The sequence below is a fragment of the Bacillus sp. 7_6_55CFAA_CT2 genome (assembly GCF_000238655.1).
Taxonomy (GTDB): Bacteria; Bacillota; Bacilli; order Bacillales; family Bacillaceae_G; genus Bacillus_A; species Bacillus_A cereus.
This window is the reverse complement of record NZ_JH414709.1, coordinates 1,150,431-1,208,101: the sequence shown is the minus strand read 5'-3', so window position 1 is coordinate 1,208,101 and position 57,671 is coordinate 1,150,431. Positions and strand designations below refer to the sequence as shown.

Below are 57,671 nucleotides of genomic sequence, written 5' to 3'. Positions count from 1 at the left end.
TAGTCGAAATGAATTTCCGTAAAAAATTTCATCTAAAAAAGAGGGATCTATATGAAATTTGAAAGAGATAGATATTTTTTACAGATGGCATTGGAAGAAGCTGAAATGGCATTAAAAGAAAATACATATCCAGTAGGAGCAGTTATTGTTGATGGAAATAATAATGTCATTGCAAGAGGAAGAAATAGAGTGCATCCACAAAAAGACATAACAGCTCACGCAGAGATAGACGCTATTCGCAATGCAGGGGAAGCAATGTTTGATGCAAAAATAAAAAATGAGAAGTTTACTATTTATAGCACGTTGGAACCGTGTCCAATGTGTACAGGGGGTATTTTATTCGCAAAAATACAGAGAGTAGTCTGGTTACTAAATGATGACTTAGGTTTTGGTGGATATAAAAAGATAAAAAATGCTTTAGTTTTCGAAGGGAAATTTAATAAAATCGACATAGTGGAAGAACCATTTGAAGACTTAAAAACAAGACAAAAAGAACTTATGAGACAATGGGAGCTAAATCCCAATAATATTATTAATTTGCGTAGGGCTATAAAAAAATAGTTGTTTCTTTCAATTAAATCGGGATACTGCCACATTACCATCAATTTAAAAAATATAGTGAAATTATATCGATTTAACAATAGAATATGGAAGAATCTATTACGAATAGAAAGCCGTCCTAAAAGTATTCTAGGATGGTTCTTTTTGTTGTGAGGAGATAAAGAGTATGGAGAATAAACAGAGTAGAAATGAGTATGTAAGACGCATACATAAGGTTCAAGATTATATAGAATCAAACATAGACAGTTCATTATCCATTGAAGAGCTAGCTGATATAGCAGGATTTTCGAAGTATCATTTTCATCGGATTTTTAAAGGAATAGTTGATGAGCCATTATCTCGGTATGTGAATCGCTTGAAACTAGAAAGGGCAACACATCTACTTACATATCGCGCAGACATGACGATTACAGATATTGCGTATCACTTCGGATTCACAGATTCAGCAGTTTTTTCCCGAACATTTAAAAGTCATTACGGTGTAAGTCCGTCTCAATATCGAAACGATAATAGCAAGAATTGCAAAGACGTAAGGGGAATTCCTCAATACAATGAATGTAAGAAGGTTCGAGGAAATGTTGAAATTGTAACAGCGGACGATATAAACGTCGCATACATAAGACATACAGGTACATATGAAGAGTTAGCTATAGCTTTTCCAAAAATGATAGAAAAATTATTTCGTTACGCGGCGAAGAAAAACTATCATGTATTTGAGGATACGAAAGTATTAACCATTTACCACGATCATCATGAATTTACTGAGGACTATCATTTAAGAACAAGTCTATGTGTAACAATTTCAGATGAATCCACAGTAGAAACGAACGACGTTGGAATAATGGTAATACCTTCTGGAAAATATGCAGTAGGACATTTTGAAATATTCCAAGATGAATATAAAGGAGCATGGGATTTCTTATACGGTGAATGGCTGCCAAATAGCGGATATAAACCGAGAGACTCGTATCCTTTTGAAGTATATAGAAATAATCCAAAGCAGCATCCAAAGCATAAACATATAGTTGATATATATGTACCTATCGAACCTTTTTAATCATAGGTTAAAGGGGAAAGAATAATGAAAACTGCTAAAAAGTTAGATCAGATTATAAAAGAAGAATATGAAAATATGAATGGTATGTTAGTAGTGCGGAAAGGTAATGTTATTTTTGAAAAATATTATAACGATTACGGACAAAATGATACATTTCATGTAGCGTCAGTTACAAAAACGATAATCTCTGCGCTAATTGGAATATGTATAGATAAGGGCTATATAAAAAGTGTTGATCAAAAAGTAATAGAGTTTTTCCCTGAATATAAAGTAAAGTCATCTGAAGTAACAGTGCGACACCTACTTACAATGACAGCTCCATACCCTTTTGTAGACTGGCAGGAACCGTTAGAAGAATTATGTACACAACCAGACTGGGTACAGTATACACTTCATAGAATGGGGAACGGTGGAGAGATTGGAGGTTTTAAATATTCATCTGCAGGAGCGCATGTACTATCAGCAATGATTACGAATGCAACAGGGAAAAGTGCACGTGAATTTGCGAATGAGTACTTATTTCAACCACTCGGTATGAGCGAAATTCCAAACTACAATATGAAAGCATTTGGATTCGATGACTTATTCGGAAAAGATGTGAAAGGATGGGTTCACGATCCAAACGGTATTTCGACGGGCGGCTGGGGACTAACGTTAACTGTTAGGGATATGGCTAAGTTTGGACAGATGTATTTGAATGAAGGTATTCATAATGGAAAACAAATACTATCAAAATCATGGATAAAAGAATCAACAGAAATGAACCAAAATCAATATGGTTACTTATGGTGGTTTCGAGAAGAAGATGGAATCTTTTCATACTGTGCTATGGGTGATGGTGGGAATATGATTTGTTGTATTCCAGAGAAGGAATTGGTAGTGGTGATTGCGTCTGAAATTATACCGAATGCAGGGGATAGATGGGAATTGATTGTGAAATATATTCTTCCTGGCATACAGTCAAATCAATAATGGTAGTAAAAAGATGGGGGGAATTTTGGTTTTATACCATCTTTTTGTTTTGTGACGTAAAGTTCATGGGAATGTAAGGGTTTTGTTAAAAGTGTAAATATTAGGGTTTTTTAATATAAAAAGTCTTTCTTTATGTATAATGGGGACAAGGCCTAAAAATACTTAAATATTTAAGTGAATATTTTAAAAAGGGAGATTAAGGATATATGAAAAGCTTACTTCCAAAAACTTTAGCTGTTACAGGATTAACTGCTTCTTTATTAGGTATGGTTTCTTCCGTTTCATTTGCTTCGATTAGTTGGGATAATAATGCAACGTGGACAGGAAGCGGAGCAAAAGCTAAGGCAACTGCCTATACTGCAAAAAAGGACGAACCTCATTTTTACAAGATGACTGTAAGAGCTAGCTTTGATGATGGGACTTCTAAAGAGTTAGCATTGTATGATGCTAAAATTTCAGATCGTATAAACGTTAGCGTTGCATCCAAAGGACCGGTGATCAGAGGTTATTCGGGTCATGAATGGATAATGGTAGGGGATAGTGCGTACACTTCTAAGGAAATGGTAATTAAATAAAAATCAACAAAAACCGTGAAAAAGGATACATACCTTTTTCACGGTTTTTAAAATGAGGAGGATATATGAATCTAGTATTAAAAGAAATAGTGGTGAACAAAACAATATTCATTATGCTATTTATTGGATTTGTATTGACAATATGGCCAATCCTGATCGCAATGTCGACGCGAGATTATTATGATGAGAAATTTTATGATAGTAAAAATGGTTATTTTAATTATTACTATTTAGTTCAACTTACTAATATGGGGGAAATCAATTTCGAACAATTTCAGACGTTAATAGAATCTGATTTTAAAAACGCTAGTGTTATTACAAATGATATTCGTATTACTATTCCGGATATCGGCCACGTAATAATGAATGGTCTCCTTAATAAAAATTGGTCTCCACCTTTGCTAAAAGGTTCTCAGATGGGACAAGATGAAAAAAATAGTGTAATAGTGGGGAAGAAAATTTATAAGGATATGGCAACAATAAAATTATTTAATAAGGAATATACAGTTAAAGGCGTAGCTGGAGAAAATACTGGATATGAGTATAATATTAAAATTTTCGTCTCTCTAAATGACATGCCAGATGAGGTGAAACAGATGATACAAAAAGATAATACATTCCAAATGATTGTTCGTTCTAATGAAAACCCTATCAAGGAAATAGAAACTTTCATACAGCATATGAAACAGAACAATAAAGATATAAATGCCAAAGTGATTAGTGAAAAAGAGAACTATGAAAAGGAAAAAAACTCAAGTGAAGCCGTAGAAGAGTTACTCAGTTTTCCATATAGGCTTTTATGTATAGCTTTCATTACCAATATAATAGTAAGTTATTATTGGATTTATACGAAGAAAAAAAGTTTGTCGTTAAGGAAAGCTTTGGGAGCAAGTAATATAAATCTTTTTATTTTTATATTTAGTCAATTATTTTTATGTGCAATCACTGCATCAGCCTGTGCAATATGCATACAATGGATTTTTAGCATTTTGAGTGAAAATATTATAGAGTTTACAAGTTATAGTATTAGTTTACAGTCTACTCATATTGTAATGTGTGTATTTCTTTCACTTACTATAGCTTTCATCCTCTCTGTAATACCATTTGTATATGTGCTTAAAAGTGAACCTGCTAAAGCATTAAAGGAGTAAAAATGATGAGAATAAAAAGTGCGTTCATAGCATTAAAAAAGAGATTTCTATTTTCCGTACTTCTTCTAATACAGATTACATTTGGATTAGCAACTCTAACGAGTTCAATTAATGTATTTTATAATTTACACCATCTAAACGATAAATCCAGCTCGGTATTAAATGTGGATAAAACATATTTAGTTACTTTTGAAATGACGACAGATAGATTACAAAGCAATCAATTTAATAAAGAGAAAATTCAAGCGGTTTATAATACAATTCATCAAAATAAAGATGTGATTTCGTATGGTACATACGAGGAGCGAGTTATTGAAATAGAGTCAAGTAATAGACCATTTCAAAACAGTATGATTACTGATTTGAAACATAAAACGTTTCACGATGAAAGACCTACTATTAAAACAATTTTTGTAGATGAAAATTACTATAAAATGTTACGTTTACCTTTAAAACCTGAAGAAGGTTTCTCGCATGATGACTTTCAAAAAAATAGTGAAGAAAAAACAAAAGTTTTAATGGGTTCTTACTTTAAGAAATATTTTCAAGTTGGAGATACAATTAATGATCGATATACAATTATAGGGTTTTTGCCAGAAAATAAATTTATCGTAAATAATAATACGACGAACACATATTTGAAGTTGGATTACGCAATGATAATGCCTATGTCATTTGATAGATTTGAAAAATATGAAGCAATGTTTTTAAGACTACATCAAAGTACAGTTTTATATTTACAAAAAGGTGCAGATGTAAAGAAACTAGAAGAATCAATTCAACTTAAAGGAAACGGCGGTACGTTTCATTTAAAAAGTTTAGGTGATGAAATAAATGAAGATGTTACTCTTAACGGCTATTCGGAAATACCTCAACTTATAGTAGGAATCTTATTCGTTGTATTCTCGATCGTCGGAATTGTAGTAACGACCATTGTTTCTATCTTGATGAGAAAGCGGGAATTTGGTATAAAAATAGCTTTTGGCGAAAGTAAATTTGGTATGTTTATTCAAATTGTTTTAGAGAACATTATTGTAGCAATAACTGGCTTAGGAATGTCGATAACTTACTTTTCATGGAGGTATGGGGTTCTATTACAAATGTCGAAGGATTTAAAGGAAGCAACGGTATTAGACTTTAAATTGGATATGCCTATATTGTTTTTAGTATTTCTATTCTTATTATTAATCATCGTTGTCTCGAATGTAATTGTCTTCTTATTTATTAGAAAGCTTGAACCGAAAACATTAATAGGTGGGATGGAATAATGGGGTTAATTGAACTAAAAGATATTAAGAAGGTGTATAGTAATAAGAATCATAATACGTTCGCGTTAAACGGTATAAATTTAACGATAAATAAGGGCGAAATTATAGCGGTAATGGGGCGATCAGGCTCAGGGAAGAGTACATTACTAAATGTTATAGGGTTAATTGATATGCCAAATGAGGGTGAATATATGTTAAATGGAAAATCATTAACTGAAATTAGAGCAAATAAAGTTCATAAAACAAGAAATGAAATGATTGGATTTATATTTCAATATTTTGCATTGTTAAAAGAACATACTGTACTAGATAATGTAGTGCTACCACTCACATATAGAAAGCTAAAGCAACGAGAAAGAGAAAATAAGGCGAAGTTCTATTTAGAAAAAGTAGGTTTAAAAGAACATATGCATAAAACACCGGACGAGCTATCAGGTGGACAACAGCAGCGCGTCGCAATTGCAAGAGCGTTAGTAGGCGAACCAGAATTAATATTGGCTGACGAACCGACAGGGAATTTAGATAGAAAAACAGGAGAAGAAATTATGAATTTGCTATTACAACTGAATGAAGAAGGACGAACGATTATTATTGTAACCCATGATATAGAAGTAGCGAATAAGTGTAATAGAATTATTGAGTTAGTTGATGGAGAAGTTGTGCGGAGTTAGTAATTCAACAATTATATCTAATTTAAGAATCCGTATTGATTAATTTTTTCAAGATGGATTCTTTTTATTTGTAGGATTAAAGTAAAACAACAAATCCCCCGTAACTTTTTATGATAGAAATTCGTTTAACAAAAGAAACGATTTTTAATGAGGAATGGGGGAGAACAATGAAAATTTTAATACTAGGTGGTACACGATTTTTGGGAAGAGCTGTTGTAGAAGAGGCTTTGAACAGAGGGCATGAAGTTACATTATTTAACCGCGGAACAAACAAAGAAGTTTTTCCTGAAGTGGAGCAGCTGATCGGTGACAGAAATGGTGATGTATCAAGTTTAGAAAATCGAAAATGGGATGTTGTTGTGGATACATGTGGGTTTTCTCCGCATCACATTAGAAATGTTGGAGAAGTACTTAAAGATAATATTGAACACTATATATTCATCTCAAGCCTTTCCGTATATAAAGATTGGATTCCGCATGACATAAAAGAAGACTATATATTACAACCTGAACCGACGGAAGAGCAAATAAAGGCTGTAGAGAATGGTGAAATATCTCCTTATGAGCATTATGGTGCGCTGAAAGTATTATGCGAAAAAGAAGCAGAGAAGTATTGGCCGGGGCGTGTTTTACACGTAAGAGCAGGACTTCTTTCAGGAATGTTCGATTATACAGATCGACTTCCATACTGGATCGGGCGTGTAGCAAAAGGAGGTAACGTGTTAGTTCCAGGAAGAAAAAATCGTCCAGTGCAGATAGTTGATATAAAAGATGTCGCGAGATTTGGACTCAACATGGCAGAAAATAATAAAGCAGGTACATTCAATATAACAGGTCCGAATGATGAATTGACGATGGAAGAGCTATTAAATACGTGTAAAAAAGTTACGAATAGCGATGCTGAATTTGTTTGGGTAGACGAATCGTTTATGAGTGAACACAATGTGCAGCCTTGGACAGAAATGCCTTTGTGGATTCCAGAAACTTTCCCGTTAGATGGTGAGACGAAGCCGTGGAGAGGCGGGTTTTCTATTTGTATCGAAAGTGCGGTTAATGAAGGGCTTACTTTTAGAAGAATAGACGAGACAGTTACAGATGTGTATGAGTGGATGGAGAGTACGGAAGAATGGGAATTAAAAGCAGGTATTTCAGGCGAGAGGGAGAAGGAATTGTTAGAAAGATGGTATCAATAAATTTAGCGGAGTTCTTTGAATATGCTTGATTGCACATAAGGAGGAAAAGGTGATGTGGAAAGACACCATTCACAGTATCTCATCAAATTTAAGCTTGAAAAACCCAGCTGCGAAGGATGAACTTACTGATATACAAAAATGTTTACATGTGGAGTTACCGAATGATTTATATCAATTATTACAGGAAACAAACGGTATAGAAGGTGAATACGGTGACTTTATATGGTCTGCTTCAAAAATTAAAACTGAAAATATGAGTATGAGAAATATAGTTGATTTTAAAGATTTATACATGCCTTTTGACTGTTTATTATTTTTTGCTGATGGGGGAAATGGTGATTTGTTTGGCTATTCCATTTTGAATGGAAAAGTACAAAGAGATGATATATATGTATGGAACCATGAAAATGATAGTAGAACGTGGGTTGCTCCTTCTTTAAAGACTTTTATGGAGTGGTGGGAGAGTGGAAAGATGATAATTTAAATATAGTATCAAAAAAAGTGCCTTGTTACTAAAGAAACAAGGCACTTTTTCACGAATAATTAATCTACCACTCAATCGGTTCTTCTCCGTACATCTCCCATAGCTTAGGAAACATCTTTTTTAAACCTTCTTCATCGTCTTCATTCCAGTCAAATTCAAAATCTACATCGTCGAATTCTTCATTAGATAAGACATGGTAAAGTGTAAAGTAAGTATCATCTTCGTCACCAGTTTTTTCTGCATATACAGTGAAACCGAAATATAAAGAAAGTTCTTCTATTTCTGGGACGTCATACTCACTCAAATTTTCTAATACAGGAATTAATCGTTCTGGATCTTCAATACAAGCTTCGTATGTCTCTTTTCCTTGATATAATAACCATCCGCGGAAGTAATCGAAAGTATCATCTGAACAACCACCCATAATAATATAGGCTGCTGCCCATAAACGGGAGGTATAGGAATCTTTCAAAAGACGATGCATATGCGTATCAAAAGCTACAATTTCATGTACTGTACGTTTAGCAAGGTGGGAAGTAAGCCATTCTATTTGTTCTTCTTGGTCTTCACCTTTCGTTTTTGCACGATTAAGTAGTTCCCAAAATTCTTCTTCTGTTATCGTTTTTTCTTTTATGTAATCTTCCCCAGGCAACGGGTCTGTATATCCCTTTTTACGTTTGGAAGCAATTAGTTTGTTAGCTTCTTTCATACATTCTTCTTCTGTTTCAAACTCTTTCGCTTTCACACTGCCAGCTGTGCCAATTTTTCCGTAAAACACAACATAGTCTTTTTCTTTCACAACGATTTTCCAAAACTTATTTGATTTCTCAGTTTGCTGGGTTAATAACGTTTCCATCCGTACCCCCATAATGTTTTCTAGTGTGCAATATGATTGTAACATATGTATATACACTTGTAATGATGAAAAATAATAGTTTAGAAAATTCGAAAACCATTGAATGGAGTGGATAAATTTAGTAACCTTATTTGTAAAGTAATTACATAATTGTTTTGTAATAATTCAATATTTGTATAAGGGGGCGTTATGGATGGATCTTACGTTTAAAGTTGAGGAAACATGTTTTAATTACCGCGTTGGAGCAATTTGTAAACATGATAATAAAATACTTATTCTGCAAGGTGACGGTGAAGATTTTTGGTATGTACCCGGCGGTAGAGTAAAAATGCTAGAGAATAGTGAAGATGCATTAAAACGAGAACTTGCGGAAGAGATAGGTGTTCCTATTAAAAGGAAAAGGTTAATATGGTCAGTAGAAAATTTCTTTACACTTTCTGAGCGAAAGTTTCATGAAATTAGTTTTTATTATGAAGTAGAGCTACATGAGTTACCTGCGAGTGGAACGGATCAATATATTTTGGAAGAAGAGGGTAGAACGTATTTGTTTAGATGGGTGCCAGTAGAAGAACTGCATACATATAACTTACAGCCTGCATTTATAAAAGAGAAAGTAAAGGATGTATCAGTTCACACAGAACATATCGTATTACAAAAGTAAATGTATTCGGAGGGGAAAATGGTGAAGGGAACTAAAAAAGAGGTACATATAAATGACAAAGTAATTCGTTACACACATATCAAAAAAGGCTCTAGTACCGTTTGCTTTATGTTTTCAGGTTCAGGATACAATTATGATAAGCCGTTATTTTATTACGCAACGATGTTAATGCTTGAACATAAAATAGATGTTGTACATATTCATTATTCTTATGATGGACAATTAATGAATAAACCAATAGGAAGAAGTAACGAAAGTAATGATGGATGATATTAATCCTGTAATAAATGAAGTATTAAAAGATGAGCAATACAACGAGACTATGTTTTTAGGGAAGTCACTCGGAACAATTCCGATTGCAAATGATTTAATGAAGAGAGAAGAATTCGCGCAGTCAAAAATGATACTACTTACACCTTTACTGACGTTTGATACAATTTTTGATTCTATCTTACATAGTCGACACGAAGGGTTTTTAGTTATTGGGGATAAAGATCACCAATACAATGCAGATCAAATTGATCAGTTATATAAAACGAATTTACAGATTGAAGTTGTCAAAAATGCAAATCATTCTGTAAATGTTGGGGGATATGAAACGGAAAATTCAATTGAGGCTATAGCGAAAATAATAGGAAAACTTAAAGAAGTTGTTAGGACAAACTAACCTATTAATACATGCAAAAGAGGTGCGAATTGCACCTCTTTTACTTTAATAAGCCTTCAAAACATGAAGTAAATAATCCTTACGATTCAGCGGATTATAATCAACACGTTTTCGAGTAGGGAAGGGAGCCATAAGTTTTGTGAAACCAGCTGGCTTCGTTGTAAATATGCCTTCTCCTTCTGTAAATGAATGTAGTATTCGTTTGAAACTCTCTGTTTTCGCAACAGGTAATGATCCTGTTAACTGATAAGAATTGTTATTGAATATAGGCTCTGCAAAAGTTGCTGGAACGGCAGCGAGCTTATACATTGCGGTACTAATTGCTTGCTCCGGTACAGTTAATTCAAACGCATTAACTGGTTCATATACATATGTTGCAGCTTGTTTTAAAGCATCCATTAAAACGAGCGGTGTTAAGTTTCTAAAGTCACTCGCTGTTGTAACAGGACTAGCATAACCAGTATGTGTTAACGTGACGATAATATCTGTAACTTCCCACCCATATAATCCTTGTTTTAACGTTTGAAATACCGTATCTTCAATCGCTTTATGAAATGCTAAAGGTAGTGAGCCGAGCTCAACACCTAATTTATATGTTATACCGCAATTAAGTTCACCACGTTCAACTTTGAATCCGATTGTTGCGTAAAATGGATTCTCTTTTTCACCCATTACTTCAACAGAATTGCCTACGCCAATTGGTTTCTCGATACATACAACTCGCGTATTTGAAAAATTAACCTGCAAATTATATTTCTCATAAAGTGTTGTTTCAATTACTTCTTTTTGTACCTCACCGAAAAGGCGAATATATAGTTCATTATGAACATCGTCTTTCCAAACTTTAATGAGCGGATCTTCTTCACAGAGTTCCATAAGAACAGCGTATAAATTATGAATTAGCTCTTTAGGTACCGCATCAATGGCAGCTTCCATTTGTGGTTCGGCAAAGTGAATATCTTTTATATAATCCGTACGTTCACCGATAATATCACCAATTTTAATATCATTCAGCCCCCACACTTTACAAAACTCACCGCTAGGAACGGTAGAAGTTTGAACGGTATCTCCATTATGAAATAGGCACTATTTTTTTTATCTTTTCTTTATGGAATAGAGACTTACTGCGCTGTATATTAACATATTTTCTAACATGTAAGCTACCTGAAAAAACTCTTATATAAGCAACCTTTTCTCCAGAAGGTTCACGTTCAATTTTAAAAACAACACCGGATAATGGTTCCTCTTGTGCCGATGTAAGAGCTGGAATGAGAGCCGGAAGTTTTTCAAGAAGTTCTGTTACGCCCATACCAGTCATTGCTGAACCGAAAAAGATTGGATACACATTCGCTTGCTGTATTTGCTGTTCTAGTTTTTCTCTTAATAGTGCGTCCGGTATTATTTCGTTATTTACATATGATTCAAGTAATGATTCATTAAATGGTGCTAACAGTTCCATACAATCGTCATATGATTTGTATTCAATGATCCGGGCTTCTTTCATTCCTTCGTTTAGAACAGAGTAGAAGGGGAATGCTTCATTTGAAAGAACCTCTTTTATTTGTTTCATAACTTTTTCACTGTTTGCGCCACTACGATCAATTTTATTAACGAATAAAATAGTCGGTATGTTTAGTTTCTGTAATGTGCGCATTAAAATTTTTGTTTGTGCTTGCACACCTTCAACGGCAGAGATAACTAAAATCGCACCGTCTAGAACGCGGAATGATCGCTCCACTTCAGCGATAAAATCAGCGTGTCCAGGTGTATCAATGACATTTACTTTTACAGCATCAATAAAGAAAGAAACGACAGATGCTTTAATCGTAATTCCGCGTTGTCTTTCTAATTCCATTGAGTCAGTTTGTGTATTACCACTATCTACTCGGCCAATTTCTTTAATCACATTCGTTTCATAAAGAATACGCTCAGTCAAACTCGTCTTGCCAGCGTCTACGTGCGCGACAATCCCTATATTTATTGTTGTCATTTGTGAATATCCTCATTTCATTTTCCATTTTCAATTCCTCATTTCTATTTGTATATTGCCGCATTATCAATCACTCTCCAGTTCTTTAAATTAGTATTATTATAGTGCAATTAACATTATTTGTAACGCTACAAAGCGCCTTAATTTGGAAAAAATAAAATGAAAACAAAATGCTTGCATTCTAAATCGATATAGATTATATTAATTGACATATCAACTATTGATACATCAAATGTTTTTATTTTGATTGTAAAGGAGGGTTAATTTGACAAGTTCATGCTCAAAAGAAGCGATTATTTTATATAAATTACACTTTCTAAATAAAGAAGTAAGTTCGAAATTTGAAGGGTGTACGGGTATGAGCCAGTCTCGATTAGAGCTTATACTTCAGTTATATGAAGTAGGTGAAATTAGTCAAAAAGCACTTCAACAAGAAGTGAATATTGATAATGCTGCGATAACAAGGCATTTAAAGCAGCTTGAGGCCAATGAAATGATTGTAAGACGTAAAAATCCAGATGATAACAGAATTACGTTAGTTTCTCTTACTGAAGAGGGACGAAATAAAATTCAAGCATTTCAAGAGGAAAAAGAACGTTTTGCAGCATCTGCATTTAAAGGATTAAGTGAGGAAGAACGCGATAATCTTTTAAATATGTTAAATCACATTCAAGAAAATATAAAAGAATTATAAAAAAGGGAGAATACAACTATGACTAACTCAGTAAAAACAAATGATTTTAACGAAATTTTAACAGGACGTCGTTCAATTCGTAAGTACGACCCTTCAGTGAAAATTAGCAAAGAAGAAATGACAGAAATTCTTACAGAAGCAACACTTGCACCATCTTCAGTAAACATGCAACCATGGAGATTCGTAGTGATTGAAAGTGACGAAGCGAAAGCAACACTTGCGCCACTTGCAAAATTCAATCAATCTCAAGTAGAAACATCTTCAGCAATGATCGCTTTATTTGGTGACTTAAACAACTTTGATAACGCAGAAGAAATTTATGGTACAGCAGTAGAGCGTGGACTTATGCCAGCAGAAGTAAAAGAAGATCAAATGAAAAAACTTTCAGCTTACTTCTCTATGGTTACACCAGAAGTAATGAAAGATACAGTATTAATTGACGGTGGTCTTGTAGCGATGCAATTTATGCTAGCAGCTCGTGCGCACGGTTATGACACTTGTCCAATTGGTGGATTTGAAAAAGACCAAATCGCAGAAGCGTTTGGACTAGATAAAGAACGCTACGTACCAGTAATGCTAATTTCAATCGGGAAAGCTGCTGACAGTGGTTACCAATCAGTACGTCTTCCAATTGACAAAGTTGCTGAGTGGAAGTAATCTAATTAGGTCATAGAAATATATGGAATATGAAAGGGGAAACACCATGATTATTATTCACGCAATATTTCAAGTAGACCCAGCAAAACAACAAGCATTTTTAGAAGAAATTCAGCCACTCATTCATGGTTCAAGAGAAGAAAGTGGAAATGTATCTTATGACTTATATAAAGATACAGAAAAAGAAAGTGTTTATACGATGGTAGAAGTATGGAAAGATGAAGCAGCAGTTGCGAGCCATAATACGAGTGAACACTTCACATCTTTCGTTAGTAAAGCAGCACAATTTTTAACTGCTCCGCTTAATATAAAAGCTTATAATGGAGAATTAGTAAAATAATAAGGTAGAAAAAGATGACTTTAGCATATGGCTGAAGTCATCTTTTTTGTATAAGTAGAATCCATTTTGGACTCAGTTATGTTGATAGATAAGCGTTGCTCGCATCCTCAGTAACAGTGCTGAATTGTATGTTAAATTCGAACATTCGGTTTATTGGGATATTTTTCCGTGGTATAATTTTCTTGTAAATAAAAGGTAGAGGGGAGTAAGTAATGGGAGAATTTCAAAGTAATTTGCATACGGCAACGCAACTTGCAACGAAAATGAGAAATGCTTCAGATAGAATGCAAAGTGCTACTAGTCGCTCTATAAATAAGGCAACGCGTACGACACTATCTGTGAACTTCCAAGCACAAGAGGCAAATCAACAAAATTTACAGATCACGAAACAATTTTGTACTGCTTTTCAACAAACAATTGATAATATCCATTCCGTAGCAAATGAATTTGAGAAAATGGATACAGGACTTCAAAAGACTTTTCAATAATGTAACAACCTACGTAAAGGGGAAAAGGTAGGGAGAAAAGATGAGTCAAGAAATTGAAACGAGAATCAGTCAATGTAATCAAAAATTACGAATTATATTTGAAGAACAAAATGAAAACCGAATTGCGCTGCAAAATCAAGAACGAGCTGAGGTTAGTTTTCATGAATGGAAAAATAGAAGTAATCGTTTATTTAACCGAATACTAGAAACTTGGCACGGCGACAAAGAAGTGTTTCACCTTTTTACGAATATGCGGCAAGAAATCGGACAGTATGAAAGAAAACTTACATTCGAATTAGAAAATGAAAAAGAGACGTTGCTTAAAGAAAAACGGCATCTCAGTGAGAAAGAAAACGACCTTTCTTATGAACAGCAGCAACTACAAAGGGAGGCCAATACATGAGTTTAAACATGTATTTGGGAGAAGTACAAAGTCAAACTCAAAGTATGAACGCTATATGTAATGCTACGATTCAAAGTATGGAACAAGCCATTCAATCTATTGATGCATTTGCGATAGACACAGTATTACAAGGACAAACATACAGTAGTGCAAAAGCCTACCTTGTCCAAACATTTCGGCCATTAGCGCAAGGAATCATATGCTTATGTGAAGAATTAATTCGCCAAAATGAAGCATTTCCAAATGAGTTCCAAGCGAAAGTTGCTTCGACAGATGTGATTGAACAAGAAATAAGAGAACAAATAAGGGGAATTAATCAATCGATTACAAGTATAGAAGCAATAGAAGTACTTACACCAATGCCCGGAGTAGGTGCAATTGTAACGGTATTAGGTGCAATGAGAAAAAAACTGGAAGAAAAACTAGAGCATTTATATGAATTCAATCATTCATCCAGCAACAACTACAGCACCGCTCTCCAATTAGCAGCTAGCATCACAGCCGGACTCGCTGAAGTGCAAAGCGGGAAAGGATTTAGTCCTGTGAGTGGGACGTTTAGTACACAAAGGTTGAATATGGATTGGGTGAGTTCGATTCAGGGGATTATAGAAGAAACAGCTCGAAAAAACGATCAGTCAATTAAAGATATAGAAACAAATAACATAATTGAGGAGAAATCTCCGGTTAGAAATGCTTGGGACGATGCGGCAGACGGTATAGTTAGCACGTTTGAAACAGCGAAAAAGATGTGGGAAGCTATTCAAAGAGGATCGGGGAAAGCTATTGGTGATGAAATCGAGTCCGCAATAGCTTTAAGTAATATGGACATAGGAACTTTTATTAATGTAACCTATGCACTTTTCCATTTGGATGAAACTGCAAAAAATATGTGGCATGCATTTTCAAATAAAATAAAACGAGATATGATAGAGGGAGATGCAGAGAGTCGTACAGAATTGACTACCTATGGATTAACACAAATAGCTACCACAATATTAGGCGATAGGGCACTAAATAAAGTAGGCCATATCACAAAAGGAGCAAAAGCATCAAGTGGAGTAAGTACATTTGCTAATGCAGTAAAACTAGCAAAAGAATTGAAGCCTACGCTTGAAATGTTACAATCATTTAAGAGAAATGCTTCCTATGCATTCTCTAGTGTTGGTGGAACTATTGTAACCAAAATACCACAAGGCGAATTATTAGAAGCTTTTTATAAGTTTGCGAAGTCTAAAGATGGTGGTAAGGGTACGGGTGGTGTTGGTAAGGGCGTCAGTGGGGCTGGAAGTAAGATTGATGGAGAACTAATTAGAAAATATGTACGAGATATTGAAACACAGACAAATAGAAAAATACCAAAAAACCAAATGGAAGAATTAAAAAGTGCATTAAGAAATACAGAATATAAAAAGATGACGTCTTCAGAAACAAAGAGATATAGACGAGAGTTTAATAAAATTAAGAATTCATTAATTGATGAATGGGAAAAACAAACTGGTCAAAAATGGCCAACTTATACAGAAGATGTGATTTCAGAGAAAACAGGAAAAATCTTAAGAAAAAAAGGAGAACCTTATGATGCTCATCATATAATTGAAAACTCTTATCGTGGGGAACATGAGTGGTGGAATATCCATCCTGCTAAATTTCCTAATGAGCATCAAGCTGGTATTCATGGTTCGGGTTCACCAGGAAATAAACTTTTTAATGGAGGTAAATAATATGAAGTATGATTATCTAGTATCAAATAAACATAATAGCTTTTATCCAGTAGCATTAGAAGAGATAGAAGAAGTGGAAGAGGTATTAGGTTTGAAATTTCCAAAAGAACTAAAAGATTTCTTCTTAAATGTTGGGTATGGCTTTATCAAAGGTTCTAAGTACAATATTAATCGTATTATGGATCCTTATTCTATTAGAGATTTTCGATTAAAGCAAAATGATTATGAATTTTTTCCAGACATTGAAGTTTATGATGATCTTGAAGAAGAAATAATCTTTTTTGAAGGTAATGAAACAGTTTTAATTTCAATTAAATTAACAACAGAAGAAAATAATGGGATTTATTATGATGAATTTAAAATTGCCGATTCACTAGAAGATTTTCTTGCAAAAATATCAGAAAATGATTTATATTATATGGATTTAATTGATTGAAATAAGAAGAAATATTTTATCAAATAATCATAGTTCGAGAATGTAGTCTTATTGAAAAGAGGGTAGAAGCTCGTTCGATTAGGAAACGGCTTTTGTAATCGGATGAATGATAAAAACTATAGTATGTATTAAGATGAAAACTCCAGTGATTTTATGAATCATGACTGGAGTTTTTTATTCGAATATCCACATTTCGGGATTTTGTATAACCTTCCATAATATCTAATTGATTTTTAGCAACTTCATCAACATGTTGTTTTTTATTATTTGTTTATATAGATATATAAGAGTCTAACTGAATCTTCAATAGGCCATATCGCAAAAGGAGCAAAAGCGTCAAATGGAGTAAGTATAATTGCTAATGTAGTAAAATTAGCAAAAGAATTGAAGCCTACGCTTGAAATGTTACAATCATTTAAGAGAGAGGCTTCCTATGCATTCTCTAGTATTGGTGGAACTAACGTAACCAAAATACCTCAAGGCGAATTAATAGAAGGTTATTATAAGTTTGCGAAGTCTAAAGATGGTGGTAAGGGTACGGGTAAAACTGGTGAAATATCTAAGGAATCTGGAAAAGTAGCCCAAACATTAGAAGCAGCTAGAGCACAACAACGTACGGTAATAGAATCAGTAGAAAGTGGCGAAGTAGCTTTAAAAACAACGAAGCGTAAAGGGAATTATGGTGAAATGAAGATGGATGACTTTTTTGAAAGTCAAACATATACTAGAATTAGTGATGATCGTGTATTAACATTAGATCAAAAAATTGTTAAGGGAATAGATGGTATATATGAAAATTCATCTCCGCCGCCTAAGTATGTAATAGCGGAGGCTAAGTATAATACTGCGCAACTTTCAAATAAAAAAGATGGAAAGCAAATGAGCGAAACATGGATAGATGGTTCTAGACGTTTGGAATCAACTGTTGGAGAAGAAATGTTTTTGAATCCTGAAAATGTACAAAATATACTAATTAATGTTGATAAGGATGGTAATGTGGTTAAAAGCATTTTGGATTCTTCTGGGAAGAAAATAATTGAGTAAGGAGAATGAAATGAGAGATATTTTAAAAAATGAAGATTATTTCGAGGATTATTTAAATAGACAAAATAATAGAATAGAAAAGTATAAAGAATTAGCAATGAAAGTAAAAAATGAAAGACCAAATAATTTAGGTAGTATTAAAAGAGCTTATGGATATATTGAATCAATTTGTATTGATAAATTTAATTGTTTATATTCAATGGGAAGACCTATGGAAGTACTAAGAGATTTTTACCCCGAAATAATTGAGGCGATGAAAAAGGGGTGGAGTGGCAAATATAGATATATAGATTTATTGTGGGTTCTTTCTATTGGGATAATGCTAGATGTTTCAAAAGATTATATAATTGAATTAGAAAAGTTGGTAGAAAAAGAGAAATTGAATGATTATTTGATTGATTTTTTATTTAGTTATAAAGATGAAAATTGGGAAGGGAATACCACAGAATTTATCTTTGCAGACCCATATAAATCAATTTATCGTGTGGTCAATGCAAAGAATAAAGAAGAATCAGTAAAGGAATTGAAAGAATATTTAGAGGGAAAATGGTATAAGGGGCATAGTGATACAGGCTGGTATGATTCACATGAAAATAAAAATGATATCTACAATGGTTATTGGAGTTACGAAAGCGGAGCAATCGTAAAGATTTTAAAATTAGATGATTCAAGTTTAAAAAATACTTTATACTACCCTTATGATATGGTGCATTATCAAGGAAAATAAATGTAAAAATCCACAGTGTTCAACTTTTTACACTGTGGATTTTTTAGTTTGTGTTAAAGTAGCTATAAGGGTAATGTTGGTAAGGGATCTAGTGAGCTAGAAGTAAGATTGATGCAGAACTAATTAGGAATTAATAAATGGATTGAAGTTCAGAGGTTATTTAAATGATGCTGGGGAGATAATTAACTTTTTCCCAATTCTAGACTGATATTATCAAGATACAATATTTATAGGAGGATAAAATGAATAGTAATTTTGAATTTATTGAAGATAAAGAGAAAAATGATGAATTGATGTCAATATATTTTAACTTTATAAACGGTAAGTACTTGGAAAGAGCTTTGAGTTTTTTTGTAAAAAAAGAGGGGTTTGGACAAGAAATAGTATTCGTTCATTTTCAGTCTGATTTAGATGAATTTGATATGTCACAGCTACCTACACCTTTAGATGATAAACATGTGTTAGTTGAATTAGATTCTCCAGCTGTTGAGTCTGAACAACAAGTGTATTTGGACTTTGAAACTTTTTATAATTATTTGGAAGAACATGTGAAAAAAGAAGTGGAAAAAAATCCAGAAAGAAATGGATTAATGGATTTATTGGTGCAAGTTAAGCGTAGCTTAAATTTGTAATATCTTATAGCCATTTTACTAGATTCGTAGGGCAGAAAAAGAACTTTTTGAAGAACGCGTTTTTATTAGGATTTTATTATATTTCAATAAGGAAGATTGTCTGATATTAAATAAGTAAAGAGGAAGTTATAGATGAAAAAGACTCAACAAAAGAGACTTCACATTTGAGGTCTCTTTTGTTGATTTCAATTGAAAATTATTATTTGAGCGAATGCACTTTCGTACCTCACATTTCACAGGCACATAGGCTTCAATTGATGCTATATAGTATGTTTTTCAATGTCAAAAAACATTAAAAAAACAGGGCAAAATTATTAAATAGCCGGGTCCATTGTAGAAATATTTGAAGGTATTTCGCTCATAGGCGGATCTAATTTCTTAACTATCGTGGCAGAAGTAGGAACTGGTGGGTTAGCATCACCAATTGTTATTCCATTAGATATAGCAGCAACAGCTACTGGGGTAAGTCTTTTTGTACATGGTGGATTTGTTTGGAATAAATCGATTCAAAATACTAAGGATACTATTCAAAAAATCCAGTCTTCTGGTGGAGGTGCGGCTAACGGTAAACCTAGCAGTAACAAAAATACAACTGTAGATAATTTTGATGCAAAAACAGCTACAAATAAGCAAAAAGGTAATTATGGTGAAATAAAATCTAGTGACAATTTATTGAATAATCAAAGTTTAAAAGAAGCTGGATTTGATTTAAAGCCAGTCGGAAAAAGTGCACCATCAGGCATAAATGATAAAATAGTAAAAGGAATTGATGGATTATACGAAAATGCAAATGCAGAGTCAAAGATCAAATATGTTATAGATGAAGCTAAGTTTGGTAGTTCACAATTGGGGAAAACTAAAGATGGACGACAAATGTCAAATGATTGGTTGAATGGTGCGAAGACCAAAAAAAGTAGAATATTTAAAGCTGTTGATGGAGATAAGAAATTGGCAGATAAGATTAAAAGAGCGCTGGAAAGAAATCAAGTAGAAAGAGTACTATCACAAGTCGATAGTACCGGAAAAGTAAAAACATATAGATTAGATGCAAAGGGAAATATTATTGGAGAATGGCCATAATTTAGAAGCTAGGAGGAATCAAATAGAATGAGAGATTATTTAATTATAGAAGAAAAATGTAGAGAAGGAATTGAATATAATAAAGAGTTTATTCAAGAAAATAAAGAGGATATTAAAAGTTTAGAAGAAGATGAGAAAAAGGGAATTCAAAGATATTCTAAGGATAATAATAGTATTATAGAAGGAACCTACTTATCAAGCTTTAATTATGAGTTAGAGGATATTATTGCAAAATATTCCCTAGGAGAAGCTATCCATACAATAGAAGGAGATTTTGACAACGCTCTTATTGATTTGGGGCATATAGGGGAAAGAGAAGTTGGATATTTAAATCTAATTTGGATGATATCTCTAGGAATTTTATTAGAGACGGAGAAAAAGAATCTTGTAAGTTTAGCTAAGCTAGTTGAGAAAGAAAATATGAACGATGCAGTAATCGATTTCCTCTTATGCGCTAGTGATATCGGATACACAAAAATGACGAACAGATATTATAAAGAAAATCCATATGCAAAAACGAGAGAGATTATAGAACTTGCACAAACAGATAAAAAAGAAGCATCTAAAAGATTACAAACGTACATGGAGAAAGAATGGTTTAAAGGCCATTATGATTATGAATGGAAAAATGCGCATAAAGAACCTGGATATGTAGGGTATTGGAGCTTTGAGACAGCTGCAATAGTAAAGATACTCGAACTTGATGATACAAGTTTAAAAGGTAATAACCATTATCCATATGATTTGGCACATTATAAAAATGAAATGAAATTTAAGCATATAGACCTAAGTGAATATCACTATGAAGATGAGACAGAAGAAATCGAGGATATAGTAGAAGGAATTGAACATAATCCTACATTGGAAAATATTATTCCGCCAAGATGGCATTCATTGGTCAATGAATTAATACATGACTATGAGAATATGGATGATAGTAGTTTTTATGAAAAATATAAAAAAACGATAGGAATAGGTCAAGTATGGTTTTTACCACAAGAGTATGAAGAAGAAAATGAGCAAAAAAATCTATTAGGAAGTTTAATTGTGTTTGCCCTGACGGTAAGAGATTATATATTACAACTGGACTATAAAGAAGATTTAGAAGACTACATTGATAATCTTAAAAATTTCTGGAATGTTTCAGAAACAAAGTTAGTTCAATTTATATTAGAAAATGATCAAAATTATTATGCATGGGTACCAAAAGGAGTAAATATCCCAAATATGTATGAAGTGAAGATCGAGAGTGTTGATGTAGAGGAAGTTCTATAACGAACAAATCGAAATGGTTTTTATTATATCTAATATTAGAATGCATTTTACTAGTTAATTGAAAACAATGCATGCGTGGGAGAAAAAAGGATATATTGTTACTAAAAATTAGAGGGAAAGAAGGCTGTTGGATTGAGTTAAGCACCTCATTGTCAATATACGACAATAGGTGCTTTTTTGCGTGCAATGAAGAAAAAATAAAAGATTTATTTTCACTCTATTTCATCTTCGAATTACATGTTATAATTTGGAAAAAATATATTCTTAATTTTTAGATAATTAAAAGGTGGTAGATTACTATATGAGTACATTAAAGAAAATTACTAATAATATTTCGAAGGTTATTATAGGAAAAGACGAATCGATAGAACTAGCAGCCATTGCTCTAATAGCAGGGGGACATATTTTATTAGAAGATGTACCTGGGACAGGAAAAACAACATTAGCGAAAAGTTTGGCTAAAAGTGTGGACGCTAAATTTCAAAGAATACAATTTACAGCGGATACTTTGCCTGGAGATGTTATTGGTCTTGAATATTTTCATGTAAAGGAATCGGATTTTAAAACAAGGTTAGGACCGATTTTTGCAAATATCGTATTAGTGGATGAAATTAATCGAGCTGTACCGAGAACACAATCTTCGTTACTTGAGGTTATGGAAGAGCGTACTGTTACAATTGCGAAACAGACACATTCATTACCAGAACCTTTTTTAGTTATAGCAACGCAAAATCCACTCGAATCAGCGGGCACATTTCCGTTACCAGATGCTCAGTTAGACCGGTTTTTACTCACAATACGCCAAGGTTATCCTACGAGAGAAGCTGAAAAGGAAATGATGAATCGGTTTCAAATGAATGATCCATTAGAAACGTTACATTCTATTATTTCAAGTGAAGAAATTATTACGATGCAAAAGCGTGCAAGAGAAGTGTTAGTAGGGAATGATGTGCAAGATTATCTCCTTGAAATTATTGAAGCAACTCGTAACCATGAGTTAATTGAAATTGGTGTAAGCCCTCGGGGAACGTTGGCATTTATGAGAGCAATTCAAGCACGGGCAATATTAAATGAAAGAGATTACTGTACGCCAGATGATATTAAGACGCTCGCTGCATCAGTTTGTGCTCATCGTTTAACGTTAACGATTGAGGGAGAGATGAAAACGACGAAAGAACAAATTATGAAAGAAATTCTTCATACGATTAGTGTGCCAGTGGAGAATGTACGATGAATCAACAGCTTGCGTATACATCTTTAGCGGAGCCTTTCGTAATGGGGGTTATGTCAGTTGTAGCAGTTATTTTAAGTGTATTTTCAAGTAATCTACTGTTTTTATCTCTCGTATTTTTATATGTAATTTTAATAGGTGCTATGCATGTATATATACGTAAAGTATCTCGTGTTGAATGGGAATACAGTCAAGGGAATTCGAACGTTTTTATAGGTGAAACGAATATGTGCAAAATGAAAATTTCAAACAAGTCGATATTTCCTATTCTTAATATCGTATTTCGATTTAAATGTGAAAATAAGCTAACTTGGAATCATGATGAAATAAACAAAAATCATAGTACAGGTTCAAATTATTATATGAATTTTAATTTAAAAGGAAGGGAGTCAGTTTCATTTGATTTGCAAGCTGTAGCGTTAAAAAGAGGCATCGCGAAATGGGAAGAAGTTGAAATTGTTATTACTGATCTCTTTGGATTTATAACGAACCATATAACATATAAACAAGTTGATACGCCCTCTTATTTAGTCTTACCAGCTGTTCCGAAAATACAAGTTCCTGAATTATAAGAATGGTCACGAGGATTTCGAAAAGCGATGTCTTCACCCTTATATGATGAAACGAAAGTAATGAAAGAATAAGAAGGGGCTTATGTCATGGTGAATAAGAAGCGGCATATGAAAGTGAAGTTATGGAGTGTAAGAACTTTAATCATACTTTTCTTTGCGATTAGTGCGATAACGTTATCACAAGGTGTTGTGTATGTACAAGACATAGTAAAAGAGCGTTTTTTCAGTAAGACTAAGACAATATCGGAAAGAAATTATGATTTTACTAGTATAGGTGAAAATTTCGATGATTCCAAAATAGATGAAGATGAATATGAAGAAGTAGAAGATACAGGTATAAGAACGAAAACGGGTAAAAAATTTCAACCTTTCGAAAGAGAAAGTCTATGGAGTGACGTGCTTTCTGTTCTTTCAAATATATGGATTACTATAGCTTTTTATGTGATAATTGCAATATCAATTATATATGCCATCTACAAGTATATTAGGAAAAAATTGACGAAAACAGAAATAGTACAGGAGAAAGAATTGGTTACAAAGCACACTGCGGTAAGAAGCATAAAGAATGAAAAAGTCATTCATCAGTTAGAACAGCCGTTACCGACAGATAAGATAAGAAAAACGTTAGTTGAATGGGAAAGAACATTACCATTTCATGAACAGAGAAGATCCTATGAAACGATGCAACAATGGTTAAAAAGAATTTGTAGAACAAGGGATATTATCTCGTTATATGAGTCTGTTCGTTATGGTGAAAAGACGTATACGGATTTAGATGTGGAAGAAATAATGAAGTGGGTAGAGGGAGATGGGAAGGTGGATACATAAATATTCACCTTTTCTTTTTTATATGGAAATTTGATTAACATGAATTATTTTCTTATATGAAACCGTATTTAAATAGATAAACAAAATTAACTTTATTTACTTATACTTCATTACATGTTAACCTATACTTAATTTTTATAAATTATAATTAATTTTTGATTTTTTAAGGGTGTGAAAATGTAATGAAATCGGTATTAAAAAGCATACTTATTTCCTTTGTTTTTTCAGCAGTAGGTATGTGTTGGTTACTGTACGTATTATTCAAAGGGGACGGAGACTGGTTATTGTCTTGGATAGGTGTATTAATGGCATATTTATCTTTATATACTTTAATAGTATTTATATTGTAAAAATACATACGATAAAAAAATAAATAAATGGCTTATAAAAACAGCGGTGACTAGTTTTAGTTTTTCTGTATTAGGAATCTCATTTTGTATCATACATGAGCTATTAACACCATGGAGTCTTAGTTTAATGGTGTGGTATTGGTTGCTAATGTTAGTATTATTTTTAACAACTATAATATCATTAATCAGTTTAGTATTTGTTAATCGTAAAAATCACAATTTCACCGTTGGATATAGAATGCTCATACTTCTAAATGTATTTCTTACACTAGGACCAGTATTATGGCCGCTATTACTTTCTATTATTGGAAATGGTATGAATGCTAGTGCGGGCTGGTAAAAAGGAATATAAATTAGTTGTGTAAAGAATAGGATGAAAAGTTGATATAGAATTTTAAATGTTTAAGAGAACATGTTTACATAAAAAATGAAAACATGTTCTCTTTTTATTTGCATGCATAACTCTTCCTCAGTTTACCGTATTTAAATTTAAACGTAAGTATTTCGTAAGGAATGGATAAGAAAAAAGAGAGATTTATCATATAGGATGAAAGTATAGCTTGAATCAATCCGATATTAATGGAGGAGAGAAAGCCTTATGAAAAAATGTAATTCAATTAAGTTAGCAAGTTTTGCAGTTTTATTAGCGGGTACTGCTCTATTTACACCTGGTTTTACTGTGACTGCAGAGTCAACTCAAAATATTTCTAGTTCGTCACAAGTACATGATCAAAAGAATCGTAATGGCTGGAAACAAGTAATGCAAGAAACAGTACAGCTTGGTGCTGTAGGAATATTAGCTAAGGCGTCTAACAACGGAAAAACTAGTAGTTTTACTGCTGGCGTGGCGGACTTAAGTACAAAGAAACCGGTGAATTCGGATTATCGCTTTCGAATTGGTAGTGTGACGAAGACGTTTACTGCGACGACTGTGCTTCAATTAGTAGGAGAAAATCGCTTACAACTTGACGATCCAATTGAAAAGTGGCTACCAGGTCTCGTGCAAGGAAATGGGTATGATGGTAATCAAATTACGATACGACAACTTTTGAATCATACGAGTGGTATCGCTGAATACTTAAAGTCAAAAGACGCGGACATAATGAATTCGAAAAAAACGTATACAGCAGAAGAAATAGTGAAAATAGGTCTTTCGCTGCCTCCAGATTTTTCGCCGGGAAAAGACTGGTTGTATTCAAACACAGGATACGTAATACTAGGAATGCTTATTGAAAAAATAACTGGAAATAGTTATGCGGAAGAAATCGAAAAGCGAATTATTGAACCTTTGGACCTATCAAATACGTTTTTACCAGGAAATTCACCCGTCATCCCAGGAAAGAATCATGCTCGTGGATATGTGAAAATGGAAGGAACAGGCGAGTTGAAAGATATTACGTATTATAATCCAAGTTTAGCTAATGCAGCTGGAGATATGATTTCTAATGCGGATGATTTAAATAAGTTCTTTTCATCTTTACTCGGTGGTAAGTTACTGAAGGAACGCGAGCTAAAAGAAATGCTTACTACAGTTCCTATAGAAGGAAAAGGGGTTGGTGACGCATACGGTCTTGGAATCTATGAGACTAAACTTCCAAACGGTGTTTCAGTTTGGGGGCATGGAGGAGGAATTCCTGGATTTACAACTTTTGCTGGGGGAGTAATTGGAGGCAAACATACATTGGCTATCAGTCTCAACTCTATAGGTGGGGTCGATATTGTTCCGCAGTTTAATAAAATGATGCAAATTGAATTTAATAAATAGATGAAAAGAAAGTGAATGGAATTTTGTTATAGTTATATTTAAAAGAGGTGCTTTTTTAAGTTCGCAACTATGGACAGTAGTTGCATTTATGATATGGAATCAAGTGTATTTCAAAGTGAAAATCAATCTTAATGCTTACGATAAAAATAAAAAGGATGTCAGTTACATGACATTCTTTTTATTTTGGATAAAAAAGGTATGTATGTAGTTCTGAAAATTGTTATTTTTAAAATTATTAAATATAATGAAGGATATAGGGGTGCCAATTGGGGAGTTATGAATGGAAAATACTTTAGTTAGTTAAGTATTTCTCGTTTTAATCAAAATAATTATGAGTTGATTTGGAGTTGAATACAATGGGGGAAAATCATTATAAATGGAGTAATAAACAATTACGAGAGCATGTTGAAGTAATAGATGGTAAAAGAAGTCCGCACATTTTATGTAAGAACGCAACTTATTTAAATTCCTATATGCGCGAGTGGATGCAAGCAAATATTTGGATCTATGATGACCGGATTGTTTATGTAGGGGAAAAGCTGCCAGTGCAACTGCATGAATGTGAAGTCATTGATTGTGATGGAAAGTATGTAGTTCCAAGTTACATAGAACCTCATGCACATCCATATCAATTATATAATCCTGAAACTTTAGCGAATCATGCGATGCAGTTTGGGACAACAACTTTTATTAATGATAATTTAACTTTATTTTTCACATTACAACGTGAAGAAGCATTTCGTTTATTAGATGAATTTGAAAAGATTCCAGCAAGTATGTATTGGTGGTGTCGTTTTGATGGACAAACTGAATTGCAAAACGGGGAAACTTTATTTAATCGTGAAGAAATAATAGAATGGCTTAAGCATAAAGCAGTTCTTCAAGGCGGCGAACTAACAGCGTGGCCAAAACTATTACATGGCGATGATGAAATGTTAACTTGGATGCAGGAAACGAAGCGATTGCAGAAGAAAGTAGAAGGACATTTTCCAGGTGCATCTGAAACGACTTTAGCGAAGTTAAAACTGTTAGGTACAGATTGTGATCATGAAGCGATGACAGGGCAGGAAGCTTTCACTCGTCTTATGCAAGGTTACACTGTTTCCCTAAGAAATTCTTCAATCCGCCCAGATTTAGAAGTTTTACTGAAAGAATTGTTGGAACTAGGCGTAAAGCAGTTTGATAGATTCTTTTTTACAACAGACGGCTCACATCCTTCGTTTTATGAGAATGGAATGACAAACGTTATGATTTCTACCGCGATAAAACAAGGAGTGCCAGTAATAGATGCATACGATATGGCAAGTTATAATATTGCTCGTTATTATAATATGGAACATGTACATGGTTCGATTGCGACAGGTAGAATTGCTAATATCAATATTTTAGAAAGTAAAGAAAACCCAGTACCAATTAGTGTCCTTGCAAAGGGGAAATGGGTGAAGCGTGACGGTGTAAATACACATGAGGCATTACATATAGACTGGAGTAAACATAAAGTAACTCCATTATCATTAGATTGGTCAATAGAAAAAGAGGATATGATTTTCTCTAATAAAAAGGGGATACACTTATTAAATAACGTTATTACAAAACCATACACTAGTGAAATCAATATAGACTGTGATGAATTGTCCACAGATCATGATGAATGTTTCCTTATGATGATTGCTCGTGATGGCAGTTGGCAAGTGAATATAGCTGTCAAAGGTTTTGCAAAAGAACTAGGTGGGCTTGCTAGCTCTTATTCTGGTACAGGTGACATCATTCTTATCGGAAAAAGAAAAGAAGATATGCTTACAGCTTTTCGTAGAGTAAAAGAGCTCGGTGGTGGAATGGTCATAGTAGAAAACAATGAAGTGTTACACGAAATAGCATTACCATTGCTCGGGATTATGTCTAATTTAAAAATGAGAGAATTAATACAGGAAGAGAAACAGATGGTGAAATTACTACAAGAGCGTGGCTACGCGTATGATGATCCAGCATTTACAATTTTATTCTTTTCTGCGACGCACTTGCCTTTTATACGAGTAACACCTATAGGATTATATGATGTGAAAAGTAGTAAGGTAGTTGCCCCGCCCGTGAATTTGATAAAGCAATATTAAAAAGAAAGATCCTATAAAAATTTTATTTTATAGGATCTTTCTTATTATTAGCATAAGAATATTGTAAGCCTCAAATGATATAGTATCTAAATCATTTGAGGTGATATGTAAATATGAAAAAAATATTTTACATTTTAAGCGTATTTATTCTGTGTGTATCGATACAACACGTTGTACATTCCCAATCAGATGCACCAGAGTTATCTTCGGATTGTCTCGAAGAAAGAAAAGTTAGAGATGAAAAGTATGTGAAGAATATAATACAGGACATTAAATCCACATTTAATTTAAATATTGATGAACATAGTTTTTGGGAAGTAAGTAAAAGAGATCTGGAGGCTGCTCATTTGATGTATGGTGGAAAGGAAAATGATTCTTATTATACTTCGCTAACTAAAATTTATGACAGTGGTGGATTTAGCGAACAGCCCAGCCTATTTGTGAGGGCGCAAGAAGCATTTTTACTTTATAAAGAAAAAGATAATATCAATGTAATGAAACGCCTAAAACTAGACGTTGAAAAAGGGGAATGGCTCGTTATAAAAACGAAAAAGAAGAAAGGGAAAAAAGTGAAATTTAAGCCGTTGCAATGTGAAAAAGATTATATGAAAAAGAGAAATGAATAACAAAATACTTATTCATGCTGTTTTTATTCAACGATATTTTGCTGTTGATTTGAAATAGAAAAAGGTAAACGAACATATTAGCTTTATGGAATATGTTTGTTTACCTTTTTTTGAGAGATTTAATAATTGGGGATTATTTACTGCCTAATGAATTTATAACATTCAATGAATTTGTTCTTCATAAACATTAGATTTTGTGTCAAATGATTTATACATTGCCGAAACACCTATGTATATTTTATTCTACAGTATTTATAAAAGAATGTTGGCTATTCATAAGAAATATGATTGGCACGGTTTTTGCTTGTATTACATGTAAGGAAGGGAGATTGTATGTAAGGAATCTGTACTCGTAATAGTATAAAACAAGCTACTATTGCATTATTAATCATAGTTGTATTTATAGGGGAACTGTAAATACATACAAATAAGTGGGTTTTTTTGATTTTAAAATTCTGAATTTTCATTTAAATCATTAGGGGGCAATGGTATGGTTAAATATTCGAAAATTTCTAAGTGGATTCTTGGTGTTGGACTAGTGACAATAACATGTAATGGTTTGCAAATTCAAGCAGAGACAAAAGAGAAAAATGTGAAGAACGTATTACAAATGGAGCCGGTAGGAATACAGAAATCTGTTGATGAATTGGCGCACCCTTCAAAAGTACAAGAAAATGAATCTTTTACAAAACGGTTAAAATTAGCGGATTTATCGCAGCGTCCACTAGCACCAACCGATAATATTAAGCCGTTAGCTGAAGAAAAAAAGTATTCGATGGCTGAGTTAAATCAATTAAATAATAAACAATTAACTGACCTTCTTGTGACAATTAAATGGTATCAAATTCCGGAATTATTTCAGTTTAATAGTGATAGTCTTAAATTCTATCAAGATGATAGCCGAATGCAAGCGATTATTAATAAACTAGCAGAACAAGGACAAGCTTATACGCAAGATGATTCAAAAGGGATTGAAACATTAGTAGAAGCTCTACGTGCAGCGTTTTATTTAGGTTTTTACCATGATGAATTAAGCAAACTAAATGAGCGTAGCTACCATGATAAATGTTTACCAGCTTTAAAAACAATTGCAAAAAATCCAAATTTCAAACTTGGTACATCAGAACAAAATAAAGTAATTGCATCATATGGAAAATTAATTGGAAATGCATCAGCAGATGTTGAAACGGTTTTATATGCAGGTGAAATTTTTAAACAATATAACGATAATCTTGCAACTTTCATTGAAGACCGAACAAAAGGAGACGCTATATATGAGTTGATGAAGGGAATTGACTTTGATATTCAGACGGATATGTACACGACTGGAAAAGAGCCAAAAGATACGATGTGGTTTCGAAATATTGATAACTTTATTAATGAAATAAATCGTTTTGCACTACTTGGTACAGTAACAAATAAAAACGGATGGTTAATTAATAATGGAATTTACTATGCTGGCCGATTGGGCAAGCTTCATAGCACGCCCACAAAAGGACAACAAGTTGTTACAGATGCAATGCGAATTTATCCATATTTAGGAGAGCAATACTTTGTTGCGGCAGAACAAATTACTACAAATTATGGAGGAATAGATGCGAATGGAAAAACTGTAAATTTAGATCAAATTCGAGAAGAGGGGAAAAAGAAATATTTACCGAAAACGTATACGTTTGATGATGGTGCAATTGTCTTTAAAGCTGGGGATAAAGTTAGCGAAGAGAAAATTAAACGTCTATACTGGGCGGCAAAAGAGGTGCGTTCTCAATTTTATCGTACAGTTGGTAGCGATAAACCACTTGAAAGTGGACATGCTGATGATGTGTTAACGATGGTTATTTATAATAGCCCAGATGAGTATCAATTTAATCGTCAACTGTACGGATATGAAACGAATAATGGTGGGATTTATATTGAAGGGACAGGGACTTTCTTTACATATGAACGTACACCAGAGCAAAGTATTTATAGTCTGGAAGAATTGTTCCGCCATGAATTTACGCACTACTTACAGGGAAGGTACGAAGTTCAGGGATTATGGGGCCAAGGGGAAATGTATCAAAATGAACGTTTAACATGGTTTGAAGAAGGGAATGCAGAGTTCTTTGCAGGTGCAACGCGATTAGATAGTGTAGTACCACGAAAAAGTATAATTGGTGGGTTATCTAATGATCCTGCAAAACGTTATACAGCATCACAAACATTAAATGCGAAATATGGAACGTGGGATTTTTATAATTATTCGTTTGCACTGCAATCATATATGTATAATAAGCGCCCAGAAATGTTCGATAAAGTACATGATTTAATTCGCGCAAATGATGTTTCAAGTTACGATGAATACCGTGCTACATTAAGCAAAGATAATAAGTTAAATGAAGAATATCAATCTTATATGCAAATGCTTATTGATAATCGTGATAAGTATACAATTCCACAAGTATCAGATGAGTATTTAACTCAGCATGATCCAAAATCGCTTTCGGACGTTACTTCAGATATTACGAATGAAGCGAAATTAAAAGATGTGAAAGTAACAAAGAATAAATCACAATTCTTTAATACATTTACACTACAGGGGACATATACAGGAAGTGCGGCTAAAGGAGAAGTTGAGGACTGGAAAGTGATGAATGAAGCAATGAATGATATGTTGAAACGTCTTTCAGGAAAAGAGTGGACTGGATATAAAACATTGACTGCTTATTTTGTAAATTACCGTGTAAATAATGCTGGGCAATTTGAATATGATGTTGTGTTTAGCGGAGTGAATACGGAAGAAGGTACGGCTGTAGAAAAAGAACCAAATAATTCATTTGAAACAGCAAACCCACTATCTTTGAATATTTTGTTAAGAGGAACCTTGAGCGATCAAGATCAGGGGGATAAATTTGTTATTGATGTAAAGGATCAAAAAGATTTACAAATTTCTGTTACGAACGAACAAAATATTGGATTGAACTGGGTATTATATTCTGAATCAGATTTAAATAATTATGTAGCTTATGCAACAAAACGTGATGGAAACAAATTGCTTGGAAATTATAATGCAAAGCCAGGGAAATATTACTTAAGTGTATATAAGTATGGTGGTGGAACAGGGAATTATACGGTACAAGTAAAATAGTTTACTATAGTTTGTTTTGAAAGGCTACTTATTACATTTTGTAGCGAAATAAAGTATTTAATGTTAAACATTAAACTAATTCAACATATCCCTGTTCTAATTATAGAACAGGGATATGTTGGCTTTATATTTTTAAATTAAATAACCTCATTGGATTTTGATAAGAAAATAATTAATATACATCTGAATTCTCATTTGTAAAGCATGTTTTAATCTTCTTAATGCTCTTTCATTTTTGTCTCAATGCTTGTTTTCAAATCAGTTGATACTTGATTGAAATACCCCAAAACAATCTCCCTAATATCATCGGATATAACTTTCAAATCACTAGCTAAGTTTTCAGCGAGATGTTCTTTTTCTATTGGCTGTAACTTCGTATAAAATTCACCAGCTTGTGTAAAGTCATCCTGTTTCGTTATAGAAGCTCTTTCAAGTTTACCTTCAACGTACCTTCCTTCACCGGTTGTAATTTGATTAGCAGGTGTCCAATCTTGCTGCTGGTTAATCGTTAATTTGCGAAATTCTGGACCAATTCTTCTTCTTTGTGAATCACTGTAAATGTTAGCGCGCCCTTGCAGCATTTTATCATCTGATAGTTCTGCACCATCCAGTAAATTAGAAGGAGAGAATGCGACTTTTTCTACTTGTTCCATAAAATTTTCAGGATTTTTATTTAATACCATTTTCCCGACTGGTATGAGAGGATACGTCTGTTCATCCCATACTTTTGTGTCATCTAAAGGATCATAAGAAAGGTGCACTTCATCTTTCGGATCCATGAGCTGGACGTATAAACCATACTCCACTGGTTTACCATTTTCAATAGCATCATATAAATCTTTCCCGCTATAATCAGGATTTTCGGCAGCTAGTTTAATTGCTTCTTTACTAGTAATGTACTGTACACCTTCAAACGGGTACCAATGATACTTTACATACTTTCGATTACCTTCCGCATTTCTCCATACATATGTATTAACACTATGTCCTGGAATGTGGCGAAGACTTTTGGCCGTACCATTATTAGAGTATAAACGGACAACAAAATGAATAGATTCAGGTGCTTTAGCGACAAAACTCCAAAATCTATTAGGGTCTATTAAGTTATTTTTAGGTGAAGGTAATAATGCTTGAATCGTTTCAGGGAAACGCATCGGATCACGGACAGAAAAAACAGGAATGTGATTACATAAAAGGTCAAAAATGCCTTCTTTTGTATAAAATTTTGTAGAAAAACCGCGTACATTTCTAGCAGTATCCGGTGTTCCTTTCGTACTAACAGCTAACGAAAATCGCACCATAACAGGAACTTTCTCATTAGAATTTTGTAAAAAACTTAATTTAGTATGTTCAGACATCGAATATATCGTTTGAAAATAACCGAACGCACCAAATCCTTTTACATGAACAGGTCTTTCTAAAATTTTTTCATGAATAAATTCTTGTAACGTCTCGTGAAGTACACTATCTTGCTCTAGTACGGGTCCACGTGAACCAACTGTTTGAGAGTGAAATTTAGCTGGTTCAGTAAGTTCTCGATGTTTATTAAAGTCTTCTTCTAATAATTCTTTCCTATGTTTATCATATTTTTCATTCATCGATATAGCCTCCAAATTTTTTTCGTCGATTGTTACTAAATATGATTTTATAGTCTCGATTATGTATGACATACAAAGTTCAAAGCAGTAACATACCGCTAGATGAAAAAAACACATATGTAGTGGACCTGTTGAAATAGAAGAAATTATGGAAAAATGAATATCGGGAAGAGAAAGCACACGTTTTAATGAAAAATGTGGAAGAAAACCACTATTAAAATTTCAATCTTAAAACTTAATTTATAAACGATTATATAGAGAATGAATGTTAAAAAAGGAAAAATAACTAGGAGGAATTTAACATGTCGGATTGGTTTCAATTAGATAAAGAATATATGATGTCTACATATTGTCGTACAGAGGTTGCAATGGAAAGAGGAGAAGGATGTAAACTATATGATGTAGATGGTAAAGAGTATTTAGATTTATTTTCTGGCGTAGGAGTAAATGTATTAGGATACAATCATCCTAAAATTGTACAAACGACAATGGAACAAGTTACAAAATCGTTGCATCTGCCGTTTCATTTTTTAAATCCAGTTGCGATTGAATATGCAAAGAAATTAGTGGATTGCTCATTAAAAAACGGAAAGGTCTTTTTTACAAACTCTGGTACGGAAGCGACAGAAACAACTTTGAAATTAATTGATAAATATAGAGCTAATACGAATGAAGAACGTGAAGGAATTGTAGTGCTGAAGAATAGTTTCCATGGGCGTACGTTAGGGGCACTTCATTTTACGAGACAAGAAAGTGTATATCAAAATTTCCCTAAAACATCGATTCCTGTATATGAAGTAGAGCGCGAAAATATAGACCAATTAGAGGAGACTATTATTAAAGAAAAACCAATTGCGATTATGCTAGAGCCTGTTTTAGGAAGTGGAGGAATTTATCCTTTATCAAGTGAATATTTACATGGTGTTCAATATTTATGTGAAAAATATAATGTACTTCTTGTCGTTGATGAAGTTCAAAGTGGTATGGGTAGAACGGGAAAACTATTTGCTTATCAAAATTTTAATATTACACCAGATATTATTCAAATTGGTAAAGGAGCAGGAGGCGGGATACCGCTAGGAGGAATTATTGTAGGCAAAAAGTTATGTGATGTATTTTCACCAGGAGATCACGGGACAACGTTTGCTCATTCATCAATGGGAACGGCTTTAGGGTTAACGGTATTAAACACATTGATTGAAGATGGTTTAATGCACGAAGCGTATGAAACGTCACTATATTTAAATGATAAATTACAAGAAATTCAGAAAGAAAACTCTTATTATATTCAGGAAGTACGTCATGCTGGCATGATGTTTGGAATTAGTCTGAATGATACGAATGAAAATGTGAAGAAATTACAGGTTGAGCTAATGAATAAAGGAATGCTAGTCGATGTAACACAAGGGAATATTATTCGATTACTTCCGCCGTATATTATTACAAAAGAGGAAATTGATGCATTTATTACTCAATTTATTACTTGTATGGATAAGGTTGCTACTGTAGTAAGTGCTTAAAAATTAAAAGCTATATTTTATATAAAGTGCACTCTAATTGTTGGGGATAGTTTACAATTGGGGTGCATTTTTTATAGTTGAATTTTGTAAAATATAGTCGTTTGTATATGATAACGGAAAAATAGAAGGAATTTCGTTATATTTGAGTGGTGAAGAAAAGGGAAAGTAAGTATAAAGATAGTAGATAAAGCGGGTGGTTTAAATAACTAATGATAGAACGTTTTGAAAATAATAGCATACGAATATATAAATAATAAGAATGAGGTGATATATTGGAAAATAATGATATTCAATTTACTTCTTTACAAATGAGAACGGATAAATATGGTTGGGCTAGTATTCAATATACAAATAAAAAGCAGGCTATCTTATATACTCGAAACGGAGGAGTAGAATGGGATATTGTCAATCCTCTTAATTCAATTGTATTATTTGGGTATCCAATAAACGCTCGAAGCTCTTGGGCATATGGTTTAACAAAAAAGAATGACGATTTATTGCCAGCTATATTTTATACAGTTAATAGAGGAGAAAGATGGAGTGAGTTTATTTTACCGGTTGAAGAAGATTGGGAGAAATCGACTGATGTTCAAGTACAATTGCATGCTACGAATATGGATAGTATATGGATTGTATTATCTAGAAAGCTTGCATCAAATAAATTTGAACATAATTTATACTATTTGAAAACGAAAGGGAAAGTTTGGAAAGTAATAAAAAATATAAGTATTAGTGATAGTATTTCAGGGATAACATTTATAAACGATCTAATTGGGTTTATTTCACTACAAAAACATTATGAAACATCAACGGTATTTAAAACAATAAATGGTGGGGAAAGTTGGCATCCTATAAAAGATATTCCAAGTCTTGAAGGAATTAATAATGGGACTGCTATGGCTTATAAAGCAATCTATAAAAATAACTTATTAGTAATACCAACTAAAATGAATGATGATGTATTTTTAATGAATTACTCATTTGATAAGGGGAATTCGTGGCATATTTCAAATAAAACAATAAATACTAGTAAAGTGGCTGTTTCGTTTTTTAGTTCCTATTATGGCTGGGTTATAAATAGTGAAAATGGGAGTGTGTATCAAATAATAAAAAAAGGAGCAAAATGGATTAAAGTATCAAGCAATCCATTATTAAAAAATGTATTTTGTTTGCATTTTTTTAATCGGCGTAAAGGTTGGGCGTGTAATAAAAAAGAAATATTTACTACAAAAGATCGCGGTATAACATGGAAAAAGGTAGTATATAAAATTAATAATATTGATAAATTTATTTAAAAAAGTCCTAAAGAAATTAGGACTTTTTTTGTTTTTTATGGTGAGAGTTGTAACAAACAATGATAAGAGAAAGGAGGTAAGTGCAGAACTTATATTTTTAAAAATAGACGGTTGTTTTTACACAGTATAATTCACTTTTGAATATGTTAATAAAGTAGCAAATTCATAGGAAATGGTAATACTTAATATTTTATGTCACATAATGTGTAAAGGGGGCGTGTAATGAAATCGTTAACGGTTATTATTTTGTACAGTGAAAGAGAGCAAATGTTAGAAGAGTCAATTCAATCTATATGGAAGTTAAATCCTCTTGAAATTATAATTTTCGTTCCTAACGATAGAAGTAATTTGTATGAAATAGCAAAGAAACATAAATGCCATATTGTTTTGATGGATAAATATAGTACGTATTATGATGGGTATGAAGCTTCTGTAAAGGCAGCAAAAGGAGATGTATTGTTATTTTTAGATAGTAATTTTTTATTATCTTCAACTGAAATGAAGAATTTTATTGAGCCAGTTGTTACAAATCAGGCGGATGTAGTATTAAACAAAATAGATAAATTTATAGAAGTTGGTAAATGTCCGAATATGGATATTGTTTGGAGAAAAATGTTAAATGAAATTTTAAGTCGACCAGATTTAAAAAGCAATTCAATACTTTCATTACCATATGCACTTACGAAAGAAGTAGTGGTAAATATCGGGTTTGATTATATAAAAGATATCGTTCTAGCTCATATGAACATAGTGAATCAAGGCTGGCGGATTAACAATCAATATGCAATAAGAACGTTATCTAAAGATGAAATGTTAGAAGAAGAAGGGTATTTATTTAAAAAAGAATTATTAGAAAATAGAAAAAGAGAAAGTGGAAAAATATTTAATTGGTATATCCAAATGGATAGAGAAAAAGGGAAGAAGAGTAGGATTTACTGATGCAGGAAAAAGAAGAGATATTATTCAAAGATTAGGTGAAAGCAAGCAGTATCCTTCGTATCATCGAGGCTGGGGAATGCATTCTTCAATTTATAACGGGAAACAACTTTCTGTCATTATACCAGTACAAAATGAAGAAGAGACTATAGAACAAGTAATACTTGAGGCGAGAAAAATAGAACCACTAGAAATAATTGTCGTTGTAAATGGTTCGACAGATCAAACGGCTAATATTGCTAAAAGACTTGGTGTTACTATTATTGAATATAACGAACGACTTGGTCATAATGTTGGACGTGCTATTGGAGCGCTTGAAGCTACAGGAGATATTCTTTTATTTATTGATGGTGATTTTAGTGTTTCAGGAAGTAATTTGCATCATTTTACAAAAGCAGTTTCAGCTGGTGTAGACATAGCATTAAATGATTTGAATCCGATGTTACATCCTCCGTTTTATGTTGTAGACGTCGTAAAATATATGCTTAATTTAGCATATAATCGTCCAGAATTAAGCAATGGCTCATTAGTAGCAATTCCACATGCTATGAGTAGATCATGTTTAGATGCAATAGGCTGGGAAAGCTTACTATGCCCTAGTCTTGCACAAGTAAAAGCTATATTACAAGGGTATAGAGTAGAATGTGTACATTACGTTGATGTTGTAAAACCGAATAGAATTCGTTTAATGGAGAATGTAAGTTACAATGGACATCCTCCGGCAGTATTAAGAATAATTGGTGATCACGTTGAAGCTCTCTCTTACTTAATAGAACATCTTGAAATAGATGGAAAGGGTGATTAAACTGTTAGACCAGTACAAAAAAATTAACATTTCATATGAACAATTATGGCAAATGGATTTTCAAATTACAGAACCATTTATACTCAAGGTTGATTGGGATAAAGTAACGTATGAATTTTTAATTCGTATTAAGCCCGATGCTTCTAACACTATTGTTTTTGGATCCGGAGCAGGTGGGTTTCAAGAACAGCCAATTGGTCCACCTATTTTTCATCGACATTCTTGGATGGATGAATTTGAAGATACTGTTATATATTATAATGACCCTACGTTATATCTTGGAAAATTATCTTTAGGCTGGGGACAGGGAGAGTTAAATAGATTTTATTTACAAGATATAGCAAATATTTTAGAAATAGTATTTGCAAAGTTAAAAGTTGATTCGAAAAATGTGTTGTTTTATGGCAGTTCCGGGGGAGGATTTATGTCTTTAATTTTAGCTGGATTCGTTAAGGGCTCCACAGCTTTAATTAATAATCCTCAAACAAATTTATTAAAATGGATACCTGTACCAATAAATCTAGTTTTCGATTTGTCTTATCCAAATTTATCAAGAGAAGAAGTTGAGGAGAAATTTGGCGAAAGAATTAATGTTGTGAAATTTTTTAATCACATTAAATATGTACCGAATATTTATTTTTTGCAAAATTTCGCGTGTGAATTTGATGTGCAAAATCATTTGCTACCATTTATTTCCGAATTAGAGCAACTTGATAAAGACACGGAAGTAAATCAAATTATAATTGACTTATATTTTGATAAAAAAGCAGGGCATGCAGCTGTAGGGAAGAGTGAAACAATTGAATATATAAAAAAAGTAAAACCTAATCAGACTGTAAAAGAAGAACAAAAAGAAGTGGACCTATCAGTCGTTATAGTTTTAGGAGAAGAAAAATCAAAATTGAATCAAATTTTAAATAAAGTGCAGCATATAAAACCGATAGAAATTATTATTGTAGCTGATGATAGAATGAGTGCGATACAATCTATACCAACATTTGTTGAAAGTAACGTTGTTGTGATTGAGGAGAAAAGTAAACGGAAAGCACCAGTTCATGGGGCAAAAATCGCCAATGGTGATGTAGTCTTATTTTTAGATGGGGAAGATGTTATTTTTTCGGTAGAATTAGAGCGATTTATAGAACCGATACTGAAAAAGGAACAGGATGTAATCTTAAATAACATAGACTCCGTATGTTTTGAAAAGATGAGAGTAGAATGGCCAAGTATTGCTATGGTGTATAGAAAAATAGTAAACGATGTATTGGGGCGTATGGATTTAAAATATGATTCGATGTTATCTATGCCATATGCTATTACTAAAAAAGCAATTGAAGACATTGGATATGATATCTTGCAGAACCCTATTCTGTCCCAAGTAACTCTTATTGAGAAAGGGTGGCGACTACAATCCTCGTCAGCTATCACTAACACCTCCTTGAATAATATGCCCGCAAACGAAACCTCTTTCTATAAAAATGAATTAACTAAATTAGAAGTATATGAGATTAAAGAAAATATAAAAGCTTTGGAGAGTTGGTTACAACGAAAAGATGATAGAGGTAACTATACAGATGGAGGAAGAAAAAGAGAAATTATAGAGCAGTTAAAAAAACAAAAGAATTATTCACGTTTCCATAAAGGATGGGGAATGAATTCATCAATTTATAATGGAAAACAGTTATCAATTATTATACCAGCACAAAATGAAGAATCAACGATTAAAGAAGTTATTCTTGAGGCAAGAAAAATTGAACCGAAAGAAATAATTGTTGTCATTAATGGGTCAACAGATCAGACAGAAGTAATCGCTAAGCAATCAGGGGCAACAGTAATTGTTTATGAAGAAAGATTAGGGCATGATGTAGGACGGGCAATTGGTGCACAAGAAGCCACAGGGGATATACTTCTCTTTATTGATGCTGATTTTGCTATTCTAGCAAAAGATCTTCATCCGTTAACGCAAGCTGTTGCGGATGGTGTTGATATGGTTTTAAATGATTTAAATTTAAATCTTAGATTTCCTCTATATATTGTAAGTTTATATAAATATATTTTGAATATTGCTTGTAACCGTAAAGATTTAGGGGTAGGATCTACAATTGCTGTTCCCCATGCTATTAGTAGAAAATGTTTAGAGGGAATTGGCTGGGACACTCTTCACACAGCGTGTGTTGCACAAGTAAAGGCAATATTAGAAGGGTATAAAGTCGGATGTGTCCATTTTGTAGATGTAATGAAACCAAATCGTATTCGGCCACAAGAGCATTTTGCGACGATAGGACATCCACCAGCTGTATTGAGAATTACTGGGGATCATTTAGAAGGACTTTCATATTTATTGAAGAATAAGGATTTTAAAGATTTATTTTAAAAGGTAAATTTGTCTATTGAATGAGTAACTTAAACATTTCATTTATGCAACTTGACGATATTTAGTATTGCAATGAAACTAAAATCAAAAATTTTTATTATTTTTAGCTCAGGTACAAGTGAAGAGCATGTTTCACTGACTGATAGTAAATGAACAAGTAACTAAAAGGTAAAGGCTTCTTTATATATATGAAGAAGTTTTTATCTTTTTTATTTTAAGTATGGAAGGTAAAGGGTAAATAAAGTTGTATTTTTATTTTTGGATAAATAGATATTAGATATAAGAAAGAAGGGAATATCTTGTCTTGCATCAATAAAAGTTGTTTTAATATTTCTTTAGAAACTAAAGTCAATCCAAATGGTGGCGCAGAAATATTCGTAAGGTGCAATGATGAAAGTTTGTCTAATTTTAATGTAATACCATTTATCGCATGTATTTCTATTGCAGTGAAAGATGATTTGAGTTTCTTAGTTAATTTAGATAGTTTAATCAAACGTTAATTGCCTATAAAACGAATAGTAAAATAGCATCTAATTTATAAAAATTAGTACGAGAGTCGTGTCCGAATTTAATTAACTGCATATATTGTTAAAAGAAAGGAGGGAGAGTTATGGCATGTATTACGAATAATGTTTGTTTAGATGTGTGTCTTAAAATTACAATTACCCCTGGTAGTGGAATTGATGCAGTAGTAGATTGTGGAGGCGAATGTGGGACAAGTCCTACAATTATAATTAATCCTAGTGGATCAATTGTTATTACTTTACCATTAGTTGCATGTTTCTCAATTGCACTAAATGATGATTTAAGTGTTGAATCTTCATTAACAAGCCTTTCTTTTCAAACTTCTTAAGAAGATACAGAAATGAAAAACTTGCCTTCTACTTTTCTTTTGAGTTGATGTAAAAATAAAAAAGATGGTTACAACCCATCTTTTTTATTCTGTCATATATTAAAAATGATATAATATATTATTTAGTAGGTAGGATGTATAATTAGAAGCACTCTTTACCTCTTTTTTGTTCGATGAGGTAAGAAATTGCTTCTATATGATCGCCAATGATTTGTTGTGTTGCTAATGAAAGGTAGCCTTCCTGCGAGAAGTGTTTTTCTGGTCGAACTCGATTTATCTTGTCAACGTCGATAGAATGAACATTTTGTACATGCAATCCTGCTAAAATTGTTTTAACTTGACTTAAGGTTGGTGAAAGAAGAGAATCAAACCCAATTGTATCAATGCATTTTCGACTAAAAGCATGAGGGACAGCAGTTGTGGAGCCCATACCTAAATCTTTTCGATTACATGCTAAATTAACAACATGCTTACATGCAGTTACGATAGTATAAGGAACACGATACATGTAGTAGTGCTCTAATTTATTTAAAGCTAAATCGGTTCCATTTTGAACAGATTGTACAAATGGTAATAAATCAGAACTAGGAATTAAGAAATCACCATCAATAAATAATAATATATCACCTTTTGCAAAATATGCACCAACGGCACGTCCGGTATCAATGCCGAGTGCTTCTTCGTAGCTTATAACTGTTGCACCGCAACCCTTCGCCAATTCCTCTGTTTTATCTGTTGATCCATTAACAATAACAATAATTTCAAAAGGTTTTAATTTCTGCACCTCAAAAATGATAGATTCTATCGTTTTTTCTTCATTTTGAACAGGGATAATGATGGATAATTGTTTATTTCCATAAGTATTTGAATAAAACTCTTTACCTGTAATTATTTTGGATATAGCTCTTTGTTCGCCGTTTTGAAGTTCTAAAATAATATCCCGCCTTCGATTATTATCAGTATAGTTTCCTCTTGAATCTTGTAATATATTTACCCAATTTTCAATTGCTTCTAGGTGATAACGAATGAGTTGTTTTGAGGGGAAGGAGGGAATTTGCGGTATAGAAATTTTAAAATGATTGCTAATGCGAAAATTATTTTTAATAATTTTCATTTGTGCTAATATCGGATTTAATAAACTTTCTGGAGTAATTGCTTCAAGAATTTCCTTTGTTACCGCGTAGGGAGGAAATAATAGTGAGTTAACATGTAAATCTGGACGATGAAAGAAATGATTCGTAACTTGCTGCCAAATCATTTCTATAGTTGGCTTTTGCTTTTGATAAAAAAAATCATCTAAATTGTTTAATACTAAGTCAGCTGATTTATCTAGTAATGGTTGAAGAAATTGTTTAAGTAAGGAAGGGGGGATATTGTAATTTGCATCTAAAAATAAGAGGTACTTACCTTTTGCTTTTTTGGCACCAATTACATAACAATTATTTGATTCTGTCGGTTCTTCTAATGTGATAATTTTACAATTGTAAGATTGTGCAATATCAATGGAATCATCGATACATCCGTTAATAGTAAGGATAATTTCTAAAGGCTGTAGTTGTTCACAGGCTTTCAAAATTTCAGGTAAAACTTTTATGTTATGCTGTATACGAATAATAATAGAAATCGGATTTTTACACATAAGTAGTCTCCTTTTTAATCAGAGGTAGTTATTAATAAGGTTAGATAAAATAGGAGATATATATTTTATTATATACGTAACGACTATTTAGTTTTATCAGACTTAGAATTTTCATTACTTGAATTGGAACCTTTATTTATTCCAGACGCGAGTAAATTATTGAGAACGCTAAGGTCTAATTGCATAGGGATTGAGTTTTCGGATGTAGTTTTCTCATTTTCTTTTTTTGTAGTTAATATAGTCTTTATATTTTTTATTTCTTTATATTGTTTTAAGGTAATGAAAAATCCAGAAATAATGAAGAGAAAAGAAACAGTAGTAAGTAAAAGTATTATTTCCAACATAAAAGAGCCTCCTTTAAAACTATAATAATATTATAGTTAAATGTAATAAAACAGAATTCGAGTTAATGAGTTCACTTTTTAAATATATGCAAATCTTAAGTAAAAGTTACTGATTTCTAAGTTAGAGGAAGCAATTATAGAAACGTTATAAATATAAATAAATGAAAGTTTCATTTGTAGTGTAAAGGTATATATTATATAAGCTAAACGTCATTTTATAACAAGTTAAACAGGGTTTAATTTTATATAAAAAGAGCATTTAATTGGACAAATAATTAATTATGTGAAATAATAATAACAGATAAGGAGACGTTGTTTTTCCTTAAGTGCTTCGAATTAATTTTATTCAATAAGAGAAGGTGTGCTTAAAGAAGTTAAATTAAATAAGGAGCTGTTTTATTATATGCAACAAAATAATGATTTAAATTTTGAACCTCAAGACGTTAATATTGTCAATCCTAAACAAGCCAGGAAAGCAGTAATTGCTACTGGTATAGGGAACGCAATGGAGTGGTTTGACTTCGGATTATACGCGTATTTAGCGGTAATTTTAAGTCAATTATTCTTCTCAGGTGTTGATAATAGTGGATTGCAACTTGTACTTACATTCGGTACATTTGCAGCAGCCTTTCTCGTTCGACCAATCGGAGGTGTATTCTTTGGTAGAATAGGAGATAAGTACGGCCGAAAAATCGTGTTAAGTACTACTATTATTTTAATGGCACTTTCTACATTATTCATCGCATTACTACCAACCTATGAACAAATTGGTGTATGGGCACCAATACTACTTTTAGTTGCCCGAATGATTCAAGGCTTCTCTACAGGCGGCGAATATTCAGGAGCAATGGTTTATATCGCAGAATCTTCTCCAGATAAAAAGCGTGGTATACTCGGTAGTGGTCTTGAAATTGGAACACTCTCAGGTTACATTGCTGCATCGGTAATTGTTACCATTTTGACGTTATTGTTAACAGATGAGCAAATGCTCAGCTGGGGATGGCGTATTCCATTCTTAATAGCTGCACCAATTGGTTTGGTCGGTTTATACTTACGCCGTCATCTAGATGAATCTCCAATCTTTGAAGAGATGGAAAAAGCACAAGAGGAATCTGAAGACAATGAACAATTTTCATTTATGGATATTATTAAATATCACAAAAAAGACTTCTTATTAAGCACAGTAATTGTCGCCTTCTTTAATATTACAAATTATATGATTCTTTCGTATATTCCTTCTTATCTAACTCAAGTACTTAAAGTCGAAGAAACAACAGGCTTATTAATTATTTCTATTACGATGGCACTTATGATTCCACTAGCACTATATTTCGGTAAATTAAGTGATAAAATTGGTAATAAACGCGTTGTGCAAATTGGTTTACTTGGTTTAACTGTATTTGCAATTCCAGCATTTTTACTAATAGGTAACGGACATATTGCAGCTATATTTGCAGGTATTTTCGTACTAGGTTTCTTCTTAAGTGTATATGAAGGAACATTACCTTCATTATTACCATCACTCTTTTTCACTGATGTACGTTATCGAGCACTTTCGATCTCATTTAATATTTCTGTATCGATATTCGGTGGAACAACACCGCTCGTATGTTCATACTTAGTTCATGCAACTGGTAACCCGCTCGCACCGGCATTTTATTTAGCAGGTGTAAGTATTATTGGATTAGTTGTATTTAGTGTACTATTCGTTACGACTTCAGGGCGTGCGCTAAAAGGTTCATATCCTACAGTAGAAACGAAAAAAGAAGCACACCAAATCGCTAAAGAAGATCCTGAAGAAACACTTTGGTGGCATGAAGAGTCATTAGAAATTGAAGCAGGGAAGAATGCTTCAATTTAAAAAGCAACGTAGAAGTATAAAAAGACTCCTATGAATATAGGAGTCTTTTTGTTACGTTATTTCTTTCGTTTCTTCAAACTTTTTTGATATGCATAAAGCTTATGAATCTCTTCCTTAAATTCATGTAGAAGTACAGTGTTTGCACCATTTGAATAACGCACAGTATTATAAGCATCTATAATAATATCACTTTGAATATTTACATCTTCTTCATCGTTTATTCTTTCTAGCCAAGTCTCAACAGTTTCTCCCCGTTTTCTATTTAAAGGAGGGGTTAACTTACTCTCTAGCTTGAAAATTTCCTTCCGAATTTCGTTATGTGGCGGTTTATTTCGTTTAAAACGATTTTGGCTCATTCCTTCTTTATCAGTAATGATAGTAGATTCGAAGGCGGGCATATTTGGAAAACTTAAATGTTTTCGTTTTTTTACTATTTTCCAAACCACGTAAATAGCGATAGCTGTACAGACTATTATTGTAGCGCTATTTATGAGTATTGGATCAAAATCAGGAATTTTTTTCCCATCTTCAATTTTGGGTTTTAAGAGATGTCCTTTATTTGCCCAAACATCTTCAGTATCTTTTAATTCCGCTGCTTTAATTAATGGCATTAAAGCATAGCCGACGCCTAATGCGACTACTTCCGTTATAAAACCAAAAATAAGTCGAATGAAAGGAAATACTTGAACAATGAATATACTCATTAAGCCAATCGTAATGATAGAAGCAAAACGTAATAGTTGTTGTTTGCGATTTGCCCCGGTTAACCAAAATGTAATCATAAGATGCAAGGCTAACATTAATAGTTTCCACAACGGTGGAAAGGGTGCATAAAATATAACTGAAACGACAAACCATACAATACCACCTAAAGATTTTTGAACTGGATATCCAGGTCCGACCACATGCACGATAAAGAAAAATAGTGGTAATATGATTGTGCCAAAAAGAGAAAAAGGTAAAAATAAAGAGAAAAGAACGATTTGAAGAACTAAAAGTATTACAAATCCTGTTGTTTTTTCTGCATAAATTTATGAATAAGAAATACTCCAATATAGCCTGTTGTTAAAAATATTGCAATACTAATTAGTTCATCTCTTTCTGTTAATAATGAAAGCAGGAGGAGCAGAATGAAATCATGAATGTGATATAGCCAAGTTTTCAACTGGTTCCACCATCCCTTCACTAGTAATGAGAAACGTTGGCTGCGAGAGAAGAGGGAGTTCATTTCTTTGTAAACCAATGTATATCATTGTAGACGATCGTTCTCTCTTTCTCTTTACATAATGAAGGAATCCTTGTTTCGGAAGTAACGTACTATCATCTGAAATACGGGCTAATTCTTCTAAAGCTTTTGCATATTGTGTTTGTCCTTCATTTAACGGTACATGTAATGCACCGCCTTCTGCTAATACACTAATAAACAATTCAAACGGAATGTGGTGCTTCGTTGTGTACTGGAAAATGTATGTTGCATATGAAATAAGTTCTTCTACATTATCTTTCCAACCAAATCCACGATCGGCAGCTAAAGAAAGACAAATCGTCCAACTATAATTTTTTACAGGTTCATATTGCTTCGCTTGTAATTGTTGCATTTTAGCAGATGCCTTCCAATGAATAGAGCGGAAAGACTCACGCTCATATCGCTTTACACCGATAATAGATGTTTCATCATTGTAAAAAGAAAAATTCGTTCGATAAAATCCATTCAAAAGTTGCTGAAGTTCTTGCAAACCTGCTACTTCTTTAGGAGAAGGATACACAATAATTTCAGTCCTTAATTTATCAAAAACAGGTAAATGTACAGTTAATAGATGAAATGGATCTTTTAATACACATTCAAACTGTTCAATTTGAAACACACCACGCTTCGTTGCGGTTAATGTTAAACCCCATTTTTGTGCCGAATGTGCAGGTTGTGAAAATGGGAAAGAGAATAATGTTTTTGATATTTGTTCAATGCCTTGCTCTTTATGCGGTATAAGGGACGAATTTAAATGAAAGTAACAAACACCATTAACGAGCGGTATGCTGGCTCCATTTTTTAAATGAATAAAAAACTGTCCAGATTCCTCAGGAAAAAGCCGTGTAGTTTGTTTCTCATTTATGATTTGAAACTTCTTCTCTATGAAAGCGACATATTTATAAATAAAAATCGCAAATATATAATAGAAGAAAAAGAGAAACATAAGCATTCGTTGCGGGAAAAAGAATGTGAAAAGTAACGCGATTGGAACGGTTAGTTGAATAATATGGAGTTGAAAAAATAAAGGCACAGTTACAACACGCTGTCCATTCATGCTTGCTCAATCTCCACAGGTACGTCAACTTCTTTTAAAATACTTTTCATAATATCATTTTTTGTCGTACGCAGGGCACCTTCCATTGATAAGACGATACGGTGATTCCAAACAGAAGGAACTAACAATTGTATATCTTCTGGTGTGCAATATTCTCTCCCATGTAAAAAGGCTAAAGCTTGAACAGCACGTACTAAAGCTAATGTGGCACGTGGGCTTACACCGTTAGCGATATAATCATGATTTCTTGTAGCATGAGCAAGTTTAATAATGTAATGTTCTAACGGTTCCGAAACAAATATTTCTTTTACTCGTTTTTGAGATTCTAAAATATCTTCTAATGAGATGACAGATGTGACACTTTCTAATGGTAAATCGTTCCGAAAACGTCGCATCATTTGTAGCTCATCTTCAGGAGTAGGATAACCGATTGAAATCGTCATTAAAAAGCGATCAAGCTGTGCATCTGGAAGAGGGAAAGTCCCTTGTGATTCAATTGGGTTTTGCGTCGCAATAACAAAGAACGGTTTCGGCAGAGGCGTAGATTGTTTTTCGAGCGTCACTTGTCGTTCTTCCATCGCTTCTAACAAACTCGACTGCGTTCTCGGCATTGCACGGTTAATTTCATCTGCCAGCAAAATGTTTGTCATAACTGGTCCAATTCTTAATTCGAATTCGCTTGTTTTTGGGTTGAAGTATTCAATACCTGTTATATCACTTGGAAGTACATCGGGGGTGAATTGAACGCGAGAAAAACTACCACCAATACTTTTGGAAATGGTTTTCGCCAGTAACGTTTTCCCAGTACCAGGCACGTCTTCGAGTAGTGCATGTCCATCAGCAAGAAGTGAAACGAGCAGTAGATCAATAACATTTTCTTTCCCAACAAACACAGATCCGATGTTTTCTTTCAATTTATTTATCATATGTACCATTCCTTTCGTTATAAAAGAGCTAATATTTCTATATTTTAACAAATTATTCAGAAAATTTGTATGGTTTTTTAATTCAAAGAAATGGATATTTAATTATTAAATTACTCTTGCATATTTTGGAATATGATTATACAATATCGATATACGATGTATCGTAAGTCGATATATCATAAGGCGATGTATCGGAGGTAGTTATAATGAATGGGAAGGCGCAAAAATATATTCCGTTAACTGAGGCGACATATTACATACTGTTATCACTAGTGAAACCAATGCACGGATATGGAATTATGCAAATGGTAGAAGAGATGACAAATGGGGAAGTAAAGCTCGGTCCTGGTACTTTATACGGGAATACGACGAAATTACTTAAAGAAAAATTAATTGTTGAAGTTGCCTCTACAGATAGAAAGAAGTGCTATGAGTTAACGCCGTTTGGGAGAGAAGTGTTAGAGCTAGAATATAACAGATTGCAGAGATCTGTAAGGAATGGAAATAGTATATTAGGGGAGTGAATGGAAGATGGAGATAAAAAGGGTATTTAAATTTTCTACGGCATGGAATTTAGAAAAAGAAGAAGCTTTTTTACGGAAAATGCATCAAAAAGGTTGGGCGTTACAAAGGTATAATTTGTTGTATACGTTTAAGAAAACAGAACCGAAAGATGTAATATATAAAGCGGATTTTAGATTGGTTTATTGGGATTCAAAAGAAAAACAACAGGAGTACTTTGAAATATATGAAATGTCTGGTTGGAAACGTGTCACAAGTTTTACAAGATGGAATTATTTTTGTAAGGAAGTAGAGAAGGGAATTGAGTTACCTGACATATATTCAGAGAAGGACACGAAGGTGCAAAAAATGAAGGAATTATTACAATTTTTCGCATTAATTTCAATAACTATATTACCCTCAATGTATAGCGTATTTTTAAGTTCAACAGAATCAAGGGTGCCAATTTGGGCGAAAGTTATGACAGGGCTTGTAGGTTGTATGTATACTTATTTCTTCATGAGGATTTTTTTGGAAAATCAAGAAATTGAAAAGTGAAATATTATAATAAAGATTAGACTCTAGAAGAAAATAATGATGACAATGACATCAATGACATAATGACATCATTATCTTCTTCTTTAATTTTATGTAATTCTATTTTGTTAACTATTTTTTATATATAATAAAAATATATATTTAGGTCATAGAATTAACAGTTACAAAGATGATACCAGTAACAATACCTAAAAAAATCATAAATGAAGAAGAAATAATTAATAATAACGAACTAGCAATTAATATTAATTTATTAGATTTTTGATTTTAAAAATGGTAGTAAAGTAAAAGACCACAAATAGTAGAAACAATCCATATCATTAGACCGTAAGGAGTCGTTATTTTCTTCCAATCGAAAGTCCAAAAGTAAAAGATGACTATGTGACAAGTTAATAGTAGAAATGTTGATGAAAGCATTATCTTTTTATTTAAAATCATTTGTTTTACCTCCCTTATTTAAAAATGACCAAAAGAGTGTGAAGGTTAATATATAATAAGGAAGAAATCCATTTTTAATTAACTTATTAAACGAAAAAATCCCTTATAGAAAAATCTATTTCTATAAGGGATAATCATGTTTTTATTAGAAAGACTGATTTTGAGCAGGTTTAATAAATTGTTCTGGGTTTTCAACAAGCCCACATACAGCACATTGGACGCGATAAGTAGGTCCTTGATAGGCCATATGAAAAGCATTCATCGTTTCATTTGTGTATTCTTCTTCTACTTGACCAGTTTGTGGATTTAATTTGACTGGTTTTACTTGTTGCTCAAGAATATTAAAGCGGGTACGGTTCGTTTTACAACTTGGACATAGCATTGGTTCCATATGTATACACCTCCATTTGTATCATTTCTTAAAATCTTTAATTTTATGCAAGCAAAAAACTTTCTCAATATAAATAGGTGTTTAATGTATTTAAAATTCAGAAAAAATAAAATATAATAAAAGTACGAACTGGTTATGTCCAAACCAAATCTCCTGTTTTATGCCAATAAGCTGGGGGGCCGAGAAATCGGCCTCATTTTTTTTGCTCATTACTACAAGGAACAAGGTTTTTGTGAGACTTTTGTCGAAATTTTAGGGATAGATACAAAGGGGGATGTAAATAGGGATAGATACAAAGGGGGATGTAAAATGGATTTGAAAATGAAGTACATTATTTTATATGTAGAAAAGTTTGAGGAATGTTTAAAATTCTATAAAGATATTTTACAGTTACCTATAAAAGCAGAGCACGGTACATATATTGAATTTAATACTGGAACTACCATTTTAGCGATGAATACGCGGCAAGATGTGAAAGAATTAACAGGACTACCGCTTACAGAAGGTAAATTACAGTCTTCTCATTTCGAATTAGGATTCGTTGTTGAGAATGTATTAGAAACGATTGAGCAATTTAGAGGACAAGGTATTAAGGTTTTAGTTGAACCAATTGTAAAACCGTGGGGGCAAACAATTGCCTACATTGCTGATCCAGATGGAAATTATATTGAAATTTGCAGTTCATTAGAATAGAGGGAGAAAGAGAGATGGGATTTCCGAAACTAGAAACAGAACGTTTACGATTAAGAGAACTTACACTATTAGATGCAGAAACGATGTTCCAATATTTTTCGAAAGAATCAGTTATACGTTATTTCGGAATGGATTCTTTTGAAAATATTGAGCAAGCGAAAACAACGATTCAAACGTTTAAAAATCGTTATGAAGAGGGCAGTGTATTTCGCTGGGGAATCGAGAAAAAAGGGACGGGCCAATTAATCGGAACGTGCGGATTTCATTTAATTAATAATAATCATAAACGAGCTGAAATTGGTTATGAATTAGATGATACATATTGGGGACAAGGATATGCATCGGAAGCATTACAAGCGATTTTAGCTTACGGATTTGAAATGCTGCAACTAATAAGAATCGCAGCGGTTGTATATGTAGAAAATAAATCTTCTCAAAAATTGTTAATAAAAGCAGGATTTCAAGAAGAAGGATTACTTCGAAAACATATGATTCAAAATGGAGTTGCTCATAATACTATTTTATATTCTTTATTAAAAGAAGAGTGGAAGAAGTAATGAGCACAAACGAACTTATAACGATTATGAAGAAGCATAGGGAAAATAGATTCATTTTAGGTATAGATGGTTTAAGTCGATCTGGAAAAACAACATTCGTAACCAATTTAAAAGAAAATATGAAACAAGAAGGCATTCCGTTTCATATTTTCCATATTGATGATCACATAGTGGAGCGTAATAAACGATATCATACTGGATATGAAGAATGGTACGAGTATTATTATTTACAATGGGACATTGAATGGCTAAGGCAGAAATTTTTTCAAAAGCTACAACATGAAACAAAATTGAAATTACCTTTCTTTCATGAAGAAACAGATATATGTGAAATGGAAAAAGTACAGATTCCTATTGTAGGGGTAATTGTTATTGAAGGAGTTTTTCTGCAGCGAAAAGAATGGAGAGATTTCTTTCATTATATGGTCTATTTGGACTGTCCAAGAGAGACAAGGTTTCTACGTGAGAGTGAGGAGACACAGAAGAACCTTTCAAAGTTTGAAAATAGGTATTGGAAAGCAGAGGATTATTACTTAGAAACGGAATTGCCGAGGGATAGGGCGGATTTAGTCATCTAATGATTTGAAAATAGAAGGTGAATAGAATGAATATTTTATGGGATTTTGATGGGACGTTATTTGATACGTATCCTGCATATACAATAATGCTTTCTGAAATATTAGGTGACTCAGTAGAAAAACAAGAAATATACAAAAACTTAAAAATATCATACTCTCATGCAATTCAGTATTATAATATTTCATGCGAGCAGGAAGAAAAGATTAAAGTTTTGAAGGGAAAATTCACGCCAAAAGATATGAAACCTTTTGCAGGTGTCGAAGAGGTTTTGAAATTTGCAGATAAAAATGTGATTATGACCCATAAACATAGGACAGGGGTTATGGACATTTTAAAATATTACGGCTGGGAAAAATACTTTGTAGATATGATTACAATTGACGATGGCTTTCCCCGAAAGCCCAACTCTTTAGCTTATAATCATTTACATAAAAAACATAATATTGATTTAGCTATTGGAGATAGAGAATTAGATTTATTACCTGCAAAAGAATTAGGTATTTCAACATGTATGTTTCAAGGTGATTGTGATGTAGCGGATTATTCTTTATCACATTACTCGGTAGTTTTTTAAGATAGTGAGTGATAGAGTAGTTTTCTTTATAAAAAAAGTTATTAATAAAGACTGAATCTTTCATTTTAAAGGTACAGTCTTTATTTTTTAGAACTCTTTCATTTTATTCTGCAATAACGGGCAGCCTGATTGCTTCAACTAATAATCAGTGGAGGGTGAACAAAACCTCCACTGATTAAAGTTTCACTTTATTTTCTGTATATAATAATTACTAGAGATTAAAGGATAATCGTCCATCTTTAATAAGGAAGTGGTCAGTTTATTTTAACCAAATTATGGTTATTCATGTTAATATGAACTCATAGCTATATAGAAGGGGTGGGGTTAGTATGAAAACTGAAATAGTTCCTAAAAAGAAGTATAGTATAATAAGTTATGTATCTTTACTCATCGGCATTTTGTGTTTTCTATTCGTTTTTATAACGCCAACAAGGATAGCCAATGCAGGTAATATAGTTGGAGATTATATTACAATTGCCCTGACAGGTGTAGGTATCATGCTTTCAATAATCACAATGACGAAAAGAACAGAGAAGAAGGGAATTGCTATTCTTTCATTAATACTGTCCTCATCATTTTTTATATTTTGGATCATAGCAATTATCCTATTGTTTACTGGTCAAATTAGTTTTGCGCCGTAATGTGTAATAAAAAGAGTCCTTCTCGTATGATATCGGGTTCAGTTACGGAGAGAAAATATAAAATAACACACAAATTAGGGATGTAAATCACATATGATTTAGCACCCTTTTTTTATTGTTATTATAGTGTTTAAGCACTTTTATATAGTTAAATAGTGTTCTAAATAAAAAGATAAATGGAAAATTTATGTTAAAATAGTTGTAGAGATTATGAAAAAATGTTCTTAAACTAACAGTCAGGTTACTTTAAGAAGGTTTTTTCAAAGGAAATGGTAAATATCATATTTTGAAGGGGTGATTGCAGTGGAGTAAGTGATTTTTTTAATCTTAGTTAAATACTTTGAAGGAAGGCATTTATAACTATGAATACAAAACTAATAATAGTAGAAGGGTTACCTGGATTTGGAAAATCAACCACTGCAAAGCTAATAAATGAAATTCTAAGCCAAAATAAAATTGAGGTTGAACTATTTTTAGAAGGAAATTTGAACCACCCAGCCGACTATGATGGTGTATCTTGTTTTAATAAATTTGAGTTCGATAGATTATTATCTAACAGTGGGGATTTTAAAGAAGTGCTCCTTAAGAAAGTTCTAAAAAAAGGAAGCAATTATTTATTACCATACAGAAAGATAAAAAATGAGTTTGGTGACCAGTTTTCGGACGAATTATTTAACATTATTTTAAAAAATGATATATACGAATTACCATTCGATAAAAATGTTGAATTAATTGCTGACAAATGGAATGACTTTGCTGAAACCGCTCTAGAAGACAATAAGGTTTATATCTTTGAATGTTGTTTCATACAAAATCCATTAACTATTGGGATGATTAAATATGGTGAACAACAAGAAAAAATAATAAATTATGTAATGAAAGTTGCAAAAATCATAGAGAATTTAAATCCAATGTTATTGTATGTAGAACAAGATAATCTTGAATTTTCATTTAGGAAGGCGTTAAAAGAAAGAACTCCAGAATGGTCCACAGGAATTATTGACTATTACACTAACCAAGGCTATGGGAAAGAACATAACCATTCAGGTGTAGAAGGAGCGATAAAAGTTCTTGAAGCTAGAAGGAATTTAGAATTAGAAATATTCGATATGTTAAAAATGAAAAAAGAAAAAATCAATAATACAAAATATGAAATTGACTCATATAGGTCAATGTTAAAAGATAAGTTAGCCATACAAATGGTGAAATAGCTTTTTACACTAACTGGTGCTTTAGTTGAAGAAGGAAATAAAAACGCTCAGAATATCTTCTGAGCGTTTTAGTTTGTTATTCCTAATGGTTATTAGCATTTTTCTCTTCCTACACTGAACCCATTACTCATATGAAGGACTCTTTTTACTCGGTATCTTCAGGTTGATATTCTAAAATATCCCCCGGTTGGCATTCTAATGCTTTACATATTGCTTCTAAAGTTGAAAAACGGACTGCTTTTGCTTTTCCATTTTTCAAGATAGAAAGGTTAGCCATTGTAATTCCAACCTTCTCCGAAAGTTCTGTTACACTCATTTTTCTTTTTGCTAACATTACATCAATATTAATAATAATTGCCATATTATTCACCTCAGACCGTTAAATCATTTTCTGATTTTATATCTATAGCATCTTTTAATAGTCTTTGGAGAACGGCAGCAAAGACCGCGATTACCATTGAAGCAAAAATCATAATCATTCCGATAATAATAATGCCAGGGGCGTCATCTCTCTCTGCCACGAGATAGAAAAGTGGCATACCTAATACATATAATACACTAATTGCCAATGCGCTGTACTTAATATTTTTTAAAGCTTGAACAGATAGCTCTGAGAATGCGTTATTTTTATCAATATAGTTTAAAAGCTTAAATGTTTGGTACAGTGCGAAGTAATAAGGTAGTGCTGTTGCGTATAAATTGATAAATACAAGATATTTAATATATGCAATATCTGGATATAATTCTGCGGCAAAATTTCCTATTTTAGGGACTAAAAAAATGCACATAGCAAGAACGGGGATTCCGATCAGAATTACAACGGTCTTTAAAAAGAGTGTGGATCCTTGTTTCATAAAAAGCACCTCATTTATTTAATATCTTATTAATTTAACATGAAATTTATTGTTTAACAATAAATTTTTATTTCTTTTAATCGAGGATTTATTGTTAAACAAGTAATGAATGAAAAGGATGTTAAATCTTTTTTATAAGATAAATGATACATATCGATATTTAATTAAAGAAAGAGAAAGTAACTATTGTTAGCTTTATGAGAATTGGGAACTAATAAAACATATGTAGGTTTTGGTATGGAAAAGGAAATAAGGTGTATTGAAATGAATGCAAAGTTTATGGAGGAACAATCATGTTGAATTATGGTGTGAAGATGAAAAAGTTACTATTGGTGGGAGCTATAATAGTAAGCGTATTAAGTACGGAAAGTATGATGAATTATCATGCGGCCAAAGCTAAGGTGAAAAAAGTAGAACACCAGCCTAAAAATATAATTATGATGGTTATGGACGGAACGAGTTCAACGGCGACAACATTGGCTCGCTGGTATAAAGGGGCACCGCTTACGTTAGATCAAATTGTAACAGGAGGTGTTCGTACGTTTTCGGCGGAATCAGCTATTACAGACTCAGCGCCAGCAGCAACAGCTTTAGCAACTGGAAATAAATCGAATTCAGGATATGTAGGTGTATTACCTTCTATTGTAAGTTCGCCTAGCTTACAGCCAATAAAAGAAGAAGAAAAGTTACGGCCGGTCGCAAACGTATTAGAAGGCGCAAAATGTACTGGTCGTGCAACTGGCATTGTTGCTACATCTGAAATTCAGCATGCTACTCCAGCCGGATTCTCCGCTCACCATGTCAATCGCAAACATTTTGACGTAATTGCGAAGCAGCAAGTATATCAAAATATAGATGTCGTATTAGGCGGGGGAAAAGCGGCGCTGTTACCTATGAAAAGTAATGGAATCCGAAAAGATGGTGAAAATTTAGTAAAGGTGATTCAAGACAAAGGATACGATTTCGTTGAAACGAAAGATGCGTTATTGAACTCCAAATCTAATAAAATTTGGGGCTCTTTCTCACATCATGCTCTTGCGTTTGATATGGATCGTATAGCAACAAATCCAGAACAACCAACACTTTCTCAAATGACAGAAAAAGCAATTCAAACATTATCAAAAGATAAAGATGGCTTCTTTTTATTCGTAGAAGGTAGTAAGCCTGATTGGGCAGCTCATGCTAATGATCCAATTGGGATGATTAGTGATGTATTGGCATTTGATGAAGCGGTAGCAAAGGCATTACAATTTGCGAAGAAAGATGGGGATACGATGCTCATCGCTTTAACTGATCATGGTAACAGCGGCATCTCTATAGGGAATAGGAATACGACAAAAGGATACAATACTACACCGGTTTCTACATACATTGATCCATTGAAAAAGGCGAAAATGACACTTGAAGGAACTATAAATAAACTGAAATCTGATTTATCAAATGTAGAAGATGTAGCTAAACTATACGGTTTGGATAATCTAACTCATGATGAAAAAGAAAAATTAAAAGTGGCAAAAAAGAAAATGGATGTAGGACGAATTCTTACTACATTATTGGCTAATCGTGCAAATATCGGCTTTACGACAGGAGGACATACAGGTGAGGATGTATTCTTACATTCTTATGGACCTCAAAAACCAGAAGGCTTAATCCAAAATACAGACATTGCGAAGACGATGGCGAAAGCGATGGGCTTTAACTTAGAAGAAGTAACGAATAAAATATTTTTAGAGAGTGAACAAGCCTTTAAGAAAATCGGTGCAACTGTAACAGCCGACAAAACCGAAGGAGCAAACCCGTTACTCGTAGTAAAACATAATAAAGTAGAAGCACAATTATTTGGTAACAAAAATATAATTCGTATCAATGGTAAAGGGTATGAATTAAGAAGTATTATTGTAGAGAGTAATGGAAAGTGCTATGTACCAGAAGAAGCAATTCAACTATTTGTAAAGCATTCTCGTTAAAAAATTGCCAACCAGTTAAGTTAACTGGTGGCAATTTTTG

49 protein-coding genes and 10 pseudogenes are annotated in these 57,671 nt (G+C 32.9%); 47 read left to right on the top strand and 12 right to left on the bottom strand.

Annotated elements, in window-relative coordinates; all coding sequences use genetic code 11:
- Positions 1–51 precede the first annotated feature (51 nt).
- From HMPREF1014_RS15215 to HMPREF1014_RS15175, 9 genes are all read left to right on the top strand, one after another.
- Positions 52–561: a nucleoside deaminase gene (locus HMPREF1014_RS15215; RefSeq protein ID WP_000667405.1), complete on the top strand. Its 510-nt coding sequence runs from the start codon at positions 52–54 to the stop codon at positions 559–561.
- A gap of 166 nt (positions 562–727) precedes the next feature.
- The gene (locus tag HMPREF1014_RS15210) at positions 728–1,618 is read left to right on the top strand and encodes an AraC family transcriptional regulator (RefSeq protein WP_000428668.1); all 891 of its coding nucleotides are present in this window, start codon (positions 728–730) and stop codon (positions 1,616–1,618) included.
- A gap of 24 nt (positions 1,619–1,642) precedes the next feature.
- Complete coding sequence (locus HMPREF1014_RS15205; protein ID WP_000844822.1) at positions 1,643–2,590, top strand: serine hydrolase domain-containing protein; 948 nt, start codon at positions 1,643–1,645, stop codon at positions 2,588–2,590.
- Positions 2,591–2,796: 206 nt separating this feature from the next.
- Positions 2,797–3,165: a hypothetical protein gene (locus HMPREF1014_RS15200; protein WP_000838681.1), complete on the top strand. Its 369-nt coding sequence runs from the start codon at positions 2,797–2,799 to the stop codon at positions 3,163–3,165.
- 65 nt (positions 3,166–3,230) lie between these two features.
- Positions 3,231–4,316, top strand: a complete 1,086-nt coding sequence (locus tag HMPREF1014_RS15195; RefSeq protein ID WP_001055052.1) for an FtsX-like permease family protein — start codon at positions 3,231–3,233, stop codon at positions 4,314–4,316.
- A gap of 2 nt (positions 4,317–4,318) precedes the next feature.
- Complete coding sequence (locus HMPREF1014_RS15190) at positions 4,319–5,584, top strand: ABC transporter permease (protein WP_002098263.1); 1,266 nt, start codon at positions 4,319–4,321, stop codon at positions 5,582–5,584.
- Positions 5,584–6,255, top strand: a complete 672-nt coding sequence (locus HMPREF1014_RS15185; RefSeq protein WP_000522858.1) for an ABC transporter ATP-binding protein — start codon at positions 5,584–5,586, stop codon at positions 6,253–6,255. The genes HMPREF1014_RS15190 and HMPREF1014_RS15185 overlap by 1 nt, the downstream gene beginning before the upstream one ends.
- Before the next feature lie 167 nt (positions 6,256–6,422).
- On the top strand, positions 6,423–7,448 hold the full coding sequence (locus HMPREF1014_RS15180) for an SDR family oxidoreductase (RefSeq protein ID WP_000697753.1): 1,026 nt from the start codon (positions 6,423–6,425) through the stop codon (positions 7,446–7,448).
- A 52-nt stretch (positions 7,449–7,500) separates the two neighbouring features.
- Positions 7,501–7,932: an SMI1/KNR4 family protein gene (locus HMPREF1014_RS15175; protein ID WP_000265336.1), complete on the top strand. Its 432-nt coding sequence runs from the start codon at positions 7,501–7,503 to the stop codon at positions 7,930–7,932.
- Between the two features lie 64 nt (positions 7,933–7,996).
- On the opposite strand, the gene HMPREF1014_RS15170 is transcribed toward HMPREF1014_RS15175, so the two are convergent.
- Positions 7,997–8,788, bottom strand: coding sequence for a DUF4240 domain-containing protein (locus tag HMPREF1014_RS15170; protein ID WP_000449211.1), 792 nt, complete (start codon positions 8,786–8,788; stop codon positions 7,997–7,999).
- A 193-nt stretch (positions 8,789–8,981) separates the two neighbouring features.
- Between HMPREF1014_RS15170 and HMPREF1014_RS15165 the strand changes: the two genes are divergently transcribed.
- Positions 8,982–9,449: an NUDIX hydrolase gene (locus HMPREF1014_RS15165; RefSeq protein ID WP_000366231.1), complete on the top strand. Its 468-nt coding sequence runs from the start codon at positions 8,982–8,984 to the stop codon at positions 9,447–9,449.
- Positions 9,450–10,116 (top strand): annotated as a pseudogene (locus tag HMPREF1014_RS15160) (alpha/beta hydrolase). It begins immediately after the preceding gene.
- 45 nt (positions 10,117–10,161) lie between these two features.
- On the opposite strand, the pseudogene HMPREF1014_RS32175 reads toward HMPREF1014_RS15160, so the two are convergent.
- Positions 10,162–12,106 (bottom strand): annotated as a pseudogene (locus HMPREF1014_RS32175) (GTP-binding protein).
- 265 nt (positions 12,107–12,371) lie between these two features.
- On the opposite strand from HMPREF1014_RS32175, the gene HMPREF1014_RS15150 reads away from it, so the two are divergent.
- The 20 genes and pseudogenes from HMPREF1014_RS15150 to colA all read left to right on the top strand — a co-directional run bounded on the left by HMPREF1014_RS15150 (position 12,372) and on the right by colA (position 32,213).
- Complete coding sequence (locus tag HMPREF1014_RS15150) at positions 12,372–12,800, top strand: MarR family winged helix-turn-helix transcriptional regulator (RefSeq protein WP_000204172.1); 429 nt, start codon at positions 12,372–12,374, stop codon at positions 12,798–12,800.
- Positions 12,801–12,818: 18 nt separating this feature from the next.
- Positions 12,819–13,457: a nitroreductase family protein gene (locus HMPREF1014_RS15145; RefSeq protein ID WP_000185390.1), complete on the top strand. Its 639-nt coding sequence runs from the start codon at positions 12,819–12,821 to the stop codon at positions 13,455–13,457.
- A gap of 46 nt (positions 13,458–13,503) precedes the next feature.
- Positions 13,504–13,797 (top strand): putative quinol monooxygenase, encoded by a 294-nt coding sequence (locus HMPREF1014_RS15140; protein ID WP_000583805.1) that lies wholly within the window; start codon positions 13,504–13,506, stop codon positions 13,795–13,797.
- A 212-nt stretch (positions 13,798–14,009) separates the two neighbouring features.
- A complete protein-coding gene (locus HMPREF1014_RS15135; protein WP_000503641.1) occupies positions 14,010–14,285 on the top strand; it encodes a TIGR04197 family type VII secretion effector in 276 nt (91 codons plus the stop codon).
- A 40-nt stretch (positions 14,286–14,325) separates the two neighbouring features.
- On the top strand, positions 14,326–14,688 hold the full coding sequence (locus HMPREF1014_RS15130) for a DUF3958 family protein (RefSeq protein ID WP_000076595.1): 363 nt from the start codon (positions 14,326–14,328) through the stop codon (positions 14,686–14,688).
- Complete coding sequence (locus HMPREF1014_RS15125) at positions 14,685–16,409, top strand: LXG domain-containing protein (protein ID WP_000056115.1); 1,725 nt, start codon at positions 14,685–14,687, stop codon at positions 16,407–16,409. Before HMPREF1014_RS15130 ends, HMPREF1014_RS15125 begins: the two co-directional genes overlap by 4 nt.
- A gap of 1 nt (position 16,410) precedes the next feature.
- On the top strand, positions 16,411–16,845 hold the full coding sequence (locus tag HMPREF1014_RS15120; protein ID WP_000872947.1) for an SMI1/KNR4 family protein: 435 nt from the start codon (positions 16,411–16,413) through the stop codon (positions 16,843–16,845).
- Between the two features lie 402 nt (positions 16,846–17,247).
- The gene (locus HMPREF1014_RS15115; RefSeq protein ID WP_000941898.1) at positions 17,248–17,889 is read left to right on the top strand and encodes a hypothetical protein; all 642 of its coding nucleotides are present in this window, start codon (positions 17,248–17,250) and stop codon (positions 17,887–17,889) included.
- Positions 17,890–17,899: 10 nt separating this feature from the next.
- Positions 17,900–18,616, top strand: coding sequence for a PoNe immunity protein domain-containing protein (locus HMPREF1014_RS15110; RefSeq protein WP_001204729.1), 717 nt, complete (start codon positions 17,900–17,902; stop codon positions 18,614–18,616).
- A 242-nt stretch (positions 18,617–18,858) separates the two neighbouring features.
- Entirely contained in the window at positions 18,859–19,248 is a 390-nt protein-coding gene (cdiI, locus tag HMPREF1014_RS15105; RefSeq protein WP_001087574.1) for a ribonuclease toxin immunity protein CdiI, read from the top strand.
- Between the two features lie 318 nt (positions 19,249–19,566).
- Positions 19,567–20,328 (top strand): annotated as a pseudogene (locus HMPREF1014_RS31320) (hypothetical protein); the annotation flags it as partial.
- A gap of 27 nt (positions 20,329–20,355) precedes the next feature.
- Complete coding sequence (locus HMPREF1014_RS15090; protein WP_001205865.1) at positions 20,356–21,603, top strand: PoNi-like cognate immunity protein; 1,248 nt, start codon at positions 20,356–20,358, stop codon at positions 21,601–21,603.
- A gap of 301 nt (positions 21,604–21,904) precedes the next feature.
- On the top strand, positions 21,905–22,837 hold the full coding sequence (locus HMPREF1014_RS15085) for an AAA family ATPase (RefSeq protein WP_000105650.1): 933 nt from the start codon (positions 21,905–21,907) through the stop codon (positions 22,835–22,837).
- Positions 22,834–23,469, top strand: a pseudogene (locus HMPREF1014_RS15080) (DUF58 domain-containing protein); the annotation flags it as partial. The gene HMPREF1014_RS15085 and the pseudogene HMPREF1014_RS15080, both read left to right, overlap by 4 nt.
- A gap of 24 nt (positions 23,470–23,493) precedes the next feature.
- Entirely contained in the window at positions 23,494–24,234 is a 741-nt protein-coding gene (locus HMPREF1014_RS15075; RefSeq protein WP_000247509.1) for a hypothetical protein, read from the top strand.
- Positions 24,235–24,416: 182 nt separating this feature from the next.
- Positions 24,417–24,924 (top strand): annotated as a pseudogene (locus HMPREF1014_RS15070) (DUF3902 family protein).
- A gap of 258 nt (positions 24,925–25,182) precedes the next feature.
- On the top strand, positions 25,183–26,349 hold the full coding sequence (locus HMPREF1014_RS15065; RefSeq protein WP_000710636.1) for a serine hydrolase domain-containing protein: 1,167 nt from the start codon (positions 25,183–25,185) through the stop codon (positions 26,347–26,349).
- 356 nt (positions 26,350–26,705) lie between these two features.
- The gene (locus HMPREF1014_RS15060; protein ID WP_000504392.1) at positions 26,706–28,460 is read left to right on the top strand and encodes an adenine deaminase; all 1,755 of its coding nucleotides are present in this window, start codon (positions 26,706–26,708) and stop codon (positions 28,458–28,460) included.
- A 113-nt stretch (positions 28,461–28,573) separates the two neighbouring features.
- Positions 28,574–29,086 carry a hypothetical protein gene (locus HMPREF1014_RS15055; protein ID WP_000719378.1) on the top strand — a complete coding sequence of 171 codons (513 nt, stop codon included), beginning with the start codon at positions 28,574–28,576 and terminating at the stop codon, positions 29,084–29,086.
- Between the two features lie 490 nt (positions 29,087–29,576).
- Positions 29,577–32,213: a collagenase ColA gene (gene colA, locus HMPREF1014_RS15050; RefSeq protein WP_000241880.1), complete on the top strand. Its 2,637-nt coding sequence runs from the start codon at positions 29,577–29,579 to the stop codon at positions 32,211–32,213.
- A 218-nt stretch (positions 32,214–32,431) separates the two neighbouring features.
- Here colA and HMPREF1014_RS15045 read toward each other — a convergent pair whose 3' ends face one another.
- Positions 32,432–33,811, bottom strand: a complete 1,380-nt coding sequence (locus tag HMPREF1014_RS15045) for a catalase (RefSeq protein ID WP_001003615.1) — start codon at positions 33,809–33,811, stop codon at positions 32,432–32,434.
- A 302-nt stretch (positions 33,812–34,113) separates the two neighbouring features.
- Here HMPREF1014_RS15045 and HMPREF1014_RS15040 point away from each other — a divergent pair, with 302 nt between their 5' ends.
- The 6 genes and pseudogenes from HMPREF1014_RS15040 to HMPREF1014_RS15010 all read left to right on the top strand — a co-directional run bounded on the left by HMPREF1014_RS15040 (position 34,114) and on the right by HMPREF1014_RS15010 (position 41,594).
- On the top strand, positions 34,114–35,331 hold the full coding sequence (locus HMPREF1014_RS15040) for an aspartate aminotransferase family protein (RefSeq protein WP_001286469.1): 1,218 nt from the start codon (positions 34,114–34,116) through the stop codon (positions 35,329–35,331).
- A 272-nt stretch (positions 35,332–35,603) separates the two neighbouring features.
- Complete coding sequence (locus HMPREF1014_RS15035; protein WP_000429613.1) at positions 35,604–36,626, top strand: hypothetical protein; 1,023 nt, start codon at positions 35,604–35,606, stop codon at positions 36,624–36,626.
- 222 nt (positions 36,627–36,848) lie between these two features.
- A pseudogene (locus tag HMPREF1014_RS31065) lies at positions 36,849–38,367 on the top strand (glycosyltransferase family 2 protein).
- A 52-nt stretch (positions 38,368–38,419) separates the two neighbouring features.
- Entirely contained in the window at positions 38,420–40,741 is a 2,322-nt protein-coding gene (locus tag HMPREF1014_RS30140) for a bifunctional glycosyltransferase/dipeptidyl aminopeptidase/acylaminoacyl peptidase (RefSeq protein WP_142238248.1), read from the top strand.
- Positions 40,742–41,040: 299 nt separating this feature from the next.
- Entirely contained in the window at positions 41,041–41,241 is a 201-nt protein-coding gene (locus tag HMPREF1014_RS32465) for a hypothetical protein (RefSeq protein ID WP_002098269.1), read from the top strand.
- A gap of 110 nt (positions 41,242–41,351) precedes the next feature.
- Positions 41,352–41,594 (top strand): hypothetical protein, encoded by a 243-nt coding sequence (locus tag HMPREF1014_RS15010; protein WP_000752186.1) that lies wholly within the window; start codon positions 41,352–41,354, stop codon positions 41,592–41,594.
- A gap of 142 nt (positions 41,595–41,736) precedes the next feature.
- On the opposite strand, the gene HMPREF1014_RS15005 is transcribed toward HMPREF1014_RS15010, so the two are convergent.
- On the bottom strand, positions 41,737–43,233 hold the full coding sequence (locus HMPREF1014_RS15005; protein WP_000335247.1) for a glycosyltransferase family 2 protein: 1,497 nt from the start codon (positions 43,231–43,233) through the stop codon (positions 41,737–41,739).
- Between the two features lie 83 nt (positions 43,234–43,316).
- Positions 43,317–43,577, bottom strand: coding sequence for a hypothetical protein (locus tag HMPREF1014_RS15000; RefSeq protein WP_000889747.1), 261 nt, complete (start codon positions 43,575–43,577; stop codon positions 43,317–43,319).
- A 403-nt stretch (positions 43,578–43,980) separates the two neighbouring features.
- On the opposite strand from HMPREF1014_RS15000, the gene HMPREF1014_RS14995 reads away from it, so the two are divergent.
- A complete protein-coding gene (locus HMPREF1014_RS14995; RefSeq protein WP_001186926.1) occupies positions 43,981–45,438 on the top strand; it encodes an MFS transporter in 1,458 nt (485 codons plus the stop codon).
- A 56-nt stretch (positions 45,439–45,494) separates the two neighbouring features.
- Here the strand turns inward: HMPREF1014_RS14995 and HMPREF1014_RS14990 are convergent.
- From HMPREF1014_RS14990 to HMPREF1014_RS14980, 3 genes and pseudogenes are all read right to left on the bottom strand, one after another.
- Positions 45,495–46,603 (bottom strand): annotated as a pseudogene (locus HMPREF1014_RS14990) (DUF4018 domain-containing protein).
- A complete protein-coding gene (locus tag HMPREF1014_RS14985) occupies positions 46,575–47,741 on the bottom strand; it encodes a DUF58 domain-containing protein (protein ID WP_001014390.1) in 1,167 nt (388 codons plus the stop codon). The pseudogene HMPREF1014_RS14990 and the gene HMPREF1014_RS14985 overlap by 29 nt, the downstream one beginning before the upstream one ends.
- Positions 47,738–48,667 (bottom strand): AAA family ATPase, encoded by a 930-nt coding sequence (locus tag HMPREF1014_RS14980; RefSeq protein WP_000608776.1) that lies wholly within the window; start codon positions 48,665–48,667, stop codon positions 47,738–47,740. Before HMPREF1014_RS14980 ends, HMPREF1014_RS14985 begins: the two co-directional genes overlap by 4 nt.
- A 206-nt stretch (positions 48,668–48,873) precedes the next feature.
- On the opposite strand from HMPREF1014_RS14980, the gene HMPREF1014_RS14975 reads away from it, so the two are divergent.
- Both HMPREF1014_RS14975 and HMPREF1014_RS14970 read left to right on the top strand, forming a co-directional pair.
- On the top strand, positions 48,874–49,191 hold the full coding sequence (locus HMPREF1014_RS14975) for a PadR family transcriptional regulator (protein ID WP_001013435.1): 318 nt from the start codon (positions 48,874–48,876) through the stop codon (positions 49,189–49,191).
- Positions 49,192–49,198: 7 nt separating this feature from the next.
- Positions 49,199–49,736 (top strand): annotated as a pseudogene (locus tag HMPREF1014_RS14970) (DUF2812 domain-containing protein).
- Positions 49,737–49,867: 131 nt separating this feature from the next.
- Here HMPREF1014_RS14970 and HMPREF1014_RS32170 read toward each other — a convergent pair.
- Positions 49,868–50,164: pseudogene (locus HMPREF1014_RS32170) on the bottom strand (hypothetical protein).
- A 145-nt stretch (positions 50,165–50,309) separates the two neighbouring features.
- A complete protein-coding gene (locus tag HMPREF1014_RS14965) occupies positions 50,310–50,555 on the bottom strand; it encodes a hypothetical protein (RefSeq protein WP_000433609.1) in 246 nt (81 codons plus the stop codon).
- Positions 50,556–50,864: 309 nt separating this feature from the next.
- Between HMPREF1014_RS14965 and HMPREF1014_RS14960 the strand changes: the two genes are divergently transcribed.
- The 6 genes and pseudogenes from HMPREF1014_RS14960 (at position 50,865) to HMPREF1014_RS14935 (ending at position 54,810) form a co-directional block, all read left to right on the top strand.
- Complete coding sequence (locus tag HMPREF1014_RS14960; protein WP_000364503.1) at positions 50,865–51,248, top strand: VOC family protein; 384 nt, start codon at positions 50,865–50,867, stop codon at positions 51,246–51,248.
- Positions 51,249–51,262: 14 nt separating this feature from the next.
- Positions 51,263–51,805: a GNAT family N-acetyltransferase gene (locus HMPREF1014_RS14955; RefSeq protein WP_000506679.1), complete on the top strand. Its 543-nt coding sequence runs from the start codon at positions 51,263–51,265 to the stop codon at positions 51,803–51,805.
- On the top strand, positions 51,805–52,383 hold the full coding sequence (locus HMPREF1014_RS14950) for a kinase (protein WP_000106119.1): 579 nt from the start codon (positions 51,805–51,807) through the stop codon (positions 52,381–52,383). The genes HMPREF1014_RS14955 and HMPREF1014_RS14950 overlap by 1 nt, the downstream gene beginning before the upstream one ends.
- A 26-nt stretch (positions 52,384–52,409) precedes the next feature.
- A pseudogene (locus HMPREF1014_RS14945) lies at positions 52,410–53,013 on the top strand (HAD-IA family hydrolase).
- 274 nt (positions 53,014–53,287) lie between these two features.
- On the top strand, positions 53,288–53,599 hold the full coding sequence (locus HMPREF1014_RS14940) for a hypothetical protein (RefSeq protein ID WP_000845560.1): 312 nt from the start codon (positions 53,288–53,290) through the stop codon (positions 53,597–53,599).
- A gap of 362 nt (positions 53,600–53,961) precedes the next feature.
- Entirely contained in the window at positions 53,962–54,810 is an 849-nt protein-coding gene (locus HMPREF1014_RS14935; protein WP_001093188.1) for a P-loop NTPase family protein, read from the top strand.
- A 145-nt stretch (positions 54,811–54,955) separates the two neighbouring features.
- Here the strand turns inward: HMPREF1014_RS14935 and HMPREF1014_RS14930 are convergent, their stop codons facing one another.
- Both HMPREF1014_RS14930 and HMPREF1014_RS14925 read right to left on the bottom strand, forming a co-directional pair.
- A complete protein-coding gene (locus tag HMPREF1014_RS14930) occupies positions 54,956–55,171 on the bottom strand; it encodes a helix-turn-helix domain-containing protein (RefSeq protein ID WP_000974619.1) in 216 nt (71 codons plus the stop codon).
- Positions 55,172–55,181: 10 nt separating this feature from the next.
- On the bottom strand, positions 55,182–55,664 hold the full coding sequence (locus HMPREF1014_RS14925; RefSeq protein WP_000809123.1) for a DUF2975 domain-containing protein: 483 nt from the start codon (positions 55,662–55,664) through the stop codon (positions 55,182–55,184).
- 293 nt (positions 55,665–55,957) lie between these two features.
- Between HMPREF1014_RS14925 and HMPREF1014_RS14920 the strand changes: the two genes are divergently transcribed.
- Positions 55,958–57,631: an alkaline phosphatase gene (locus HMPREF1014_RS14920; protein WP_000935928.1), complete on the top strand. Its 1,674-nt coding sequence runs from the start codon at positions 55,958–55,960 to the stop codon at positions 57,629–57,631.
- The last annotated feature ends 40 nt before the right edge of the window (positions 57,632–57,671 follow it).

Bases quoted from the DNA above. Each gene is read 5' to 3' on its own strand.
- HMPREF1014_RS15215 (WP_000667405.1), top strand. From the start codon at position 52: ATGAAATTTGAAAGAGATAGATATTTTTTACAGATGGCATTGGAAGAA.
- HMPREF1014_RS15210 (WP_000428668.1), top strand. From the start codon at position 728: ATGGAGAATAAACAGAGTAGAAATGAGTATGTAAGACGCATACATAAG.
- HMPREF1014_RS15205 (WP_000844822.1), top strand. From the start codon at position 1,643: ATGAAAACTGCTAAAAAGTTAGATCAGATTATAAAAGAAGAATATGAA.
- HMPREF1014_RS15200 (WP_000838681.1), top strand. From the start codon at position 2,797: ATGAAAAGCTTACTTCCAAAAACTTTAGCTGTTACAGGATTAACTGCT.
- HMPREF1014_RS15195 (WP_001055052.1), top strand. From the start codon at position 3,231: ATGAATCTAGTATTAAAAGAAATAGTGGTGAACAAAACAATATTCATT.
- HMPREF1014_RS15190 (WP_002098263.1), top strand. From the start codon at position 4,319: ATGATGAGAATAAAAAGTGCGTTCATAGCATTAAAAAAGAGATTTCTA.
- HMPREF1014_RS15185 (WP_000522858.1), top strand. From the start codon at position 5,584: ATGGGGTTAATTGAACTAAAAGATATTAAGAAGGTGTATAGTAATAAG.
- HMPREF1014_RS15180 (WP_000697753.1), top strand. From the start codon at position 6,423: ATGAAAATTTTAATACTAGGTGGTACACGATTTTTGGGAAGAGCTGTT.
- HMPREF1014_RS15175 (WP_000265336.1), top strand. From the start codon at position 7,501: ATGTGGAAAGACACCATTCACAGTATCTCATCAAATTTAAGCTTGAAA.
- HMPREF1014_RS15170 (WP_000449211.1), bottom strand. From the start codon at position 8,788: ATGGAAACGTTATTAACCCAGCAAACTGAGAAATCAAATAAGTTTTGG.
- HMPREF1014_RS15165 (WP_000366231.1), top strand. From the start codon at position 8,982: ATGGATCTTACGTTTAAAGTTGAGGAAACATGTTTTAATTACCGCGTT.
- HMPREF1014_RS15145 (WP_000185390.1), top strand. From the start codon at position 12,819: ATGACTAACTCAGTAAAAACAAATGATTTTAACGAAATTTTAACAGGA.
- HMPREF1014_RS15140 (WP_000583805.1), top strand. From the start codon at position 13,504: ATGATTATTATTCACGCAATATTTCAAGTAGACCCAGCAAAACAACAA.
- HMPREF1014_RS15135 (WP_000503641.1), top strand. From the start codon at position 14,010: ATGGGAGAATTTCAAAGTAATTTGCATACGGCAACGCAACTTGCAACG.
- HMPREF1014_RS15130 (WP_000076595.1), top strand. From the start codon at position 14,326: ATGAGTCAAGAAATTGAAACGAGAATCAGTCAATGTAATCAAAAATTA.
- HMPREF1014_RS15125 (WP_000056115.1), top strand. From the start codon at position 14,685: ATGAGTTTAAACATGTATTTGGGAGAAGTACAAAGTCAAACTCAAAGT.
- HMPREF1014_RS15120 (WP_000872947.1), top strand. From the start codon at position 16,411: ATGAAGTATGATTATCTAGTATCAAATAAACATAATAGCTTTTATCCA.
- HMPREF1014_RS15115 (WP_000941898.1), top strand. From the start codon at position 17,248: ATGTTACAATCATTTAAGAGAGAGGCTTCCTATGCATTCTCTAGTATT.
- HMPREF1014_RS15110 (WP_001204729.1), top strand. From the start codon at position 17,900: ATGAGAGATATTTTAAAAAATGAAGATTATTTCGAGGATTATTTAAAT.
- cdiI (WP_001087574.1), top strand. From the start codon at position 18,859: ATGAATAGTAATTTTGAATTTATTGAAGATAAAGAGAAAAATGATGAA.
- HMPREF1014_RS15090 (WP_001205865.1), top strand. From the start codon at position 20,356: ATGAGAGATTATTTAATTATAGAAGAAAAATGTAGAGAAGGAATTGAA.
- HMPREF1014_RS15085 (WP_000105650.1), top strand. From the start codon at position 21,905: ATGAGTACATTAAAGAAAATTACTAATAATATTTCGAAGGTTATTATA.
- HMPREF1014_RS15075 (WP_000247509.1), top strand. From the start codon at position 23,494: ATGGTGAATAAGAAGCGGCATATGAAAGTGAAGTTATGGAGTGTAAGA.
- HMPREF1014_RS15065 (WP_000710636.1), top strand. From the start codon at position 25,183: ATGAAAAAATGTAATTCAATTAAGTTAGCAAGTTTTGCAGTTTTATTA.
- HMPREF1014_RS15060 (WP_000504392.1), top strand. From the start codon at position 26,706: ATGGGGGAAAATCATTATAAATGGAGTAATAAACAATTACGAGAGCAT.
- HMPREF1014_RS15055 (WP_000719378.1), top strand. From the start codon at position 28,574: ATGAAAAAAATATTTTACATTTTAAGCGTATTTATTCTGTGTGTATCG.
- colA (WP_000241880.1), top strand. From the start codon at position 29,577: ATGGTTAAATATTCGAAAATTTCTAAGTGGATTCTTGGTGTTGGACTA.
- HMPREF1014_RS15045 (WP_001003615.1), bottom strand. From the start codon at position 33,811: ATGAATGAAAAATATGATAAACATAGGAAAGAATTATTAGAAGAAGAC.
- HMPREF1014_RS15040 (WP_001286469.1), top strand. From the start codon at position 34,114: ATGTCGGATTGGTTTCAATTAGATAAAGAATATATGATGTCTACATAT.
- HMPREF1014_RS30140 (WP_142238248.1), top strand. From the start codon at position 38,420: ATGGATTTTCAAATTACAGAACCATTTATACTCAAGGTTGATTGGGAT.
- HMPREF1014_RS15010 (WP_000752186.1), top strand. From the start codon at position 41,352: ATGGCATGTATTACGAATAATGTTTGTTTAGATGTGTGTCTTAAAATT.
- HMPREF1014_RS15005 (WP_000335247.1), bottom strand. From the start codon at position 43,233: ATGTGTAAAAATCCGATTTCTATTATTATTCGTATACAGCATAACATA.
- HMPREF1014_RS15000 (WP_000889747.1), bottom strand. From the start codon at position 43,577: ATGTTGGAAATAATACTTTTACTTACTACTGTTTCTTTTCTCTTCATT.
- HMPREF1014_RS14995 (WP_001186926.1), top strand. From the start codon at position 43,981: ATGCAACAAAATAATGATTTAAATTTTGAACCTCAAGACGTTAATATT.
- HMPREF1014_RS14985 (WP_001014390.1), bottom strand. From the start codon at position 47,741: ATGAATGGACAGCGTGTTGTAACTGTGCCTTTATTTTTTCAACTCCAT.
- HMPREF1014_RS14980 (WP_000608776.1), bottom strand. From the start codon at position 48,667: ATGATAAATAAATTGAAAGAAAACATCGGATCTGTGTTTGTTGGGAAA.
- HMPREF1014_RS14975 (WP_001013435.1), top strand. From the start codon at position 48,874: ATGAATGGGAAGGCGCAAAAATATATTCCGTTAACTGAGGCGACATAT.
- HMPREF1014_RS14965 (WP_000433609.1), bottom strand. From the start codon at position 50,555: ATGGAACCAATGCTATGTCCAAGTTGTAAAACGAACCGTACCCGCTTT.
- HMPREF1014_RS14960 (WP_000364503.1), top strand. From the start codon at position 50,865: ATGGATTTGAAAATGAAGTACATTATTTTATATGTAGAAAAGTTTGAG.
- HMPREF1014_RS14955 (WP_000506679.1), top strand. From the start codon at position 51,263: ATGGGATTTCCGAAACTAGAAACAGAACGTTTACGATTAAGAGAACTT.
- HMPREF1014_RS14950 (WP_000106119.1), top strand. From the start codon at position 51,805: ATGAGCACAAACGAACTTATAACGATTATGAAGAAGCATAGGGAAAAT.
- HMPREF1014_RS14940 (WP_000845560.1), top strand. From the start codon at position 53,288: ATGAAAACTGAAATAGTTCCTAAAAAGAAGTATAGTATAATAAGTTAT.
- HMPREF1014_RS14935 (WP_001093188.1), top strand. From the start codon at position 53,962: ATGAATACAAAACTAATAATAGTAGAAGGGTTACCTGGATTTGGAAAA.
- HMPREF1014_RS14930 (WP_000974619.1), bottom strand. From the start codon at position 55,171: ATGGCAATTATTATTAATATTGATGTAATGTTAGCAAAAAGAAAAATG.
- HMPREF1014_RS14925 (WP_000809123.1), bottom strand. From the start codon at position 55,664: ATGAAACAAGGATCCACACTCTTTTTAAAGACCGTTGTAATTCTGATC.
- HMPREF1014_RS14920 (WP_000935928.1), top strand. From the start codon at position 55,958: ATGTTGAATTATGGTGTGAAGATGAAAAAGTTACTATTGGTGGGAGCT.